Below are 56,262 nucleotides of genomic sequence, written 5' to 3'. Positions count from 1 at the left end.
CGGTCTATGTGGTCAATTTCTTTACGGATCTCGTCTAAATGTAGTGCCATGTCATTCCTCCTCAGTTGTTTTCCATTTTAACATAAAGTTTGTAGTTTTACTAGTTTTCATAATAAGGATTTCTGGCGATAAGTCGTCCTGCCTAGAGCTAGTTCTATATTCTAGATAAAGGTGTGATTGGTCTGGAGAAGAGAGGGCTTCTGTTAAGATATTCTTTTTCATCCTCATCCTTCTTGGCTTTTTGATTTGTTCCACACCGATAGATCTTACTTAGCAACTATCTGAAAAGAATAGCTGAGCTGCTTTCTTTTCAATGTCTTGTGGTATAATAACAACATGCAGAAAAAACCAACATCAGCCTATATTCATATCCCTTTTTGTACCCAGATTTGTTATTACTGCGATTTTTCCAAGGTCTTTATCAAGAACCAGCCGGTTGACCAGTATTTGGAGAGTTTGCTAGAAGAAGTCAAGGCATCTGAGATGCCACCTCTTCGGACCCTTTATATCGGAGGAGGGACGCCGACAGCCATCTCTGCCCCGCAATTGGAGTATTTACTAAAAGGCTTGGAACGCCATATTGATCTCAGTCAGGTCCAAGAATTTACTATCGAGGCTAACCCTGGAGACCTGACACCAGATAAGGTAGCGGTTCTGAAGGCTTCTAAGGTCAATCGTGTCTCCCTGGGCGTTCAGACTTTTGACGATCGAATGCTCAAGCAAATCGGGCGGAGCCACAATCAAGCCCAGATTTATGAGAGTATTGACAGCCTTAAGGCAGCGGGTTTTCATAATATTTCCATTGACTTGATTTATGCCTTGCCAAATCAGACCATGGATCAGGTCAAGGACAATGTCAAAAAAGCCTTGGAACTCGACATTCCCCACCTCAGTCTTTACAGCTTGATTTTGGAAAATCATACAGTTTTCATGAATCGTCAGCGGAGGGGACATCTGCATCTGCCCCATGAGGATTTAGAATCCGAAATGTTTGAGTATATTCTCAATGAACTAGAAGCCAATGGCTTTGAGCACTATGAAATCTCAAATTTTACCAAACCTGGCATGGAGAGTAGACACAACCTCATGTATTGGAATAATGATGAGTACTATGGCTGTGGCGCAGGGGCGTCTGGTTACATCAATGGGGTCAGGTACCGTAATCGTGGGCCAATCCAGCACTATTTGAAGGCAATTGCGGAGACTAAGCAGGCCAGACTGGCAGAAGAGGTCTTGTCCAAGGAAGAGATGATGGAGGAAGAATTTTTCCTTGGCTTGAGGAAGAAATCAGGGGTCTCCATCCGCCGTTTTGAAGAAAAGTTTCAACTGTCTTTTGAGGAACGGTATGGGAAAATTGTGCGTGATCTGATCGAGCAAGGACTCTTACAGAGAGAAGCAGATACTATCCGTATGACCAAGCGAGGGCTTTTCTTAGGCGATACGGTAGCTGAGCGATTTATTGTAGAGGAGGACTAAATGGGAAAAATTTATAGACAAGAGCACACCATTCCCTTTTACGAGGCGGATGTGACCAGCAAGGTCAAGCTGTCTCATCTGGTTAATAAATCTCTGGAAGTTTCAGGCTGGCAGGCCCATAGTCTGGGTTGGAGTGATCAACGGGTTTTAGATGAATACGGTCTGATTTGGGTAGTGACAGACTACCAGTTTACGATTGAGCGTCTGCCTGTCTTTGCGGAGAACATCATCATTGAGACAGAGGCAGTCAGCTACAACAAGCTCTTTTGCTACCGGGAGTTCCGGATTTTTGATGCCAATGACCAATTGCTGGTCTCTCTCTTGTGTAGCTTTGTCCTTATGGATGCCCAGACCCGTAAGGTTCATGCTGTGATTGACGAGGTGGTTGCACCCTTTGGAGCTGACAAAATCAAGGCTATTCGTCGTGGGGAAAAAATGGCAGAGCTGACCGACCCTGTGGTCACAGATAGACAAGTCACCTATTTTGACTTAGATATGAATGGTCATGTCAACAACAGCAAGTACATTGACTGGTTTATCGAAAGTCTGGGACGAGAATTTCTGAACGAACATATTCCTAAGCGTCTTACCATCAAGTACAGCAAGGAAGTCCATTATGGCAAGAACGTGCAAGTGGCTAGCCAGTTGACAAACTTGACCAGTCGTCATGATTTGCTAACAGAAGACGGTCTGTCAACACAGGCTGTGATAGAGTGGGAGAAAGTGGATGACTAAGGCGGACAAGTGGCTAGACTGGGCTGTTCGTCTGCAAGCTCTGGCACAAAACGGTTTGGCCTACACGACCAATGCCTTTGACAAGGAACGGTTCGATGAGATTCGCCAGATAGCAGCTGAAATATTAGTGGAACCTTCTGGTCACCCCCTGGAAGTCGTGACCGACCTCTTTGCCAGTGAAACAGGCTACCAGACCCCCAAGCTTGATACCCGCGCAGCTATTTTCCAAGAAGGGAAAATCTTGCTGGTGCAGGAAGCAGATGGGCTATGGAGCTTGCCAGGAGGCTGGTGCGATGTGGACTGCTCTGCTATGGACAATACCATCAAGGAAGTCAAGGAAGAAGCAGGTCTGGATGTCGAAGCCTACCGTCTTGTGGCGATTTTAGACAAGCACAAGAACCAGCCTAGTCGGTCGGCCCATCACGTGACTAAGATCTTTTTCCTCTGCCGCAGTTTAGGTGGGCAGTTCGTCCCTAACAGCGAAACCTTGGACAGTCGCTATTTTGACCTAGATGACCTGCCAGACCTCTCGCTCAATAAGACGACTAAGGAGCAGATTGAGCTGTGTTATGAGGCTTGCCAAGCAGAGCACTGGGAAGCAGTGTTTGATTGAGGAGGAATGTATGCCAAATACGGAAGCAGTTGTGCTAACAAATATGTGCATGATAACAGATGGTAGCAAGGTTTTGGTCCAAGAGGCCGACGAGCTGTGGAGTCTGCCTGGTGGGAAAGTTGAGCCCAATGAACCCTTTGTCACCTCTGTCATCCGTGAAGTTTACGAAGAAACCGGTTTGAGAATCGCTGATGTCCAGCTTTGTGGGGTAAAGCAATTCACCCACAGCCAGGGACATTATCGCTATGCTGTCTTTCTTTACATGACTAGCACATTTTCAAGAGGAGCCTATCTATATCTGCGAATCAGGGATTTTCTCAGCCCAGGATGTTGCAACCATTGCCCCCTACTTTGACGGTGTCTTAGTGGGGACAGCTCTCATGCAGGCTGATGATGTTTACAAACGATTGGAGGAATTGGCTATTGACAAGGGTTAAAATTTGTGGGCTGTCAGATGAATGTGCTATTCGAACCGCTTGTGAGGCTGAAGCTGACTACATCGGCTTTGTCTTTGCGACCAGTAAGCGACAGGTCAGTATCGAGCAGGCTAAAGCCCTGCGATCAGCCGTTACAGCTGGTGTCCAAGTGGTTGGAGTCTTTCTCAATCAATCCGAGGCTTTCATTGAGCAAGCGATTGAGGAGGTAGGGCTAGATTTGGTCCAAATTCATGGCGAGTGGGAAGAGGAGACAGTGCTCAGTCGCCCCCTTATTCGAGCCAGGCAAACCAAGGACCAGCCAGAGGCTCTATCATTGCCAGTTGGAGCCAGTTATCTGCTTTTGGACGCACCTGTTGCTGGATCAGGTCAGACCTTTGAATGGCAAAGTGTCGATGTAGCAGAGGTGAGGGACTCGCTCTTTGTAGCAGGAGGCTTGACGGTGGATAATGTCCAGAGAGCTGTCCAGCATTTCCAGCCCTTTGCAGTTGATGTGTCTTCTGGTGTTGAAACCAATGGTCAAAAGGACCTAGAAAAAATTCGAGAATTTATCAGGAGGGTAAAAGGATGACCTATCAAGAACCGAACAAGGATGGCTTTTATGGCAATTATGGAGGCCGGTTTGTACCAGAGATGCTGATGACAGCCATTTTAGAATTGTAGGAGGCATACCGTCAAGTCAAGGACGATCCGGCCTTTCGAGAGGAATTTCGCCAGCTCTTAAAGTATTATGTCGGCCGGGAAACGCCGCTTTACCATGCCAAAAAATTAACAGATTATTGTGGTGGTGCGGAAATTTACCTCAAGCGTGAAGACCTCAACCACACAGGTGCTCATAAAATCAACAATGCCTTGGGTCAGGTCTTATTGGCCAAATACATGGGCAAGAAGAAGATTATCGCAGAGACTGGGGCTGGTCAACACGGTGTAGCGACCGCGACCGCTGCGGCCCTCTTTGGTATGGAATGTACAATCTACATGGGAGAGGAAGATGTCAAACGCCAGGCGCTCAATGTCTTTCGGATGGAGCTCTTGGGAGTTACTGTCCATGCGGTCAAGGATGGTTCTCGAGTTTTAAAGGATGCGGTCAATGCCGCCCTGCGGGCCTGGGTAGCTGAGGTTGAGGATACCCATTATGTTATGGGGTCTGTTCTTGGACCAGCACCATTTCCAGAAATTGTTCGGGACTTTCAGGCCATTATCGGCCAGGAGGCCAAGCAGCAATTTCAGGAACAGACTGGGAAGGATCTTCCTGATGCCCTTTTGGCCTGTATTGGTGGTGGCTCCAATGCTATGGGGCTCTTCTACCCCTTTGTCAATGACAGGAGTGTCCAGATGGTTGGGGTCGAGGCCGCAGGTCACGGGCTAGATACGGACAAGCATGCGGCAACCTTTGCCAAGGGTCGGCCTGGCGTCCTACACGGAGCTCTGATGGATGTCCTACAGGATGAGAGTGGTCAGATCCTAGAGGCTTTCTCAATCTCGGCTGGTTTAGATTATCCGGGCATTGGCCCAGAGCATTCTCATTTTAGAGACTTGGGTAGGGCGACCTATGTGAGTGTGACCGACCAAGAAGCTCTGGAAGGTTTGCAGTTACTGTCACAGTTGGAGGGGATTATCCCAGCCTTGGAATCAAGCCATGCCATCGCTTATTTGCCCAAGCTTGCCAAGGAACTCGGTAAGGGCAAAACCATTATTGTCAGTCTGTCAGGCCGAGGCGACAAGGACGTTAGCCAAGTGAAGGACAGATTAGGGAGGTAACATAATGCGTAAACACTTAGAACGTCATTTAATGGCAATAAAATCAGAAGGAAGAGGTCTCTTTATCCCTTATATCATGGCCGGAGATCACGAGAAAGGTTTAGAAGGGTTAGCAGAGACGCTCAGCCAGCTGGAAGACTTGGGGGTATCGGCTATTGAGCTGGGTGTCCCATTTTCAGATCCGGTGGCAGATGGGCCAGTCATAGAGGCGGCGGGCCAGAGGAGTTTGGCGAGGGGAGTGACCTTGTCAGGTTTGATTGATGTGCTCAAGGGCTATCAGACTGACCTGCCCTTGGTCATCATGTCCTACCTCAATCCGATTTATCAGTATGGGATTGAACGTTTTATCACTGCTCTTTCGGAGACGCCAGTCAAGGGCCTGATTATTCTTGATTTGCCCCATGAGCATAGCCTGATGATTAAGTCTTATTTGACAGATACGGATATTGCTCTGGTTCCCTTGGTCAGTCTGACCACAGGTCTCGATCGGCAAAAACGTCTACTGAAAGATGCAGAAGGTTTTGTCTATGCAGTGGCGGTCAATGGGGTGACAGGTCTTGGAAAGTCCTACAAAGATGAGCTTGATAGCCATCTGGCCCAATTGTCAGAACTGGCTGATTTGTCTGTATTGACCGGTTTTGGGGTATCAACTAAGGAAGATATTGATCGTTTTAACCGTGTGTCTGACGGCGTCATTGTCGGCTCCAAAATTGTTGACGCCCTCTACCGAAAGGATGACAGTATCAAAGACCTTATCCGATACGCGGTTCAAGCCTCGTTAAGTGATGAGAATAGCCTCAGGCAGGAGAAAGTTGTTACTGACGTAGAGAAGTTCAGTAGAAGAACTGCAATGGGATCCAAACGGAATTTGAACTTGCTTTGTTAGGAATCATCAAGATAGGATGAAAGGGGAGAATTACTATGGAAAAAAAGTATGGACAGGTTTTCAAGGATATAAGAACAGGTCGAGGCTTGTCTCTTCAAGATGCGACTGGTGGGCATTTTTCGCAGTCCATGCTGTCTCGGTTTGAAAATGGGCATTCAGAGATGTCCGTTCAAAAACTCGTTACCTGCTTGGATAATATTTATTTGAGTCTTAGCGAATATGATTATTTGCTCAAGGATTTTGTTCCCAATGAGTTTTACCAACTCATCAGTCAGATGCATAACTATTCTTTCCCGTTTCAAAAATCAGCATTAGAGGCTTTAGTGGTTTCTGAATTAGAAAAAGGAAGGACAGATGGGAGAGAACAATACCATAGATTGAATGCGATTATGATAAAAGCTGCAATCAAAAGTCAGGATGCATCCTATCCGATTTCTTCTGAAGAAATGGACTATTTATCGGATTATTTATTTTCAATGGCCATCTGGATTGAGTACGAATTGCTTTTGTTTATTTCGACCTATTCGCTATTTCCAAGTGATGTACTTGTCAGATATTGCCAGGAGATGATTCAACGAGCCGAGATTTTTCAACACAGTTTTGTGCATTCTAATCTTGTTCAAACCATTCTGCTAAATGCTAGTTTCCACCTCATTGATAAGAAGCGTTTTGATAGTGCTCAGTCTCTTCTGAATATGTTTGAAGACCATTTTTCTGAGACTAGGGATGCTTACATGAGAATGATCTATAGGCTGGCTTTGGGATACTACCAACTTCATCAAACCGAGGGACAAGGAAAAGAACTAATTGCAAAAACCTTAGAGGTTATGGTGTTCTTAGGCTACCAGAGACAAGCTGACTATTATCGAGAGCATTTTGAAAATTATTTGTAAATTTCTTGCTTATATTCAAAAAAACTAGGAAACTAGTTTTTTTTGTTACTATAGATTCATCAAATGAGGGAGGTGAATCGTATGACACAGTTTATTTCGACTGCAAGTCGTAAACCGATTATGCAATCTGCATTAGAGATTGTAACTAATGGTTGTCCAATTATCACTTTCGGGTGCTAATCAGTTAGATAATGCTCTCGCAACCGCGAGAGCCTTATCTCTTTTAATGATTATGGTGATTTTATGATTATAAACGTTAATGATTGTATAAAAGAAAAAAATTTAACCTACCAGGAAGAGCAAAAAATTCTCAAGAACACCTTGAATATTTTAGCGAAAACAAATCAGATAATAGAACACGTACATCAAAAAATCAAGGAGGGAATGATGTGAATCAAGATTCGTTTGAATATAGAAATATTGATAGAGATAAATTGCCAAATTTTGGTTTTAAAATTCATATTTCAGCAACGATTGAAAACTATGAAATTATAAAAAATCTATTATTTCCATTCTTGGAGGAACGAAATATTGCTTTTAAATTTCTTAAAAACTTTGAAGAAGTTCTGAAGAATTTTTCATTTCAGGAAACCATCGCAGAGGCTGGGAAATATTTCACCATTTACCCAACGTCAACGGAAGTATTTATAGAATTACTGAACGATTTATATAATCTTTTACCTAATGATTTAGAGGGTATATATATAATGAGTGATAGACCTTTTAAGGATTCAAAAATTATTTTTTACAGATTTGGTACTATAAGAAATGATTTATCGATATTAGAAGATGGAATACCTACATTATATGGTCCGAATGGAGAGAGTTGGCAGGACTATCAACGCGGTTATTTTGAATTGCCTAGTTGGATAGAAGATATTCAGGAACAGCAAGAAATAGAATCAAGTTATCTCAGTGATAATTATACTGTTTTCAATATTATAAAATCAAATGCTGGTGGGAATATTTATCTCGGAAAGAATGATATTAATAATGTAAATGTCGTTATCAAAGAGTCTCGAGCGAATATATTATACAATCATGATCTAACAAAAAAGCATTTACGAAATCATGAATTTGAATTGATGAGTCTATGTGAAGAATATACTCCAAATGTTTTTGAAAAAGTAGAAGAGTGGATTAATAGTTACACAATCTATGAATCAATCGATGGAATATCATTGTATGAATACGCAAAAAAGTTGACACTATTTGATTATCGAATGAATAATGACGATGATAAGGGAATTAACTTGGCAAAATTTAAAAAGTGCCTTAATCTGATTAAAGATTTAGTTGATTTGGTTCTCTATTTTCATCAGAAAGGAATTATTATCAATGATTTACATCCAGATAATATAAAGATAACAACTGATGGGAAATTATATTTGATAGATATGGAACATTCTTATAGGAATAACATTGATAAGAGATTGCCTATAAGGAGTGAGATATCTTTGCCTGATTGGAATGATATTGACGGTAAGATTGCTGATTTTCATAAGCTAGGAAACTCGTTATTGTATATTTTTGCAAAATTACATGTCATCAAAGGAAAAAATGTTAAAGATTCTATTTTTATTCTTAATAGTTTATTAGAGTCATATGGTATTTCTTCAAATATTGCTGAATTCATAATTTATTTATTTAAGGAAGATTGTAATGGGGAAAATGTAAAAATATTTTCAGAAGGATTAATAGCAAAAAAATGTTATAAAAACTATAGTTTAGACTATAGTTTAGACTATAGTTTAGCTGAATATGAAGGAGCAGAAAAATATTCTCTAATAGAATTTGTAAAATTATCTTCCCCTAAAAAGTACTACCAAGTTGATGAAAAAGATTTATTCAAAATACTTAACAATGAAAGAAAGTTTGGGTTAAATGGACTTTTAGGAAGTCTAATCTTGCATCAACATCAATTATCTAGAGAAGTAATTGATTATTTTATAGAGAAAGTTTTGAATCAAGTCACAAGTACTTCTTCAGGGAAAGTATTAAAAATCGCTGAAGGTTTTGCCTCTCCCTACATTTATGATGGAAGCGCTGGATTAGTTCTATTCTTACTTTATTTTGATAGAGATAAATATTCTGTTAATATTGTTGAACTTATGGATGGATTGAAGTTTGAATTTGCACAGCGTCCATCTCTTCTAGATGGTATGCTAGGACTTGCCTATACTTTTATAGTTGCATATTCAGTTTTAAAATTTCCTAGTTATTTACATTATGCAGAAAGGTTACTGTTGACAATAAGCTTCTATATCCCATTTCAAGAAGATATCGCTCTAGATTATAGGCGTATTTTAGCACTATACAAGGTAACGAGGGAGTCTCAAAATGAATACCAGTAATGAAAAAAGTCGCCAGGAATCTTTGAAGGTGTTAACTTATAATAGGGCCTGGCTTACCGTGATGGTGACGATATTGAGTAGCTTTCTACAAGCTTCAATGTCCTACTCGCTATCCTTTTTACAAGTGAGTGACACGAGCCGACTGTTGCACCAGGTCATGGTTATTGTGGTTATTTATTTTCTATTTGCAATTTCTTTGTATCTGCGCTTGACGCTCCAAAACAGCTTGATAGTGGAAGTGGATCGTAGGTTGAAACAAAATATTGATAGTTGGGTGGTCTTAAAAACTTATGAAGACTATCATCAGAAAGATTATAGCGATTATGTTTCTCTCTATATCAACGATGTTGAAAAGATAACAGAGCTCATTGTAAAAAGGTATTTGTCAATTATCGAAAAACTCTCCTTGGCTTTTTTTGTCTTAGTCATGCTCTTTAAAATTCATTACAGTATGGTATTGCTAGCTCTATTGTCACTCATAGTAATGTATTTGGTTCCCAAGTATTTTCAGGGACGATTGTCTCAGTATAGTGTGGAAGAGTCTCAGATCAAAAGTGTTTACCTCTCAAAAATCAGGGAATACTTTGGCGGATTCGACACCTTTTATGAAAATAGAGCATCTGCCTTGCTGATTCACAAATTGAGGAAAGAGACGGCACATAAGTCAAAATTTCAAGAAGCCAAGGGAAGCTTTGAAGCCCTCGTCAGCGGGAGCCTGACCTTTATCAATTCTTTAACAACAATTCTGGCACTGGCGCTGGTTTCCTATTTTGTGATACAGGGGCAAATAGAAGGAGGGAGCTATTTGGCGGTCATGTCGCTCTTGCCTAATTTTGGTGCTTCGGTGCTACAATTATTTTCAGAGAAAGCCTTTTACCAATCGGGACAAGAATTGTTTAAGGAACGACTAGGGGGCATTATGGAAAGTCATTGGATCCCTGAAGTGACTCGTTCCTTAGAAAATCAGGATGAGATTATCGCAATTACCTTGGCAAACATTAGCATTGAATATGGTCAAAAACGTCTAGTATTCCCTCAGCAGATCAGCTTTGAGGCTGAAAAAACCTATCATCTAATAGGAGGGAATGGTTCTGGAAAATCTTCCCTGCTGAGAGTGCTTGTGGGTGAAAAGGGCACCTTTGATGGTCAGATTTTGGTGAATGGTAAACCTTGCAAACAGGATTTATTGGAAAAGATTGCCTATGTCAATCAGACAGCATTTATCTTTAATGATACGGTTAGGGAGAATATTGACCTGTTCCATGAATATGAGGACCAAGAGCTTTTAGCTATCATGGCTGTTTTAGATCTACCCTTACCTCTGGATCAACGACTTGAAGATAATGGTCGTAATATTTCAGGCGGACAGCGTCAAAAAATCGCACTTGCTAGAGCCTTGCTCAGAAAGAAAAGTATCTTGATTTTGGACGAAGCAATGTCTAACATGGATGCAAGCTCTGCTGAGAGGATCTACCACTATCTGTTAAATACGATCGAGACGGTTATTATTGTTGACCATAATTTACCAACTTCCGTTCATGAATGGATTGATGAAAGGATTTTTGTGTAAAACGTGATCATTGGAGTCGTTACGAGTATCAGAGTCCAGTGAGGCTTGTTCATTAGCAATCAACTATTGTGTTAAACTGAGCACATAGAGAAGAATTGAAGAGGCTGGGCTTACCGAGTCTCTTTCTTCTTACCTGGTTTTATGCTATAATCGTTAAAGATTCTGAGTTTATGCGGCTGGAGCAGATTCCCGCCTATCTTACAGTGGAAGTTTAAGATTCTTTTTTGACGAATGTCCCAAGGGATTTTAACTAGTATGTTTTCAGTTTAGCCATATCTGCGTGTCTCAGAAAATACTAGTTTTGAGAATCCCTAGCGACGTGTCACGTCATCAGGGAACGGATTGACCTAGTAATCAGAAATAAAGGAGCAAGTGATGACCTACAAGGGGTATTTGATTGATTTGGACGGTACCATCTACCGTGGAAGCGAACGGATTCCTGCTGGTGAGGATTTCGTTCGCCGTTTGCAGGAAAGAGAGATTCCTCACCTGTTTGTAACCAATAACACCACACGCACGCCAGAAGCAGTCCAGCAAGTGCTGAAAGAACTCTGCTGCCTCGATGTGCCAGTGGCACAAATTTACACAGCCAGCCTTGCCAGTGTGGATTATATGAATGAGCTGGGCAAGGAAAAGACTGCCTATGTTATCGGCGAAGAAGGGCTTAAAACCGCTATTTGGGAAGCGGGCTATGTAGAAGATACAGAAAATCCCGCCTATGTGGTGGTTGGCCTTGACTGGAACGTGACCTATGAAAAGTTAGCTACAGCGACCTTGGCCATTCAAAAGGGAGCAACCTTTATCGGAACCAATCCCGATCTCAATATCCCAACTGAAAGAGGGCTCCTGCCTGGTGCTGGTGCACTCCTAGCTTTCTTAGAAGCAGCCACACGGGTCAAGCCAGTTATCATCGGAAAGCCTCAGCGCATCATCATGGACAAGGCCTTGGAACGCTTGGGGATTGACAAATCAGAAGCTATGGTGGTGGGAGATAACTACCTGACGGATATTCGGGCTGGACTAGATAATGGAATGGATAGTCTGTTGGTTCTAACAGGCTTCACAAGCAGGGAAGATCTTGTACATTTGACACCGAAACCGACCTATATTATAGAAAGTTTAGCGGAGTGGTCTCTGGATGAAAATTAAAGTCAAGTTCTTTGTCAGTCTCGTGTGTCTTCTCGGTTTATCGGTCCTTCTGACCATTTATCTGGCTTGGCTCCTTTATCCCTTGGAAATCAAGTGGTTGAGGCTAACGGAGTTTGTTCCTTTATCAGCCCAGACCCTTGTCAAAAACTTCAACATTTTGATGGATTATCTGACCAATCCCTTCAATTGGACCTTGAGGATGCCAGATTTTCCCTCCTCTGCAGATGGGTTATACCACTTTGAGGCGGTAAAGAAACTTTTCCATCTGGCCCAGGGAGTGACCTTCGTGACGCTTCCTGCCTCAGTTGCTTTTTTCAAAACAGTTAAAAAGCAGGGGTTGGGAGCAAGTTTTAGCAGAGGTTTTCTAGCCATGGCTCTGGCACCAGTTCTTTTGGCTATCTTTGCCAGCGCAATTGGCTTTTCACGTTTTTTCGTGCTCTTTCATCAGGTGCTTTTTCCTGGTGACTCGACCTGGCTCTTTCACCCAGACCTAGATCCGGTGATTAACATTTTACCAGAGGCTTATTTTCTCCATTGTTTTATTTTGTTTTTCATGATTTATGAAGGATTGTTCCTGATTAGCTACCTAACACTAAAAAAATTCCGCTGATGATCAATCAGCGGAATTTTTGCTTGAACTGCCCAAGCTTAAACATTAGAGGAGGGAATCTGTTCTGCCAAAAGGGTCTTGTTGTAATAAAAGCTACTTGATTGGGTCCATCACTTGGCTTAATGAAGGCTGTTGAAGATCATTTAAAATAATGGCCTGAGCCTCATGGAGAGAGAGGTTAGCGCCTAAGCTTTTTTCAGGTATCTCCTTGAGGAAGTCCTGCGGACAAACCATTCTTTCATGCGATCGGCTCCGAAGGCTGAAACCAGGTCCCGACTATGATGGCGGCGAAGGGTTTCCTCAAACGTTAAATCGTAGTAGTAGGCAAGGACTTGGCCTGGAAAATCATGCTGAAGGTAGTGCCATACGGGTTTGTACCAGTCTGCGCGCAAAATACCTTCTAAGATAATCACCTCGCAGAGTTCTTTACCAGCTTCCAACATGGCCAGGATAAGGGGGATAGTAGGTGTATTTGGACCATCTTTACTAGCAAGGACAGTCCGCCGTAAATAGTCTTGGGAGAGTAGCATGGTTTTGGGACCAAGTGTGGCCTGGAGACATTTAGCTAAACTGGACTTTCCACGCCAGAATTTCCTCTGATGAGAATCACGTTGACCATAAGGGTTCCTTTCTGCTTTAAACGTTTACAGGAGCTTGACCAACAAAGAGTCAAAAATACTTTAAAATTTTACAGGCTTAATCTACCGAATACGTCAAAAAAATGATAGAATAGAAGTGTCGGAGGTAGAAAGCATGATAAAGATTTTTGGCAAGGTCCGCTATCATTGGCAACCTGACCTTGCATGGTCGATCAGTTATTGGTCTTTGGTCTTATTGCCCTTTTTTCTTTATCTGATTTTACTTTATGAACGTGCTAGAATTCCAATTGCGATGTTGTTAATCTTGGCTTTGGCTCTTGCTTTGGTCATTTTAGGCCTTCAACGCTACTTTGTTATTGAGCCCGACAGCTATTTGAAGATTACCTCGGCCAACCCCATGGAATCTTGTAGGATTCCGATTGCCAGCATTGCTAGAATTGAAGTGACCTACAGTTCGATCACGATTTTTGCCGAAAAATACCCCACAGGCCGTGTTTTTTACATGCGCAAATGGCCCAAAAAATATTTTATCAATGCCTTAGCCTTGGTAGAACAGTTTAAGGGGGAGGTCGTCTTAACCGACCACCTGATTAAAATGGATTACTTCGAAGTTTATTACAGCGAGGGTGCTAAACGACCTTAATCGATGGTTAGCGCCTTGGTCGGGCATTCTTTGACAGCTATGAGAACAGCCCTGTCCTCAGGGATCACTTGAGTCAGCTTATCGGATTGACTGAAGCGTACGATGCCTTCGTCATCGTAATCAAAAACGGATGAGTATGTTTGGCAAAGCCCACAGGCAATGCAACGTTCAGGAATAATATTAACTTTCATAAGACTATTTTAATACGAGTTACGAGATATTACAAGGAGAAGAGATGGCAAGTAAAAAGCCCTGGGAAAAAAAATTATTTGATAGTAAAGGCAAACGTTCAACTAGAAATCGTGCCAAAGATAGGGCTAGTTTGATTTTTTCAATCTTGGCAATAACCTTTGCTATCATTGTGACCTTCATCATTGGTTTTTCAATTTACCTGTCCATAGGTGGCAGTCAGAGTGATCAAGCTAGAGAGGCATTTCATCAGGCAGGAGCCCCAGTCAGTGCACCAGCAGAAGAGGTGGCGCCTCCTGTTGAAGAAGAGGTGCCTGCAGAATCAACTGAGCCTTCGTCGACGGGAGCTACTCTTGAAGTACTGCCTGGTGAAGGGGCTGGTCAAATTGCAGCGCGCGCAGGAATTACCATTGAGCGCTTGTATGAGCTGAATCCAGCCCATTTGCAGACAGGAGCTTGGTATGCTAATCCGGGCGATATTGTGAGGATCGATTAGGAGAGATGATGAAAAAGATTCAAATTGCCATTGATGGACCTGCATCAAGTGGCAAGTCGACGGTTGCGAAATTAGTGGCAAAAGAGCTGGGCTATACCTACCTAGATACAGGTGCTATGTATCGTTGTGTGACCTTATTGGCTTTGGAAAATAAGTGGTCAGAGAAAGACCTGGACCTGGTTTTAGAAGGGATAGATAGCCATAAGATTCATTTTGGAGCAAGTGAAGATGGTGGTCAGTCAGTCTTCTTGGCGGGGAGAAATGTCACTCATCGTATCCGAGAGAACGATGTCACCAACAATGTCTCTTGGGTATCGGCTTTTGCAGAGGTTCGTGAAAAGCTGGTTGAGCAACAGCAAGAGATTGCTGCCCAAGGTGGCATTATCATGGATGGCCGTGACATTGGAACGGTTGTCTTGCCTGAGGCGGAATTAAAGATTTTTCTGATTGCTTCAGTTGAAGAGAGGGCAGAGCGCCGTTATAAGGAAAACCTTGCCAAAGGGATTCCCGCAGACTTGGAAAAGCTCAAACAAGAAATTGCAGACAGGGATCATAAAGATAGCACACGAGAGGCTTCTCCTTTAAAAGCTGCTGAGGATGCGATTGTCTTTGATACAACTGGGGTGCCTATTTCAGGCGTAGTGCAATTTATTTTAGAAAAAGTGTCAGAAATTCTTGACAAGGAAAAGTGACTGTGGTAGAATTAATGGTAATGAGAAAAGCAGAAGTGAGAGCTTCTCGCCTTGCGACTAACGTTGTCTGGCTCTACATGTCAAGTTTCCTTTGGAAATATTATGTAGAACGGACTTGTGTTAGCAAGTTCGTTTTTGGTTTTCTCAAAAAAATAAAGAGGTGACAACCATAGCAAAGCAAGACTTATTCATCAATGATGAAATCCGTGTCCGTGAAGTTCGTCTCATCGGCCTTGAGGGTGAGCAGCTAGGTATTAAACCGCGTAGCGAAGCACAGGCCATCGCTGATGAAGCTAATGTTGATTTGGTGCTGATCCAGCCCCAAGCTACACCGCCTGTTGCGAAGATTATGGACTATGGCAAGTTCAAATTTGAGTATCAGAAAAAACAAAAAGAACAGCGCAAAAAACAAAGCGTTGTAACAGTTAAAGAAGTTCGTCTCAGTCCGACTATTGACAAGGGAGACTTTGACACTAAGCTTCGCAATGCTGTTAAATTCCTTGAAAAAGGAAATAAGGTGAAAGTATCTATTCGTTTCAAGGGTCGGATGATCACTCACAAGGAAGTTGGTGCTAAGGTTTTGGCTGATTTTGCTGAAGCGACACAAGAGGTTGCGATCATTGAGCAAAAGCCAAAAATGGATGGACGTCAAATGTTCATGCAACTTGCCCCAGCAGATAAAAAATAAGGTCTACTAGACAGAAAAAGGAGAATACCATGCCAAAACAAAAAACTCACCGCGCATCTGCAAAACGTTTTAAACGTACAGGTTCAGGCGGTCTTAAACGCTTCCGTGCTTACACATCTCACCGTTTCCACGGTAAAACTAAGAAACAACGTCGTCACCTTCGCAAAGCTTCTATGGTACATTCTGGTGACTTCGCACGTATCAAAGCAATGTTGACTGGTTTGAAATAAGCTAGATCTTGCTAGACTAAATTAAGAATTATTCGGAGGAATTATAAATGGCTCGTGTTAAAGGTGGCGTTGTATCACGCAAACGTCGTAAACGTATTTTAAAACTCGCTAAAGGTTACTATGGTGCTAAACATATCTTGTTCCGTACAGCTAAAGAACAAGTTATGAACTCTTACTACTATGCATACCGTGACCGTCGTCAGAAGAAACGTGATTTCCGTAAATTGTGGATCACACGTATCAACGCGGCTGCTCGTTTGAACGGTTTGTCATACTCTAAATTGATGAACGGCCTTAAAAAAGCTGAAATCGATATTAACCGCAAAATGCTTGCTGACTTGGCTGTTAATGATGCAGCAGCTTTCACATCTCTTGCAGATGCTGCCAAAGACGCTTTGGCAAAATAATAAAACAATCCCAGCCAGTTCGGTTGGGATTTTTGCTAAGTTTTAAGAGAATGGGTTACACTCATAATCAGTCAGGCTCTTTTGCTCCAAAAGCGGATAAGAGTTTCAGCCAAAATGCGATGGACTTTGGCTGAAACTAGAAAGAAAAGAGCACCGATTTTCTTTCAAAATGTCTTGACAGACCGCTGGTAGCACTAGTGATAGGATAAGATGAGTCATACTCTTTTGATGGTTTGTGCCAGCCTCATGCTTGAAATCGAGACAAGATCAAAAGTGCTTAAAACCAAACTGGTAAGGCTTTGATTTTAAGCACTTTTTATGACTGGCTATATTTGAAAGGCAATGGATCGTCGATTAAGCTACTATAAAGGCCTTGATTTCATCTTCAGTCATGCCAGAGTCACAGCGGACGGTTACCTGGCCTTGTGAGATGCGAACGAAACCTGGGACAGTTGGAATATTGTATTGACTACGGAAGTCTGCCAAAGCTTCTAGTTGGCCTTGCTCTTGAGAGTTAACAAAATAAATGGTTGCCCCTGTCTCAGAAACGACTTTGCCTAATTTGGTTGCAAACCGACGGCAGTAGGGGCAGGTTTCGCGACCAATAAAGTAGATAGCACGCTCACCAGTAGCAATAGTGGCTCTAGCAGAATCAATGTTAGTGGGGATTAAATTCTTAATATCATCCTGAAAAGTATTCATGGGTTTCTCCTTATATCGTGATAGGTATAGTATGCCATATTTTAAGCAAAACTACAAAAATTTGCTACAGGAAACCCCAGCCAAATGAACTGACTGGGGTTGAGTTTTAGTGACGAGAGGCAGAGGCAAACTCTTCTTTAGCAAAGGCTTCATCAATGATGGCTTTTAACTGATTAGCAGAAGCTTGCATCTTTTGAAGTTCTGCATCGCTCAGTGGGATATTGACTGGACGGACAATACCGTGAGCACCGATAATGGCAGGTTGTCCAATGAAGACATCCTCAACACCTTCGTATTGCCCAGCTTGGAAAACTGACAGTGGCAAGACAGAATTTTCATCATCGAAAATAGCCTTAGTGATACGAGCTAGAGCAACTGCGATACCGTAGTAGGTTGCTCCTTTTTTATTAATGATAGAGTAAGCGGCATCACGCACAGAGACGAAGAGATCTACTAGGCCTTGCTCATCAATGTCACGGTTGTCCTGGAGCCAGTCGTATAATTTCACACCGGCAACGTTGGCATGTGACCAGACAGCAAATTCAGAATCCCCGTGCTCGCCCATGATATAGGCGTGGACAGAACGGGCATCAATGCCAATTTTCTCAGCCAAGGCTTGGCGGAAGCGAGCAGAATCAAGAGAAGTACCAGAACCGATGACGCGCTCTTTCGGGAAACCAGAGAATTTCCAGGTTGAGTAGGTCAAGACATCCACAGGGTTGGCAGCTACCAGAAAGATTCCGTTAAAACCAGAAGCAACGATAGACTCAACGATAGTTTTATTGATACGGAGATTTTTTTCGACAAGATCAAGGCGAGTTTCACCTGGTTTCTGAGGGGCACCAGCTGTCAAAACAACAAGATCAGCGTCATGAGCGTCTGAATAATCTGCTGCATAGATCTTTTTCGGCGATGTAAAGGCAAGAGCATGGCTTAAATCTTCCGCATCACCTTGAGTTTTTTCCTTAGCAATATCGATAATTCCCAACTCTTGAGCAATTCCTTGAGTAACCAAAGCAAAGGCGTAAGACGACCCAACAGCACCGTCACCAACAAGGATTACTTTTTTATGTTGTTTTGCAGTTGTCATGTTAAAAACATCTCCTTAATTTTATTGGGGGAAATTCCCTTCGCTATCTATTGTAACATGATTCACTTGCTTTGTCATGTGTTTGAAAGAATGAAAACGTTTATAAAACCTAGAGACAAGCAGGTTTTTTAGCGTGAATTATGGTATAATAGTAGGTAAGTGTAATCTAGAAAAGAGATGATGAAATGCAGGATAAAAATTTAGTTGATGTTAACCTGACCAGCGAGATGAAGACCAGCTTTATTGACTATGCTATGTCTGTTATCGTTGCACGTGCCCTACCTGATGTAAGGGACGGTTTAAAGCCGGTTCACCGCCGTATTCTTTATGGCATGAATGAACTAGGTGTGACGCCAGACAAGCCCCACAAGAAGTCTGCTCGTATCTCGGGTGATGTTATGGGTAAATACCACCCGCACGGGGATAGTTCTATTTATGAGGCTATGGTGCGGATGGCCCAGTGGTGGTCTTACCGTCATATGCTGGTGGACGGGCACGGAAACTTTGGTTCTATGGACGGTGATGGGGCAGCTGCCCAGCGTTATACCGAAGCGCGGATGAGCAAGATCGCTCTTGAAATGCTCCGTGACATCAATAAAAATACCGTTGATTTCCAAGATAACTACGATGCCAGTGAGCGTGAACCGCTTGTTTTACCGGCACGTTTTCCTAACCTGTTAGTCAATGGGGCAACGGGGATTGCGGTCGGGATGGCAACCAATATCCCACCGCATAACTTGGGTGAAACCATCGAGGCTGTTAAACTCCTGATGGACCGTCCTGAGGCGACGACCCGTGAGATTATGGAAGTGCTGCCTGGACCGGATTTCCCGACTGGAGCTCTGGTTATGGGCAAATCAGGCATCCACAGGGCCTATGAAACTGGTAAGGGATCAATCGTCCTTAGGGCTAAGACAGAGATTGAAGAGCTGTCTAACGGCCGTGAGCGGATTGTTGTGACGGAATTTCCTTACATGGTCAACAAGACCAAGGTCCATGAGCATATCGTTCGTCTGGCCCAGGAGAAGCGGATTGATGGCATCACTGCTGTGCGGGATGAATCCAGCCGTGAAGGCGTTCGGTTTGTCGTGGAAGTGCGTCGTGACGCCTCTGCCAATGTTATCTTAAACAACTTATTTAAGATGACGAGTCTGCAGACTAACTTCGGCTTTAACATGCTTGCTATTGAAAATGGCGTGCCTAAGATTCTTTCTATTCGTCAGATTCTCAGTGCTTACATTAGCCATCAAAAGGAAGTCGTGGAGCGCCGTACCCGCTTTGACAAGGAAAAAGCTGAGGCGCGTGCCCATATCTTAGAAGGACTTCTGATTGCCTTGGATCACATTGATGAAGTGATTCGCATCATCCGAAATTCGGAAACAGATGCGCAGGCACAGGCAGAGTTGATGAGCCGTTTTAGTCTTTCCGAACGCCAAAGCCAAGCCATTTTGGACATGCGTCTGCGTCGTTTGACTGGTTTGGAGCGCGACAAAATTCAATCGGAATATGATGAGCTATTGGCTTTGATTGCTGATTTGGCAGATATCTTGGCTAAACCAGAGCGGATTGTTCAAATCATTAAGGATGAGCTAGACGAGATAAAGCGCAAGTATGACGATGATCGTCGCACTGAATTGATGGTCGGAGAAGTCCTGTCTTTGGAAGACGAAGATTTGATTGAAGAGACAGATGTTCTTATCACCCTCTCAAACCGTGGCTATATCAAACGTTTGGCCCAGGATGAATTTACGGCCCAAAAACGTGGTGGACGAGGCGTTCAAGGAACGGGGGTCAAAGATGATGACTTTGTCCGTGAGATGGTTTCGACCAGCACTCACGACCAGCTTTTCTTCTTCACCAATCAAGGACGTGTCTATCGCCTCAAGGGTTACGAGATTCCAGAATATGGACGGACGGCCAAGGGATTGCCAGTTGTCAATCTCCTGAAATTGGATGAGGGCGAAAGTATCCAGACCATGATCAATGTCAAGGCGGAAGATATGTCAGATGCCTACCTTTTCTTCACAACCCGCCAAGGTCTGGTCAAGCGAACCAGTGTTTCTGAATTCAGCAACATTCGCCAAAATGGTCTGAGAGCCTTGAACCTTAAAGAAGGTGATGAACTGATCAATGTCTTCCTGACAACAGATAAGAGTGATGTGATCATCGGTACGAAATTGGGTTACTCTGTTCGTTTCAAGGCAGCAGATGTCCGCAATATGGGACGTACCGCAACGGGTGTTCGCGGAGTTAAACTGCGCTCAGGGGACATCGTTGTTGGAGCAACGACAGTGACTGACTCTCAAGAAGTCTTGATTTTGACGGAGAAAGGTTACGGTAAGCGAACACTAGCTAGCGAGTACCCAACCAAGGGGCGTGGTGGTCTAGGGATCAAGACAGCTAATATTACCGATAAAAATGGTGCTCTAGCTGGACTTCTGACTGTAGACGGCAGCGAAGACATCATGGTCATTACCGATACAGGGGTCATTATACGGACCAATGTGGCTAATATTTCGCAAACCGGTAGAGCTACCCAAGGGGTCAAAGTTATGCGCTTGGATTCTGAAGCCAAAATTATGACCTTTGCCTTGGTAGAAGTGGCTGAAGAAGAGTCTGTAGAGGAAGTAAGGTCGGAAGAATAGGGAGAAAAATATGCGTTCAAACCGTTTAAAGAAAAAGAAAAAAAGCTGGAAAAATAGGCTTTATAGTCTGTTAACATTTCTATTGCTCCTTGTTTCATTAGCCTTGATTTTTAATACGCCAATCCGAAATACTATTATCGCTTGGCGGACTAATCAATATCAGGTGGAAAAAGTAACAGCAGAGCAAATTGAGACTAATAAAAAGGTCGCGACCACCTTCTCTTTTGAGGAGGTAGAGTCTCTCTCTACGGAGTCTGTTTTGGCTAACCAATGGGCTGCCCAGCAATTACCGGTTATCGGAGGTATTGCTATCCCAGAACTTGAGATGAACCTCCCTATTTTTAAGGGACTTAGCAATGAAGTGCTCCACTATGGGGCAGGTACCATGAAAGAAGACCAAGTGATGGGGCAAGGGAATTATGCCTTGGCCAGTCACCATGTGTTTGGGATTACAGGCGGAAGCAAGATGCTGTTTTCCCCTTTGGAAAATGGCAAACCAGGCATGAAAATTTATGTAACCGATAAGACGACTGTTTATACCTATGTTCTAACAACTGTTGAAACAGTGACGCCAGACCGCGTAGATGTTGTTGACGATGTGCCGGGTGTAACAGAGATTACCCTAGTCACTTGTGAGGATGCTGGCGCAGAGTTTCGGACCATTGTCAAAGGAACTCTTGAAAGCTCCCAACCATTTGAACAAGCAGACCAAACAATCCTCGATGCCTTTAGCAAATCCTATAATCAAATTCAGCTATAAGGAAAAACTCAAATCCAGCTCCCTAGAGACTTGGATTTGAGTTTTTTTTTCTGCCCAAAATTGGTTGAGTAGTTAAAGGTTATACCTTATACTCAAAGAACATCATTTTAGCCTAAGAAATGAAACGGATGATAGAAATGGTGTTCCTCGATGTGAGTTGAAAAGAGGGATCTTTGATTTTCAAAGACTATCATTTTGGCCTGCTTTACGAATTAAAGAGTAGGAGGAATGTCATGTATAGTATTTCGTTTGATACAGAGTCACTTTTGCCACGGGAACGCTTGTTGGAGCACGGTGCAGAGCAGCTGAGCCACCAAGAACTTCTGGCAATTTTATTAAGGACAGGGACCAAAGGTCACTCGGTTTTTCATCTGGCCAGCAATCTTTTAAAGAGTATCGGCAGTCTGACAGAATTACGTCACTTGTCTGTTCAGGAATTGCAAACCCTGACTGGTATTGGCAAGGTTAAGGCCATTGAAATCAAGGCTATGATTGAGCTGGGAAAACGGATCAATCAGGCCGAGTACCGGCAAATGGAGCAGGTCTTGAGCAGTGAAAAATTAGCTAAAAAGATGATGGCCGAGCTTTGCGATAAGAAACAAGAGCACCTGATCGCTATTTACTTAGATACACAGAACCAGATTATCAAGCAGGAGACCATTTTTATTGGGTCTGTGCTGCGCTCCATCGCTGAGCCGCGAGAAATTTTACACTATGCCATCAAGTATATGGCAACTTCGGTCATTGTGGTTCATAATCATCCTTCAGGCAAGGCCAGACCCAGTCGCAATGATGATGACTTTACTAAAAATATCAAAAAAGCCAGCGATTTGCTGGGCCTTGTTTTGCTTGATCATTTAATCATTGGAGCCAATAATTATTATTCCTATCGGGAGGAAACGGACCTGCTTTAGAGCTGGTTGACGATATAGTCAAAGAGTTTGAGGTCTTCCTCTCGATGATCGATCATAAATTCTGGGTGCCATTGGACTCCTAAGTAGGGGTAACCATCCTTGGCTTGCACAGCTTCGATGATGTCATCTTTATCAGAGTAACCAATGACTTCTAAGTTGGGTGCAAGATCCTTGATGGCTTGCCGATGGAAAGAATTAATCGCAGGGCTAGGGCCAAAAATCTTGGCCAAAATGGTTTGGCTCTGCAAGGAAATACTATGGGTAGGGTGCATGGCTGACAGGTCCTGCCAATGTTCCTTGATTTCTTGATGGAGTGTGCCGCCCATGGCTACGTTAAACAGTTGCGTGCCACGGCAGACAGAGAAAATTGGCTTGCGCCGCTTGACCATCTCTTGGATGAGGGCCAGCTCAAATTCATCACGCCCCAGGCTGTAATCATCGCTTTCAATGGTTTTTTCTTCACCGTAGAAATGGGGCATGACATTTTGACCGCCTGTTAAAATCAATTTATCAATGGTTTGGGCATAGCCAGCAGCTAGCTCTGGTTGACCGATAGGCAGAACTAGAGGTAGACCGCCGGCCTTTTGGACCCCTTCCACGTAGCCTTTGGCCACATAAACCTGAAAGAAGTTGCGGTCTTCTGGATTGTATTCAATATTACTTGTGATACCGATGATAGGTTGGGACATATTTTATTCCTTAATTTTCTCGCATGAAATAGAGCAGAGTTTGAAGTTCGCTGGTCAAGTCAACATACTGAACGACTACGTCTTTGGGGACGGAAAGATTCACTGGTGAGAAGGAGAGGATTCCTTTGATTCCAGCTTCAACCAATTGGTCTGCAACTTCCTGGGCCTTAACACTTGGAACAGACAGGATAGCTGTTTGTGCCTTAACTTCCTCAACTTTTTCTGCCAATTGTGAAATCGGCAAGATCGGGATACCGTCTTCCGACACCGTGCCGACAAGCGGGTGCTGGTCAATGTCAAAGGCCAGGACGATTTTCATTTTGTTGCGCTCATGGAAGCGGTAGTTGAGGAGGGCACGGCCCATGTTACCAATACCAACCAAAACGACATTGGTAATCGAGTTGTCGTTTAAGATATCCGCAAAGAAGTTCATCAACTTTTTGACATCGTAGCCGAAGCCGCGACGGCCTAGTTCGCCAAAGTATGAGAAATCTCGGCGAACAGTGGCTGAATCGATACCGATAGCATCCGCAATTTGCTTGGAGGATGCTTTTTCAATTTGTTCAGCATTAAATCGTTTGAAAATACGATAGTAAAGCGATAGACGCTTAGCAGTAGCGCGAGGAATTGTTTGATCTTTTTCGAGTTTCATTCTAGTCTCTCCTTTAGTCTCTTAGATTCTATTTTAGTGAAAGTTTGTGAAAAATGCAATTTTGACAAACTGAAAAAGCTATAAAATTTGCTTATAGCTTTTTTTACGGAATCGATAAGGTTGAGAAACTATCTTTTTAGGAGTATTGTTCCAAATCCATGGCTGAAATGTCTCGATAGAGGTCGCCAATAGTTCCTTGGTAACCGATTGATTGGCCATTGATGGTCACATCTTGGACAGGGAGGTAATCAGGAACTGTAATACAACCCATAAAGGCACGGCTAAAGGCATTCATGTTATCGTAGACTAATGTCCGTTCTTGTTGGTAACTATCTTGATAAGTAATGGTAATCATGTTTTCTACCTACTTTCTTTCAATTTTATTGAAGACATCGCGTTCGACCAGGCTATCCATGAGGAAGAAGAACTTCTGTTGGATAACAGGATTGGCACCTGGTTTGAAGATGTCAACCAGTCGCAGACCAGATTTGTCTGTAATATTGATTTTAAAACCGCTTAGGTCTTTATTGATAATGATTTTCAGGAGGAAGCCCTCACCAGAATTGGGAATTTCTTCCAGCAAACGGCTGAGCTCAAAATTTCCCAGCTTATTTTGGATGAAGGTATTATCAAGCAGGGTATACTTCTTGATTTTAGGGTCTATTTCGTAGCTAAAGGGGCAGTTTTTTAGATGAACAGATGCTGTAAAAGCCATAGATTATTCTCCTAGTAGGTTGATTAATGTTGCGATAAGTGTTTGAATGTCCTCAGAAGATGTGTGGGATGATAGGCTAATGCGAATGCTTTCTTTGAGTCTGGGACTGGAGCTCCCATAGAAGGCTTCAAGGACATGACTGGGTTCGATATTGCCAGCCGTGCAAGCAGAACCGCTAGAGACAGAGATACCTGCTAAATCCAGTTGCATGAGCAGGCGCTCGTTGAGCTGGTTTGGAAAACCGATATTGATGACATAGGGGCTAACAGGCTCTTGCTGGTTGAGGTAGTAGGGGATTTTTGCAGCGTCTAAGCCAGCGATCAGGTCTTCTTTAAGCTGGCGGACATGGGCTAAATTGTCTTGCCAAGAGGATAGACTCTCTGTCAAGGCTTCAGCCATGGCGGCAATGCTGGCCAGGTTTTCGGTGCTGGCTCTGCGCTTATCTTCCTGATTACCGCCTACCAAGAGCGGTTTGAGGCGATTGGTATTAGTATAGAGAAAGCCAACGCCTTTTGGTCCATGAAACTTGTGGCCAGATGCAGAAAGAAAATCAATGCCTTCCTCTTCTGGATAGATCGGAACTTTACCGATTGCCTGCACAGCATCGACATGAAGGCGAGCAGGATGGGACCTGAGCAATTGAGCAATCTCTTTAATGGGCAATTGATAACCTGTCTCGTTATTGGTATGCATAACAGAGACTAGGATAGTATCTGGCCGTAGCGCAGTTTCAACATCCTGAGCTGAAATTTGTCCATTTTTAGGCGAGAGGTAGGTCACCTCAAAGCCGTAATCTCTGACCAGTGCCTCTACTGTATGGAGAACGGCATGGTGTTCGATGGTAGTGGTGATCAGGTGCTTGCTCATTTTCTGTTGGGCTAGGGCATAGCCTTTGATAGCCAAGGTGATGGCTTCTGTCCCGCCAGATGTAAAAACGAGGCGGTTTGGGTCTGTTTTTAAGTGGCTGGCAATGGCTTGTCTGGCCTGGCGCAAGACTTGTGCAGCCTTTCGCCCGTGACTATGTAAACTGGAGGGATTGCCAAAACAGTCTCTGTTGACCTCGTAGAGTTTATCCAAGGCTAATTGGGATAGAGGCGTTGTGGCGGCATTGTCTAAATAAATCATCAGGAATCCTTGTGGCTAGCTTTTTTGGATTTTTGGAAGGCAAAGAGTGGGCTGACTGGTTTGCGTTCGTGGATACGGATCAAGGCGTCCGCAATCAAATGGCTAGCAGTGACGTATTTGGTATTAGCAGGAATTTCTTCTTTCGTAGCGACAGAGTCTGTCACGATAATTTCCTTGATAGGTGCTTGATTGAGTTTGTCAGCGGCATGGCTAGCAAAAAGTCCGTGGCTGGCAAAGGCATAGATATCAGTCGCTCCTTCGCGTTTCAGAGTTGCAGAAGCCTCGCTAAAAGTGACACCAGTATTGAGAATATCATCGATCAGAAGAGCTATTTTCCCTTCCACATCGCCGATAATATACCCTTTTTGCCGGCCAGCATCATCTTCTTCGTGATCGATAATGGCAATCGGTGAGTCCAGGTATTCCGCTAGAGAACGGGCACGCTTGATGCCGGAATTTTTGGGACTGACAACCACCACATCGCTCCCTTTTAATCCCAATTCAAAGCAATATTCCGCAAAGAGGGGGATCGTGTAGAGATTATCGACTGGAATATCAAAGAAGCCCTGGATCTGTGAAGCGTGTAAATCGAGAGTTAGAACCCTGTTGACGCCAGCTTTGACCAGCATATTAGCAACTAACTTAGCTGTTATCGGTTCGCGTTGCTTGGCGATACGGTCTTGACGAGCATAGCCGAAATAAGGCATGACAATATTGATCGAATTGGCAGAAGCTCGGCGACAAGCATCAATCATGATCAAGAGTTCCATCAAGTGGTTGTTGACCGGAAAACTGGTAGACTGAATGATATAGACATCAATTCCGCGGACAGACTCTTCAATGTTGATCTGGATTTCGCCATCTGAAAATTGACGCGATGCTAAAGTTCCCAAGGGAATACCTGTATCTTGAGAAATTTTTTCAGCCAGTTCACGATTGGAATTGAGGGCAAAAAGCTTTACCTGTTTGTCATGGTAGGGTTTGACCATTAGATAGGACTCCTTTAAAACTTAGTTACTATCATTCTACCAAAAAAAGGAATAAATTTCAGGCTTCAAATCGTTTTTCAGAGGAATAATTTAAGGCCTCCACCGCAGAGAAGTGACTGAATGAATCGGCTCGTTTCTAGTCGGGGCGATAGCCTTTTTACCGAAACGGCCTCCTATATCTAACGCAGAGGCTGCCTGGTTAGCTGATTATTGGGTTTTGAAAGACAGGTCCCTCAGAGCTTATTCTAGGGTCTTCAGAAAACGAACGACCTTGGATTTAGCATATTTAAAGTCAATCTGCTGCTCTTTTAAAAAGTCGTGGAAAGCTTGCTTGCCTGCTTCAGGGTCCGTAACCTCAAGCTCTAGCTCGTAATCCACTTGTCCAGCATAATGGTTTTCATCAAGGGCTAAAAGACCGATAGGAAGAGCAACTTCTCTGCGGTAGGTGGTAAGAGAGCCCAGGCAACCGATTTGAGACAGGTCAAAACCACGGTCGATCAAGAGTTGAGTTAAGCGATTGGCTGTGAGACGATTGTCGGCGATCATGGCTCTGGCTTCTTGGAGGCTGAGGTCTAGATTATGCTCCAGATTGCCGATGTCTTGTGGAATTTTAAGGGTTAATTCCGCTCGGTCTACTAGGGTCCGAATCCTGAGGGAAAGCTTGGCCTGACGCAAGGCCCGGTCTGGTCTATCAAAATAGTAATTGGTCTGCTTGAAGACGGGCACATGGGAGAAGGTTTCTGTGAGTTGGTCGAACTCAGTTCGGTCAAGAAGGGTCTTGTATTCGATTTCTATTTGTTTCATGTCCGTTTCCTTTTATTTTATGTTATAATAGGCACATTGAAGATATTTTATCTCAAAAAGCAAGAAAAGACAAGGCTGGAAATGATCATGAACTGGGAAGATTTTTTGGATCCTTATATTCAGGCAGTTGGAGAACTCAAAATCAAATTGCGGGGCATTCGCAAGCAATACCGTAAGCAAAACAAACATTCCCCGATTGAATTTGTCACAGGACGTGTCAAATCGGTGGAGAGTATCTTAGAAAAAATGGAACTTCGTGGGATTGCCATGGAAGACATGGAGACAGAGGTTCCAGATATCGCAGGTGTTCGGGTCATGGTGCAGTTTGTTGATGACGTCAAAGAGGTCATTGAGCTCATCCGTCAGCGCAAGGATATGACTGTTGTCCAAGAACGTGACTATATCAATTACAAAAAGCCCAGTGGTTATCGGAGTTACCATGTGATTGTTGAGTATCCTGTGGAGACCATTTCTGGGAGGAAGACGATTTTAGCGGAGATTCAAATCCGGACCTTGGCCATGAATTTTTGGGCGACCATTGAGCATTCTTTGAATTACAAGTATCGGGGAGAATTTCCTCAGGAAATCAAAGAGCGCTTGGAGTTAACGGCCCGAATAGCCAATCAGCTAGACGAGGAAATGGGAAAAATTCGGGACGATATTCAGGAGGCACAATTGCTCTTTGATCCTGTCTATCCGACCTTACATGATGGTGTAGGAAATAGTGATGACACAGACGAAGTATACAGGTAGAAAACGGATTGCCATGATGGCCAGTCGCAATCCTAAAAGCGAGGCCGTTTATGAGCAATTATTTACAGGCTTGAAAGAGGCTGGTTTTATCCTGACCAGCAAGCAACCCGATATCGTGATTTCGATTGGAGGCGATGGCATGCTCCTATCAGCCTTTCACAAGTACGAGCATCTTTTGAACACGGTTCGGTTTGTCGGTGTTCACACGGGCCACTTGGGGTTCTATACGGATTATCGGGACTATGAGGTGGAGGAGTTGATTGAAAACCTCAAGATGGACACCGGTGCACGGGTTTCATACCCTGTTTTGCGGGTGATTTTGCAGCAAAAAAATGGAGATAAGTTAGTCTATCGGGCGCTAAATGAAGCTACTTTGAAACGCTTTTCCAAGACCATGGTGGCCGATGTCATGATCAATCAAGTCCATTTTGAACAATTTAGAGGCGATGGCTTGTCTATCTCTACCCCGACAGGATCAACAGCCTACAATAAATCCCTAGGAGGTGCAGTTCTGCATCCAACTATTGAGGCCCTGCAGCTAGCAGAAATTGCTAGTCTCAACAATCGGGTCTATCGGACGTTAGGGTCCTCTGTCGTGATTCCTAAGAAGGATAAGATTGCTATCCTGCCCAAACACAATGACCGCTATAGCCTTTCTGTTGATAATAAAACCTATGTTTTTGACAATATCGAAGCAGTCGGTTTCCAAATCGATCAGGCCAAGATTCACTTTGTAGCCACACCAAGGCATACCAGTTTCTGGGAGCGGGTCAAGGACGCCTTTATTGGAGATGTGGAATCATGAGGTTTGAATTTATTGCAGATGAGCACGTCAAGGTAAAGACCTTTCTCAAAAAACATGAGGTGTCTAAGGCGCTCCTTGCCAAGATTAAGTTTGCTGGTGGCAATATTCTAGTTAACGATCAGCCTCAAAATGCCATCTATCTTCTCGACATCGGGGATAGGGTGACCATCGATATCCCAGCTGAAAAAGCCTTTGAAAATCTGCAGGCGGTAGAAAAACCTCTGCAGATTGTTTATGAGGATGAGCATTTTATGGTCATTGATAAGCCGGCTGGTGTGGCCTCTATACCAAGCGTCTTACACTCTAACACCATCGCCAATTTTGTCAAGGCCTACTATGTCAAGCAACATTATGAAAACCAGCAGGTCCACATCGTCACGCGCCTAGACAAGGACACGAGTGGCTTGATGCTCTTTGCCAAACACGGTTATGCGCATGCCCGTCTGGACAAGCAACTACAGAAAAAACAGATTCAAAAGCGCTATATGGCTCTGGTTAAGGGAGATGCTCTCTTAGAGGATCAAGGAGACATCATCGCACCAATTGCGCGTGATAAGGCTTCTATTATAACGCGCTGTGTCCATCCTTCTGGCAAATACGCCCACACTGCATATGAGCGCTTAACTTCCTATGAAGGAGGAATTCATCTAGTGGATATTCGTCTGCTGACAGGACGCACCCACCAGATTCGGGTTCATTTTAGCCACTTGGGATTGCCACTTTTAGGGGACGATCTGTACGGTGGCAGTTTGGCAGATGGCATAAATCGGCAAGCCCTCCATTGCCACCATCTAAGCTTTTTTCATCCCTTCAAAGGGAAACAAATCAGCTTAAACAGTTCATTGCCACAAGATTTCCGAGCTGTTTTAACACTTTTGGAGGAAAAAGGAGTATAATAGATATATTAAGGGCTATTATTCATAGATTGGTACTTGCTTCTGGGAGCACTCTTAGCTCGCTAGCCAAGACCTTGATCTTTGAAGAATGGTTCCAAGTAAATTAAAAGGAGTTTCTCATGCAAATCTTTAACAATATGAAGTCCCGTTTAGTGAATAAAGAGGTCAAAATTGTCCTTCCAGAAGGGGAAGAACCTCGTATTCTTCAAGCGGTTAAGAACTTAGTTAAGGAAAAATTAGTTGTTCCAGTTATTTTAGGGAATGTCAATAAGATTTCTGCCTATCTAGAAATTGAAGGTGTGACATCTGGTTATGAAATCATTGACCCTAAAGATTATGATATGGAAGAAATGGTCGCTGCCTTGGTCGCTCGCCGTCAAGGGAAGGTTGATGAGGCACAGGCGCGTGAGTTGCTCAAAGATGTGAACTATTTTGGCGTGATGCTGGTCTATATGGGCTACGCCCAGGGGATGGTTTCTGGTGCCATTCACTCTACCGCAGATACTGTTCGTCCAGCCCTTCAGATTATTAAAACAAAACCAGGTGTGTCACGGACATCAGGTGCTTTCTTGATGGTGCGTGAGTCAGATCACTCTCGTTTGATGTTTGGTGACTGTGCCATCAATATCAACCCAGATGCACAGACCTTGGCAGAAATCGCCATCGAGACGGCAGATACAGCCAAGTTGTTTGGCATTGACCCACGTGTCGCGATGTTGAGCTTCTCAACCAAGGGAAGTGGTAGCAGTCCAGACGTAGATCGTGTAGCAGAAGCGACGACTATCGCCAAAACCCTACGTCCGGATATTGCCTTGGACGGTGAGTTGCAGTTCGACTCTGCCATTGATCCAGCTGTTGCCGAAATTAAGGCACCAAACAGCAATGTCGCTGGTAAAGCAACAGTCTTTATCTTCCCAGAAATTCAGTCTGGTAACATTGGTTACAAGATTGCTGAACGTTTGGGAGGTTATTCAGCGGTCGGCCCAATCCTGCAAGGCCTGAACAGACCAGTGAACGATCTGTCTCGCGGCTGTAATGCAGACGATGTTTATAAATTGACCATCATCACAGCGACTCAGGCTTTGGATGCTGAGTAGATGAAGGAACTGAGAATCTATTTTAAAGGGTATGTGAAAGAGGCATTTTTAGGGCCAACTTTCAAGTTGCTGGAAGCAGGATTTGAGTTGACCGTACCTCTGATCATGGCCAGTCTGATAGACCAGATTATTCCCAAGAAGGATCAAGGCGGTTTGGTTCTTCTTGTTTTTTACCTGTTTCTATTAGCCGCTTGTGGGGCACTTGTAGCCATTGTGGCGCAACATGTCTCGGCTAAGGCAGCTGTCGGCTATACCAATGCCTTGACGAATGCTCTCTTTGCCAAGGTCTTGCAGTTGCCACAATCAGAAAAAGATCGGTTGGGAGAAGCTTCTCTCCTGACACGTCTGTCAGCAGATACCTTCCAAATTCAGACAGGAATCAATCTTTTCTTGCGCCTGTTTCTGAGAGCTCCGATTATTGTTGTGGGAGCCATTCTGATGGCTGTGCGCATTAGTCCGCACGTGGCAGGCTGGTTTTTGGGCATGGTAATGCTTCTGGTCGGTCTGGTTTTTGCCATTAGCCGTGTGACAGCTCCTCTCTATCAAAGGACTCGAAAGACCATGGAAGGCCTAGTCTCCTTGACCAGAGAACAAGTGACAGGGATGCGAGTGGTGCGTGCTTTCGGGCAAAGACAGATGGAGGAAGCAGGTTTTATCAATGAAAATCAGCTTTATACCAATCGTCAATTAACCTTGGGAGCATGGTCAGCAGCCTTAGCTCCCCTGACCTACCTGGTTGTCAATCTCAGCCTTTTGGGCCTTATGTGGCAGGGTAGTCATCTGGTCAACCAGGACAGACTCAGCCAAGGGATGCTGATTGCTCTAGTCAATTACCTTCTGCAAATCTTGACAGAGCTGCTAAAGGCAGCAACCCTAGTGACCAATCTTAACCAATCCTACATCTCCGCCAAACGGGTGCAGGCTGTTTTTGAGGCTGATGAGGAGGAGTTAGAAGCGCCTTTAGGCTTGGGAAGCCTCCCTGATAAGCAGGCTGTGACAGTCAAGGGCCTTAGTTTCACCTATCCAGGAGCATCAGCACCAGCCCTTGAAGGTATCTCCATTGATTTAGAACAAGGGGGATTTTTAGGGATTATCGGTGGGACAGGATCAGGTAAGACGACGCTTGTGCAGCTGTTGTCTGGTTTAAGAAGTCCTAGTCAGGGAAAATTCAGTCTGACTTATAAGGGGCAGCCTGTTCCAGATTTACAGACTTGGCGTAATTGGGTAGCTGTGGTTCCTCAAAAAGCTCAATTATTTAAAGGGACCATCCGTGAAAACCTTTTGATGGGCTTGTCACCAGAGGACTACCAAGAAAGCGACTTGTGGCAAGCTTTAGAAACAGCTCAGGCTAGTGATTTTATCCGTGAAAAAGAGGGCGGTCTAGACGCCAAGGTTTCAGCTTTTGGGCGGAATTTTTCAGGTGGTCAGCGCCAACGCTTAACAATCGCTAGGGGCTTGTTGAGACGAACGCCATATTTGATTTTGGATGATGCCACGTCGGCCTTGGACTACTTGACGGAGGCGAGATTATTGGCCGCCTTGACGGAGCGAGCAGGTTCACAAACCCTGATCATAGTATCGCAACGTACGAGAAGTCTTCAGGCAGCGGATACTATCTTGGTCTTAGAAAAAGGCAAGCAAGTCGGTTTGGGCAATCATGAGCACCTGATGCAAGAATGTGCTATTTACCGTAGCATTCATCTGTCCCAGCACGCTGAGGAAGGAGGTGGCCTGTGATGAGATTTCAACAAAACTCCTCTATTTTGTCCCGTCTTCTGAGCCTGCTGACCAAAAAGAAACTTGTCCTAGGCCTGGTCCTCATAGGTACCCTAGTTCAGGTCGGTTTGACAGTCTATCTGCCAGTTTTGATCGGCCGTCTCCTGGACAGTGTTCTTCTCCCTAATGCATTGAGCGTGATTGTTGGCTTGCTTGCTCAGATGGCCCTGGTTATTTTGGGGAATACCCTACTTCAGTGGTTGCTTCCTCTAGCCTATAATCGCCTGGTCTATGGGGCTATCGCTGATTTGAGGCAAAAGGTGCTCACTCACCTGCACCAGCTTCCCTTTTCTTACTTGGACAGGCAATCTGTCGGTGACCTGGTCAGCCGAGTGACTTCAGACAGTGAACAGTTGACCAACGGCCTTTTAATGGTCTTCAACCAACTCTTTGTCGGTGTGCTGACCATCTTGTTGACAGTTATTAGCATGGCAAGGTTGGATCTTTTTATGGTCCTCTTAGTCATCGTACTGACGCCTGTGTCCTTGATCATTGCTAAATTTATTGCTCAGCGGAGTTATAGGCTTTATCAGGCTCAGACGAAATCACGTGGGGAATTGATGCAAGTCTTGGAGGAAAGCATTGCACAGCACAGTCTTATTCAGACCTTGAGTGCCCAGAAGCAACAGCTAGAAACCTTTAAAGCGCTCAACCAGACCTATAGCAAGAACAGTCAAGAGGCCATTTTCTATGCCTCGACTGTGAACCCTGCAACCCGCTGTATCAACGCCTTGATCTATGCTCTTTTAGCGGCAGTAGGAGCTCTCAGGATTATGAAGGGGCAGTTTACTGTCGGCCAGTTGACGACCTTTCTCAACTACGCCAACCAATACAGCAAACCCTTTAATGACATTTCATCGGTCTTTGCCGAATGGCAGAGCGCCTTAGCCTGTGCAGAACGGCTATTTGAGATTATCGATAGTCCTAGGGCAGTTGACCAAGGGCAGGAGGTCTTAGGCACAGATGATTTGGCAGGTCAGATTTCCTTTGACCGAGTGACCTTTGGTTATGAGCCAGATCGAATCCTATTAAAGGACATTAGTCTGGAGATTCCAGCTGGAAGCAAAGTCGCTATCGTCGGTCCAACAGGGGCTGGCAAATCAACGCTGATCAACCTTCTGATGCGCTTTTACGAGCTTAATAGTGGGCAGATTACCTTGGATGGCACACCTATCAACAATTACAGCAAGGAAAGTTTCAGAGATCAGATTGGCATGGTCCTGCAAGACACTTGGCTAAAAGCAGCGACCGTCCATGACAATATTGCCTATGGTAACCCGCTGGCGACTCGTGAGGCAGTTGAGCAAGCAGCGCGAGAGGCCAATGCGGACTTCTTTATTCAGCAGCTTCCACAGGGCTATGATACCTATCTGGTAGACGGTGGCAGTAGCCTTTCCCAAGGGCAAGCCCAGCTCTTAGCCATCGCCCGGGTCTTCTTGAAGGCTCCTAGGATTTTAATCCTGGATGAAGCGACTTCGTCAATAGACACAAGGACCGAACGTTTGGTTCAGGAAGCCTTTGATCGGCTCATGGAAGGAAGAACCAGCTTTATCATCGCTCATCGTTTGTCTACCATTGAAAAAGCTGACATGATTCTTGTCATGGTCGCTGGTCAAATCATCGAGTGGGGAACCCATACCAGCTTGATGGCCCAAAAAGGCTTCTATTATCGCATGCAGATGGGAGAGCTGTGACAGATATTTCTGAGAATCACTTCCTCTTCCAAAATAAAAAATAAGGCAAGACCAGAAGCTCAAAGAGTTTGGTTTTGCCTTGTTTTTATTTATCAGGTATCACCTTAAAGAGGTAATAGGTTATAAAGACGGTCAAGGCTGCTAGGGCGAACTTGACAGGAAGAAGAGGGGCCAGGTAAATCGAAAGTGCCATTAGCAGGTAAATTTGCACAATAATCTGCTTTTTGCGTTTCTTGCTAATCGATTTTGTTTCAGCGTAATCAGCAACATAGAATTGGTAAACCTTGGTCTGTTTCAGCCATTTTTCAAAGCGCTCAGAGCTTTTGGCGTAACAGGTACCAGCTAATAGGAGAAGTGGGGTTGTCGGGACAACAGGTAATAGAATACCTAATAGACCGATGATGAGGCTGATGGTACCGCAAATAAGAAGAATAAGTTTTTTCATAGAAGTTCCTTTAGATAATCTGATAAGTTAATTGTAGCAGATAATTCTTTTCTTGCCAAGATGTCCAAAGTTTCACTAATGGCGATTGGGTACTATCAAGGTTTTTCAGAAAGAATGTGAAAAATAACCCAAGCATATCATTTGACATTTTCCAAAAACACTGATTTTAGTTTGACATTTTAGGAGAATGGCAGTATAATAAGTTTGTAAAGATAACTAAAACATTAAGGGGAAAGCCTATGAAACTCATTGGAATTGTCGGGACTAACTCAGCTAAGTCAACCAATCGTCAGTTGTTACAATATATGCAAGCGCACTTGGCCGATAAGGCAGAAATCGAGTTGGTCGAAATTAAAGACCTGCCGATTTTTGACAAGCCTGCTAGCCGCGAATTACCAGACATTGTTCAGGAACTTGTAGCCAAGATTGACGAAGCCGAAGGGGTTATCATTGGGACACCAGAATATGACCATTCTATCCCTGCTGTCCTGATGAATGCTTTGGCTTGGCTCTCTTACGGTGTTTACCCCTTGCTTAACAAACCAGTGATGATTACTGGTGCTTCTTATGGGACTCTAGGTTCTTCACGTGCTCAGTTGCAGTTGCGTCAAATCCTTAACGCCCCTGAGCTCAAGGCAACGGTTTTACCAGATGAGTTTCTCTTGTCGCATTCCTTGCAAGCCTTTGCTAAGGACGGTCGCCTCAATGATATCGAAACCAGCCAGAAATTAGACGCTATTTTTGATGACTTTAGACTATTTGTCAAGATGACTCAGAAATTATCCAATGCTAGAGCACTTTTGAGAAAAGAAGCAGAAAATTTTGATTGGGAAACCCTAGATTAAGGAGAGATGAGATGAAATTTGTTGGAATCGTTGGCTCAAATGCTGAGCAATCCTATAACCGCATGCTCTTGCAATTTATGCAGAGATATTTTAAGGTGAAGTGTGAAATTGAACTCCTAGAGATCAAAGATGTGCCGATGTTCAATCAGGATGAGGATCAGTCTGATTGTTTTGCCCTGCGTTACCTTTACAATAAAATCACTCGTGCAGATGGTGTCATCATTGCGACACCAGAGCACAATCATACCATTACACCTGCTCTCAAGAGCACCCTGGAGTGGTTGTCTTACAAGCTCCATCCGCTCGAAAATAAACCTGTAATGATCGTCGGTGCATCTTATTACGATCAAGGAACTTCTCGTGCCCAGGTCCATTTACGTAAAATTTTAGAGGCTCCAGGTGTCAATGCTTACACCCTTCCAGGGAATGAATTTCTCCTTGGCAAGGCCAAAGAAGCCTTCGATGATAATGGCGATATCACGAATCCTGCCACAGTTCAATTCCTTGAAACCTGCTTTGACAACTTTGTTAAATATGTTGATGTGGTATCCCAATTGAAGAAACCAAAGCCGATTGAGCCAGAAGATTTGGACTGTGGCCGTCCAATCGCGACAACCATTCTAGGCATTGACCCAGATGATCCAGAGTGGTTGGATAAGGCAGCTGCACAAGTCAATGCTGTCGAAGGCAATACCTATGTCAAATTGAGCAACGGTCTCTTGACGGTAGATCAATTGGACATGTTCCTCAACGCTATGCCGTTTGAATTGACCTACGCTGATGATAATAACCAGTTCCTCTACTACAATAACAAGCACCAAGAAGCCTCAACCATGCTTGGTAAACGGGTAAAAGAACAAGTCGGTAGCCGTATGAGAACCATTCATGGCTCCCTTCCACCAGCCCGTATGAAAAACGTGGAGTGGGTTATCGGAACGCTTCGTAACGGTAACCAAGAGTACGTTCGGACCATCGTACCTGGTACACCGCCAGAAATCATCAACACGCATAACTATCAGGCTATGTACTATCCAGATGGTTCCTACGCAGGTATCAACGAAATTATCTTCAATTTCAAACTGTGGTTGGATTGGTATCTTGAAGCTACTGGTCAGCGTTTGATTGGTGGCTCAGCAGCACCAGTTATCCCTGGTGGAAAACCTGCACCACACGGAGCAGACGCGACTTCAGGTGCCTCAGAAGAAGCCAATGATGCTGCTGTTACAGATGCCATTTCAGGTGCATCAGAGAGTTAAGTATAAAAAGATTTAAGAGGTGGGCTTCACCCGCCTCTTTCTTTGTTGAATAGAAACATTTTGTGGAGATTATAGATGTCATTTTTTGAAGAAAAAGTAGCTGCTGCCTGCAGTAAAAAGGTAGCTTTGTTTGAAGAGAGTTTAGGGCGTTATGCCCTGCGTTCCATGTTAGCTGGTGCCTACCTAACCATGTCGACAGCTGTCGGCATTATTGGAGCTGATGTCATTGCAAGTCAGTTTCCGTCCCTTGCCCGTTTTGTCTTTACCTTTATCTTTTCTATCGGACTTTGCTTTGTGCTCATTTTTAATGGCGAATTGGCAACGTCTAATATGATGTATCTGACAGCTGGTTCGTACTATAAGAAAATTAGTTGGGCAAAGACGACGAAAATCTTGCTTTACTGTACCTTCTTTAACCTGGTTGGTGCTATTATCTTGGCTTACCTTTTTAACCAATCCTTCTCCTTTATGAACCTTAATGAGAAAAGTTTTGTCGTAACAGCAGTCAATATCAAACTTGGAAAATCTGACTGGGCAAACTTTATCGAAGGCATTACAGCCAACATGTTTGTCAACATGGCCATCATGGGTTACATGGTCTTGAAAGAGGAATCAGCTAAGTTCTTTATCGCTGTCTCTGCTATTTTCATGTTTGTCTTCCTCATCAATGAGCACTTGGTGGCAAACTTTGCTTCCTTTATGCTCCTTGCTTTTAACCATATCCGCAGCAATGTTGAAGCTTTTAATTTTATCAATGTCATGCGCCAATGGATTGTTGTCTTCTTTGGTAACTGGATTGGCGGAGGAGTCTTTATCGGTCTGGCCTATGCTTGGCTCAACCAGACCAAGACCAATCATACCGAAGGATAATTGCCTGAATGAAAGAGGATGAAGATCTTGTCAAACGGTCTTCGCTTCTTTCTTTTTTTAGTTTTCTAGTGTAGAATAAGGAGTAGTGAAGGAGGAAATCCATATGCAGGCGAGTAGACGATGGAAAATGATGGGCACTGTCATTGATTTGCTGATTGAAGCTGAAGGGGCAGAAAGTTTGCTTGATCTTGCTCAGGAGAGGTTGGAAGCATTTGAGCTCATGTTCAGTGCCAATCGATCGGATTCTGACTTAGGGATGGTCAATCAGGCGGCTGGAGAAAGAGCTGTTGCTGTGCCAAAACTCCTTTACGACTTGATTAAGAGAGGCAAGGAAGAGAGTCTCTTGCCTGATTCCAATCTCAATATAGCCTTGGGACCTGTTGTGCAGACCTGGCGGATTGGCTTTTCGGATGCCAATATTCCAGAGGCAGATGCTATTGCAAGGGCGCTGGCCTTGACAGATCCAGAAGGAATCGTCTTGAACGATGCTGAGCAGACTGTTTTTTTAGCCAAGGCTGGGATGAAAATTGATTTGGGAGCCTTGGCCAAGGGGTATTTTGCAGACTTGATTCTAGCTGAATTGGTAGAAAAAGGTGCCTGCTCTGCCATGATTAACCTAGGTGGCAATGTTCTCGTGACAGGCCAAAACCCTAAGCGAGACAACGGTCTCTGGTATATCGGGGTTCAGGATCCAAAGAGTCCCCGTGGTAATCATTTGGGGATTCTGACTATCTCAGAACAATCGGTGGTGACGTCAGGAATTTATGAGCGAAAACTAGAGATTGATGGCAAGAGCTACCACCATATTTTTGATAAGCGGACGGGTTATCCGATTGCTTCTGACATGGCTAGTCTGACCATTGTGGCGGACTCGTCCTTGGACTGTGAGGTTTGGACAACCAAACTTTTTGGCAAATCCTGCTTAGAGGCCTTCCAACAAATCGAACAGGCCCCTCATATCGAAGGGATTCTCGTCACAGTGGATGGCAAGCTAGTCGTTACTAGTGGTTTGCGTGAATCATTTGATTAGCCGAAGGAAAAAATAGATAAAATCTAGTTGATGCTCATATAGCCCGTAGGCCTTTTTGGTAAACTGTCAGTAGTAACTAAAAAGGAGTTTATATGGTTGTTTCAATTCTTTTGATTGTTTTTCTAGTTAGGTTAGTATTTCTCAAAAAATCTATCCGCAATGAACGAGCCATCTTGGCTGACGGTGGGTGTGAATATGGTGTTGAAAATACAAAGCGTCTGACTGTATTGCATATCTTATTTTATGTGCTATGTCTGATTGAATCGATTATTTATCGTGTTCATTTGGATTCTCTAGGAGTGTTAGGGCTTGCTCTCCTCATTTTCTCTATGCTTATGCTCTATCTTGTAACGCAATTATTAGGGGATATCTGGACAGTCAAATTGATGCTTCTAAAAAATCATCGATTTGTCGATCACTGGTTATTCAGAGTAGTCAAACATCCTAATTATTTTTTGAATATTGTCCCAGAATTGATTGGCTTGGGACTATTATGCCATGCCAGATGGACTTGTATCCTTATTTTACCTTTATATGCGATTGTTTTGTTCATCAGGATTAAGGAAGAAGAGAAGCTTTTAAGGGATATTATTATTCCCAATAGTTTGTAAGTAGTAGTGGCTCGATTCATTTATGGAATGCCGTGTCAGTAATACTGAATTAAAATCAAAATTAGATGAATTAAGCTGATACCTGACTTTGGCTTAAATAAATATGCAAAAACTGTCTTTTCACCTGTCATAGTGAGCTGAAAACATACTGCTGATACACAAGGTAAGTAACGGTCAGACCCATCTATTACTCATTCAATCTAATTTTGATTTTGAAAGAATATAAAAAATGGGAAATTTTGATTGATATAATAAAACCACCTGATCTTATTGGATGAAAAGAAGCAGGTGGTTTTTAGTTTTGTGAGATAACTGTTTTTTCTATTTCCCCAAGCAAAATTGGCTAAAGAGCTGGGTGATGAGTTCATCTGGTGCAGATTCGCCAGTGATTTCACCGAGGATTTCCCAGCACCGGGTCATATCCACCTGAAGGAGATCGACCGGCATGCCAAGAGCAAGCCCTGTATTGACCGCTTCGAGGGCTTCGAGGGCTTTTTCAATCAAGGAGATATGTCGGCTGTTGGACAGGTAGGTGGCATCTTGTTCAACCAGACCCGCATTGTCAAAGAAGAGTTGGTTAATGCGGTCTTCGATTTGATCGATATTTTGGTTTTTAAGCACTGAGATAGGGATAACATCCTCTGGCAGTTCTTGAATTTCAATGGCCTGTGGAAGATCAGTCTTGTTGAGGAGAATGATGCGGTTGCTGTCTTGGCTGATTTTTAGAAGTTGACGATCTTGGTCGGTCAGCTTTTCAGAGCTGTTGAGAACCAAAAGGACTAAATCTGCTTCTTCAAGGGCTTTTTTAGAGCGCTCCACACCGATTTTTTCAACGATATCATCCGTTTCTCGGATACCAGCGGTATCGATCAGCTTGAGGGGGACCCCCTTGATATTGACATACTCCTCAATGACATCTCTGGTTGTCCCTGCAATATCCGTCACGATGGCCTTGTCTTCTCTGAGAAGATTGTTGAGTAGGCTTGATTTACCGACATTTGGACGACCAATAATAGCCGTGGAAAGCCCTTCACGGAGAATTTTGCCACGTTTAGCTGTTCTCAAAAGGTTGGACAAGAGACTGGCAAAATCTTGCGTCTTTTCTCGTAACAATTGGGTGGTCATCTCTTCGACATCGTCATATTCGGGATAGTCGATATTGACTTCGACCTGGGCCAAGGTATTTAGGATTTCCTGACGTGTATTGGTGATGAGGGACTTGAGGGAACCATCCAGTTGTTTAATGGCGATATTCATGGCCTTATCGGTCTTGGCTCGGATGATGTCCATGACAGCTTCAGCCTGGGTCAGGTCAACACGACCATTGAGAAAGGCGCGCTTTGTGAATTCTCCAGGCTCTGCCATACGGGCACCTTGACGAAGAAGGAGTTGCAGGATTTCATTGGTCACAGCAATCCCGCCGTGGGTATTGATTTCAACGACTGTCTCCCGAGTAAAAGTCCTAGGAGCCAACATGACAGAGACCATGACCTCATCGAGGATTTTTTGGGTTTGCGGGTCCATGATATGGCCATAGGTCAGGGTGTGGCTGGTAACTTTTTCTAAATCTTTTCCCTTGAAGACACGGTTGGCAATGGCCAGAGCCTCCGTTCCAGATAAACGGACAATGCCGATAGCCCCTTCTCCCAAAGGGGTTGCAATAGCAGTAATGGTATCAAATTCTTTGGTAATCATAAGCCTATTGTAGCGTAAAAGCGATTTAGAAGCAAGAAAAGCGGTGAAAGACTGGCAAGTGTTTCGACTGAAAAAGTAAGCATAAAGCTTGCTTGGAGTGAGAGTCTTGTTTGACTCTATGGTATAATAGCCCTATGAAGATTTTTAAGATGTCATTTGCAAGTGTCTATCCCTTGTATCTCAAAAAAGTTGAGCGCAAGGGTCGATCTAAGGAAGAAGTAGATGCCTTAATTTTTTGGTTGACTGGCTATGATGAAGCAGGTTTAGAAAAGGTCTTGGAAGAAAAACTTAGCATGGCTGATTTTTTCCAACAAGCGCCAGCCTTCAATCCCAGTGCAGAACTGATTAAGGGAACCATTTGTGGCGTGCGCATCGAAGAAATCCAAGACCCCTTGATGCAGAAAATACGCTATCTGGATAAGATCATTGACGAGCTGGCACGGGGGAAGAGTTTGGATAAGATAAGGAGAGATTGATGGGGCAGAGTCAGCTCAATAAACCTGCTAGCTACGAAGAGTGTTTAGCATGGATTCACGGAAAATTAAAGTTTGGCATCAAGCCAGGGCTCAGACGAGTCGAGTGGCTCCTGGAACAATTGGACAATCCTCAAAATAAAATCAAGGGTGTCCATATTGTGGGCACTAATGGCAAAGGGTCTACAGTGGCAAACCTCCAGCATATCTTAACGGCGAGTGGCTACAAGGTCGGCTCTTTTACCTCCCCTTACATCGTCGATTTTAGGGAGAGAATATCCGTTGACGGCCAGATGATTGATCAGTCGGCTCTGGTGGGCTTGGTCAATCGTGTCTATTCGATCGTAGAGGCTTTGCCTGAAGCGACTGGCCTTGAACCTGCGACAGAGTTTGAAGTGATCACAGTCATGATGTTCCTCTATTTTGCAGAGGTTGAACCAGTTGATGTGGTACTAGTAGAAGCAGGTCTCGGTGGACGTCTGGATTCGACCAATGTTTTCAGGCCAATTTTGAGCATTTGCCCATCTATCGGCCTGGATCATCAGGCCATTCTTGGCGATACGCATGCGGCAATCGCTCGTGAAAAAGCAGGAGTCATCAAATCGGCTGTTCCCTTTTTGTTTGCCAGTGATCGTCAGGATGTGACGGCTGTTTTTGAAGAGGTTTGTCAGTCTGTTGGAGCCCCCCTTTATCAGGAAGGTGTAGATTTTTCTCTTGAGGCCGGGGATTACAAAGATAAGGAAGGCAATCATTTGTCAGGAATTGTTCCTGGTCTTCCTGGACGCCATCAAATCGTCAATGCCAGCCTCGCGATTAAAGCCTGTTTCTTACTGATGAAGAATTTTTCAAAACTCACAACGGAAACGATCAAGACAGGTTTGGCAACAAGTTCCTGGGTCGGGCGAACCGAACGTATAACGGACAATCTGATGTTAGATGGAGCCCACAATAATGAGTCTGTCAAAGCGCTTTGTGACTTACTCAGAGACCACTATGGCGATAAGCAGATTTCTATTTTGGTGGCTGCCATTGCTGGAAAACCGATTGAGTCTATGTTAGACCAGCTACAAGCCGTTGGGAAAGTAACGGTAACGACTTTTGATTATCCGACAGCGCTTGCTCTGTCAGATTATCCGTCGCAGCTGCCAAGAGTAGGTGATTTTAGGCAATGGCTGGCGCAGATGGAGCCTGCGTCATCTGGTAGCTTTTATGTGGTGACAGGATCCTTATACTTTATCTCACAGGTCCGTAGAAATTTCTTAGAAAACCAATATCAAATGAAAATGAGGAAAATATGACACAGACAGAACAAGTCGAAGCAGCAGTTCGCCAGCTTTTAGAAGCTTTGGGAGAAAATCCTGAGCGTGAAGGACTCCTTGATACGCCCAAACGGGTTGCCAAGATGTACCAAGAGATGTGGACTGGTCTGGATAAGGATCCCAAGGATGAATTTACCGCTGTTTTCTCAGAAGGGCATGAAGAGGTCGTTCTGGTCAAGGATATTCCCTTTTACTCTATGTGTGAACACCATCTGGTCCCCTTTTATGGAGTAGCCCATGTCGCCTATCTGCCAAGCGGTGGCAGGGTGACAGGTCTCAGCAAATTAGCCAGAGCTGTTGAAGTGGCTAGCAAACGTCCTCAGTTGCAGGAACGTTTGACAGCACAAGTCGCGACAGCCTTGGAAGAAGCCTTGTCTCCAGAAGGTGTCTTTGTCATGGTCGAAGCGGAGCATATGTGCATGACCATGCGTGGCATCAAAAAGCCTGGTGCCAAGACCGTCACAACGGTAGCCAAAGGGATTTTTAAGGAAAATATAAATCAAAGACGCGAAATCCTAGACATGATTCAAAGGGGGTAGTATGAGCATTCCAATCCAAGAACTCGCAAATCGAGTGAGTATTATGGGGATTCTTAACGTGACGCCAGATTCTTTCTCAGACGGTGGAAACTATGTCAATCTTGATAAGGCCTTGACTCAGGTCGAACAAATGCTGGCAGACGGGGCCAATGTCATTGATGTCGGAGGGGAGTCCACAAGACCTGGAGCAGCCTTTGTCTCAGTCGAGGAGGAGATTGCCCGTGTTGTGCCAGTTATCAGGGCGATTAAGGAACGGTTTGACTGTCTGGTGTCAATCGATAGCTACAAGACAGAAACGGTGAGGGCTGCCTTAGAAGCAGGAGCAGACATTATCAACGATGTTTGGGCAGGGCTTTACGATGGCCAGATGTTGGCTTTGGCAGCAGCATACGATGTCCCTATAATTCTTATGCACAACCAAACAGAGGAAACCTATGACGATGTTACAGCAGAAGTTTGTAATTTTCTAGCAGAGCGTGCTCAGGCAGCCTTAGATGCGGGCGTCAAGCCGGATAAAATCTGGTTGGATCCAGGCTTTGGTTTTGCCAAGAATCCTCAGCACAACATCGATCTGCTGAAGCGGTTGGATCAGGTTTGCCAGTTGGGCTATCCTGTTTTATTTGGCATTTCTAGAAAGCGGGTGGTTGACCACCTGTTAGGTGGGGGAACAAGTCCCTTGGAACGCGATCAGGCAACGGCAGCTTTATCAGCCCATGCTCTTGCTAAGGGCTGCCAGATGGTCAGGGTTCATCATGTCGCAGCTAACCGTGACGTGATTAGGGTTTTAGAACAGTTGAGGTGAAGATGGATAAGATTTTTTTGAAAGATTGTCGCTTTTATGGCTATCATGGTGCCCTTGCTGAGGAACAGGTGCTGGGACAGATTTTCGTGGTGGATTGCGAGCTAGAGGTTGATTTGCAGGCAGCGAGTCTGTCGGACCAATTGTCTGATACCGTTCATTACGGAATGGTTTTTGAGACGATTAAAAATCGGGTGGAGACGGAAAAATTCCAGCTCATTGAGCGCTTGGCTGGTGCTATCTGCCTGGATATTTTCGACCAGTATCCAGCTGTTTTAGGGATCCGTTTAACCATCAAAAAGGAAAACCCGCCGATTGCTGGCCACTATGCTCATGTCGGAATCACTTTGGAGCGTCGTAGATGAGTCAGGTATTTTTAAGTTTGGGTAGTAACATGGGGAATCGGGCCAATTATTTAGAACAGGCGGTTCAAGGATTGAAAGATCTGCCAGCTACCCACTTGCTGGCTGTTTCTCCCTTATACGAGACCAGCGCGTGGGGCAAGACGGATCAGGCTGATTTTCTCAACCTTTGCCTCAGTGTTGACACAGGGCTCTCGCCACAGGACTTGCTTCGTCATACCCAGGCTTTGGAGTTATCGTTGGGGCGAGAACGCCATGAGCACTGGGGGCCGCGTACGGTGGACATTGATATTCTGCTCTATGGTCATGAAGTGATTCGAGAGCCACATCTGACCATTCCGCACCCCTTGATGCAGGAGCGTGCCTTTGTCCTGGTCCCTTTGGCTGATATTGCACCAAGCTTTCAGCACCCTATTTTTATGAAAAGCATAGCAGAGCTCCTAGAGGAAGTAGATGCTGAGGGAGTTAGACTAGTCAGTGACTAGGGTTATTGCCTAGTGATCTGCTTTTGAAGATTATAGCTGGTTGGTCAGGAAATTAAAAAGCTTTGAGCAGTGAAAAGATCTCTCGCTTTCGCATTTCAAGATCTCAGCTGAAGCGGCATTGCCAGCGGATCCCCAAAATGTCTGTCAATTAGTTGCTGTTACAAGAGTGAGCAAGAAGGAGAGCGAGACAGAAATCGGTTATTTGTGAGAATTCGATTTTCCTCACTTTCCTAATTTTTAAGCTTCGGGTTAAAAGGAGCGGGAAAGAACTCCGGCAATGGAAAAAGAGTTCGCCTTCGTTAGCTTATTTCAAGGTTCAGACCTAAAACTGTCCGCTGGACAGTTTCACTCCCACCTCGCACAAGTTGATTAGGTCAATGTTGGAGCCTAGCCAATAAAACGTTAGTTTCAATAGAGAAAGCTTGTTGCCAGGCCATTTCACTCTCAGGACTGAACTCTGAAAAACGAAAGTAAAACCAAGACTCTTTCGTTTGCTGGAGTTCGGTCCTCTTTTTTTGTGTCCAAATGATCATATAATTTTTTCCTTTATTCTAGAGTTTTTTAAAATTTTTTCAAAAAATAATTGACCGGTTAACCAAATGATGGTAAAATAATTTAACTAGTTAACTAAATTCAGAAAGGATTTTTTAGAATGACAACCTCTAACAGAATTAGATTATTGACAGTTGCAGCCTTAGCAACAGTGACTTTAGTGGGAGCTGAAACAGAGCCTACGGTTTTTGCCCACACACATACAGCAGTTACTGCTGAGCAGGGAAATTTCAGCTTTACAGCTATCGTTTTAGGTGAAAATGGTAAGACTTTGGCTAACAAGACAGTCAGTCTGACCCCAACTACTGGAAATGGGCAAAGCCTCTCAGCACAAACAGATGATAAAGGCATGGCCGTATTTTCTAGTCTACCTCTCAATATTAACTACAGCGTTAGTGTGAATGGCGTAGACAAAGGTTACACTATTAGAAGTGGGGTAGCTGGTGAAGCGATGGTGGCTCGTTTTACGTTACCTGAGGATGGTATAGACACTCCAAACTACAGTACACAAAAAATGATGATAAAGGTAGTAGATGAGGAAGCAGAAGGTTTAGCTGGGCAAACCGTTGAGGTAAAAGATCCTACCGGGCAAGTTGTAGGACATGCGGTAACACAAGCAAATGGTCAGGTGACGTTTGCTGACAACCTGATTGACGGAACCTTCTATGATATTTTCGTTAATGGCAAAGCGAAAACTAAACTTCGACCTGGACAAGATGGTGTCGCTTTTTTAGAAAGTAGTGAGATTGTTAAGCCGACTACTGTAGCGCCTACACCAGTTGATGAATTAGAAGCTAAACGCGCTTATGTGGCTAAAGGCGCAGGAGTTGACTTGGATAAGGTTACGGTACTGGATACACCTAAAGGCAAGGCTTTGATGTACCCACATGATGATCATCACCATGTTATTTTAGTGGCAGATATTGATGTGACCAAGCCTTTTAACGATGGTCATCACCATCATGAACATGAGCATGATGCATCACCTGTATCTGGTCAATTCACCTTTGTAGCGACTGTTGTTGACCAATCAGGTAACGCCCTGCCTAACCGTGTTGTGAAATTGATTGATATTACGACTGGCGAAGGCAATGAGGTCGCTACAGCCAAAACAGATGAGAATGGTCGCGCTGTTTTAACCGGTTTGCCTTTGCTCAGAAGTCTAAGCGTGCTGGTGGACGGGAAGTCTCAAGGGCATACCGTTCGAACTGGTCAAGATGGCGATGAACGCTTCGGAGCTTTCATCGTTGATGGAGTAGGAACAAGTAAGCCAGTCGACAGCAAGCAAGTCTTGACTGTTCAGGTGCGTGATGAAGAAGCAGTAGGGTTGGCTGATCAGACAGTTACTCTCAAAGATAAAAACGGGCGCTTGATTGCTGAAGCAAAAACTGACAAAGATGGTCGAGTCGCCTTTGATAGCCATTTAATTGATGGCATGTTCTATGATATTTTGGTCAATGGCAAATCGTTAGCTAATGCATTTCCAGGGCAAGAAATCTCTGTTGCTCTGTCGAGGGATCAAATCGTGAAGCCGTCAGTCAAAAAACAAGATGGTGAACCAAGTCCTAAAAAGACAGATAAGTCAAAAACTCCTATGGATACTTCTAAAAATCAAGAAGAAAAGAAATCAAAACAGAATGGCTCTGATCAGACCAAGAAGCCCAAAGAAACAACGAAGCCAACACAATCTAAGGAACCTGACAATCAGTTAGTCAATCAAAAGCAACATTCGAAGTCTGCTCAAACAATGACTGCAGCTTCAAGTGCTAAAAACTTGCCTAAGACAGGAGATGTCAGAGGAATCCCAGCTCTTATCACAGGTATTTTACTCTCCTGCCTAGCTTTAATTGGTCTGGCTTTGAAAAAGTCATCCCACTAACATCTAAGAAGATGAAGCGATTAAACCATTAGAATAGATGATAAAATACCTTGACGAAACGGACGAATGATCATTAGTAGCGTTGAACTAATCATCATTCGCTCGTTTTTTATTTTGATCCATGAAGGTAATGTGTCACAGAACATTGCCTTGTGCTCTTGAATGTTTTGGACGAGTACGGTAAAGTAGAGTAGATGTTGCTGATCCCGGGGAGCCTGAATATCCGAGTTATTCCGCCAATAGTTAGCGCTGTCAAAAGTTCGGAAAAAATGATATAATGATAAATATATCAAAGATGGAGGTTAAAATGACAGCTTTTAAAGAATTAGTCGGCATTGAAGCAGCTAAATATGTCCAAGATGGCATGATTGTTGGTCTTGGAACTGGCTCTACAGCTTATTATTTTGTCGAAGAGTTGGGGCGCAGGATTAGAGATGAAGGACTAAAAATCACTGCAGTGACAACATCCAGCGTGACTAGTGATCATGCAAAACGTCTAGGTATACCGCTTAAGAATATCGGAGAAATAGAGGCCGTTGATCTGACCGTTGATGGAGCAGATGAGGTGGATCCTTATTTTAATGGTATCAAAGGTGGAGGTGGCGCCCTTCTCATGGAAAAGGTCGTAGCTACTTATACCCAAAAATATATTTGGATTGTGGATGAGAGCAAGTTGGTTGACCAGTTGGGTGCTTTTAAACTCCCTGTTGAAGTCGTCCAGTACGGGGCTGAAAATCTCTTCCTCCATTTTGAAAACAAAGGCTATAGCCCGTCTTTTCGTATGAAGGATAATAGCCGTTACATCACTGACATGGGCAATTTTATTATTGATCTGGATTTAAAGAAGATTGATAATCCCAAAGCTTTGGCTCAGGAATTAGATGCGACCGTTGGTGTCGTTGAACACGGTCTATTCAACGGGATGGTTAACAAGGTTATTGTCGGCGGACTAGAGGGTGTTCGTACTTTGGAAGTTTAAATTTCTTAAAAAATTATAGGTTTTGGGTGTCAACCGTAACCACCCTAGATTAGGAGAAATAATGTCAACATTTGATCGGATTCACGTCATCGTTATGGATTCAGTGGGGATTGGAGCCCAGCCAGACGCTGTCAATTTTTACAATGCAGGAGAAGACGATAGTAAGTCAGATACCCTGGGCCACATCGCAGAAGTATCAGGTCTAAAACTGCCAAACATGACCAAGCTTGGCTTGGGCAATATTCCTCGTGAGACACCACTTAAAGGCATTGAGAGAGAGGAAAATACAACCGGTTATGTGACCAAACTGGAAGAAGTCTCTCTTGGAAAAGACACCATGACAGGCCACTGGGAAATCATGGGCCTTAACATCACTGAGCCCTTTGATACCTTCTGGGATGGTTTCCCAGAGGAAATCTTGACCAAGATTGAAGAGTTCTCAGGCCGTAAAATCATCCGTGAAGCCAACAAGCCTTATTCTGGCACAGCGGTTATTGATGATTTTGGTCCTCGACAGATGGAGACGGGCGAGCTGATTGTCTATACTTCAGCTGATCCAGTGCTGCAAATCGCTGCCCACGAGGACATCATTCCTCTGGAAGAACTTTATAAGATTTGTGAGTATGCTCGTTCCATTACTCTGGAGCGTCCAGCCCTGCTTGGTCGGATCATTGCCCGCCCTTATGTGGGTGAGCCAGGCAACTTTAGCCGCACCAGCAACCGTCACGACTATGCGACCTCACCGTTTGAGCCAACCGTCCTCGACAAGCTCAACGAGGCTGGCATTGACACCTATGCTGTCGGCAAGATTAACGACATCTTCAACGGTGCAGGCATTAACAAGGACCAAGGTCACACCAAGGACAACATGCACGGGGTGGATGTCTTGCTAGAAACCCTGAAAAAACCAGAGTTTGTCAAAGGGCTGTCCTTCACTAACTTGGTGGACTTTGACGCCGTTTACGGCCACCGCCGCAACCCAGATGGCTACCGTGACTGCTTGGAAGAGTTTGATGCCCGTCTGCCAGAGATTTTTGATGCCATGGGTGACAAGGACTTGCTCCTTATCACGGCTGACCACGGCAACGACCCGACCTATGCAGGAACAGACCACACCCGTGAGTATGTGCCACTCCTGGCTTACAGCCCAAGCTTTAAGGGGGCAGGTGTCCTGCCAGTAGGCCACTTTGCTGACATTTCAGCCACCATCGCTGACAACTTCGGCGTGGACAAGGCCATGATTGGGGAGAGCTTCTTGGCGGAGTTGGTGTAAAATGGCAAAGGGAGCAGTACAGAAATCGCTCAGGTAGAGCGTCCGATTTTGTCGTACTGCCCCCGCACAGTTGAGTAGGTTTCTCACAGCCATTTGGCGAAGAGAAGCCACTCAACCACTGCGTCTGAATGAGCAGTCTATTTTTGCTAAATTAGGGGAAAAGAGATGAAACAAGTAACCATCTACCACAACCAGTCCTGCAGCAAGTCTCTCAAGGTCTTAGAACTTTTGACCGAGGCAGGCTACGAGCCAGAAGTTATCAACTACCTGACCGACCCACCCGGTCTTGACCAGCTGAAAGCCCTTGGCCTACCCGCCAAGGACTTGATTCGCCAGACGGATCCGCTTTATGCAGAACTGGGGTTGCCAGACGGCCTAGAAGACCAGGCTATCTACGAGACCCTGGTCAAGTACCCAGCCCTCATTCAACGGCCTATTGTGGTTACAGGAAGTCAAGCGCTGATTTGCCGACCTCCTGAGCGGGTTTGGGAGTTGGTAGCTCCACATGTTTAAGATTGAGAAAGCATCGGTTGCTGTTGGACATTCCAGTATGGATTACCTTGCATTTGGTAAGGGCAAGTCTCCACTAGTGATTATTCAGGGACTTAGTCCAAATCGTGTTCATGATCAAGCCGTTCAACTTGTATATTCGTTGCGACAATTTCCCGTCATTATCGTGTCTATCTGTTTGATCGCAAAGATGAGATAGAGAGTGGTTATAGTATTGATCATATGGCTGACGATTTAGCACTTGCAATGAAGCGACTTGGTTTAAGCAAGGTTCATATGATCGCCGTCTCTCAAGGCGGGATGATTGCGCAGGTTTTAGCAAAGAGGTATCCAGAACTAGTTAGTCGGCTAGCCCTTGTGACAATGGCCGACAAGGTTAATGATACGATGAAGCAAACAGTAGAAGGTTGGATAAATTTAGCCGAATTGGGAAGAAACAAAGAGCTCTTTTTAGACATGATGGCCAAAACTTTTTCGGATTCTTAACTGAAAAAGTACCGCTGGCTCTTAGCTCTTTTAGCGAGCCGATTTCAATTAAAAGATCCGAAACGTTTATATATCTGTGCCAATCCCTACTAAATTTTGACAATTCATCACATTTAATTGCCATTTCTTGCCCTGTATTTGTTAGTGGTGGGAATGCTGACAAGGTTATAGGGGCAAGAACTTCCACAGAAGTAGCCAAAAAACTAGATTGTCCACATTATCATTACGACCAATTTGGTCACGGTCTCTACCTCGAAGCAAAAGATTTTAATCGTCGAATCTTATCTTTCTTACATCAGCAGAAAGAAATATTATCATAAAGGAGTAGCCATGCTGGAAAAAGTTGAACGCTTGATTGATGAGATTAACAAACTCCACCTGCAATACTCAAAAGATTATTTTGAAACAGGTAAGGTAGAGAAGGTCAATCTCAAACACACTTTTGCCAAAGTACCCACTCAGCATATCCTGTCCTACCGTCTCAACCTACATGAGTCCATCAACGATTACCTGATGCGGTCGGATACCAAGGATATCACCTTTTACTACCGTGTCAAGACCGCAGAATCAATCTTGGACAAGATTGCCCGTTTTCAGCAACGGGCAGAAGGTTATCCTGTCAACTCGATTTTAAATGATATTTTTGGGGTTCGGATGATTCTGAACTCGGAGGAAATCAGTCTGGTCATGGAGCGATTAGACGACTGGCAGGAGAAATTCGGACTCAAAAATTGGTATTTACGTGACAAGGATGAATACACAGGCATCCATATCTACTTTAAGAACAAGAATAACTTCTATTATCCTTGGGAATTGCAGCTTTGGGACGAGAAAGATTTGGAGCGAAATATCGCGAGTCATATAAAATATAAGAGACATTTTGTTAACTAAGAAAGGAAATCCTATGTTATTACTTGAAAACATCCGTGAAACGCAAGCCTTTTTGGAAGAAAAAGGTATGGTCAAACCTGAATTTGGTCTCATCTTGGGATCAGGTTTGGGGGAATTGGCCGAAGAAATCGAAAACGCCATCATTCTCGACTATGCTGACATCCCTCACTGGGGGCAGTCGCACGTGGTCGGCCACGCCGGCAAGTTGGTCTACGGTGATTTGTCTGGTCGCAAGGTTCTGGCCTTGCAAGGGCGTTTTCACTTCTATGAAGGCAATCCGATGGAGACTGTCACATTTCCAGTCCGTGTCATGAAGGCCTTGGGTTGCCACAGTGTGGTCGTGACCAACGCGGCTGGTGGAATTAACTATGGCCCAGGAACGCTTATGCTGATCAATGACCATATCAACTTCACAGGGACCAATCCATTGATTGGTGCCAACCTTGATGAATTTGGGCCACGCTTCCCAGATATGTCCAATGCCTACACCAAAGACTACCAAGAAGTAGCGCATCACGTAGCGAAAGATCTTGGTATTGACTTGAAAGAGGGAGTCTATCTCGGTTGTTCAGGTCCGACCTATGAAACCCCAGCTGAAATCCGTGCCTTCAAGACCTTGGGAGCAGATGCTGTCGGCATGTCCACTGTACCAGAAGTCATCATCGCAGCACACTCAGGTCTCAAGGTCCTTGGTATCTCAGCCATCACCAACCATGCGGCAGGCTTCCAAGAAGAACTCAATCACGAAGAAGTGGTTGAAGTGACCCAAAAAATCAAGGGCAACTTCAAGGGCTTGATTAAGGCGATTTTGGCGGTCTTGTAAATTCCTGACAAACGAAGGAGTATTTCTATGAAAAACTATCTTACCTAGATCTTTACTATTTTGGCAGCGGTCAGTTTTCTGTTAGCTTTTCAAGTTGCAGGAAATATGGGATAATTTTTTCTTAGATTGCTCTTTGGACTATTCTTCTTATCCCTAACGATTTCTACTAAAAAGAAGAGCTGAAGCTTTGGGTAACGATGAGCTAATCATGAACGGGGGAACACAATGAAAAAACATCAAAATTGGACTTTATCCATGGCGTTCTGGAGCGGATTTAGGTCTGATGTTGTCAGGATTTTCACTTGTCCTGTTGGTCATTGGATTTTCAACATCAGGTGATTGAGGAAAGGATAATAGATATGAGTAACTATCAAAAATGGATGCTAGCAGGGATTATCCTGCAAGTGATTGGAGCAATCATCTTATCTCTATTGGGCAATAAGGTCGCCCCACTCTTGTTTGTCGCAGCTGCTATTTGTTTTGTCAGCTTGTTGGCTGAAATAAAAGAGAAAAAATAGGGTCTAATCCAGTAATTCCTTGCCATATTGGCTATATTGTAAAAAAGAAAGGAATAGGCCGTCCTGTTCAAGATATTTGAACACGGGCTAACTAACCTTTCGCGCAAGATTCAAAACAACTTTAAAGAAAGGAAGGAGAGTTTGTTCATTTGATGTGAACATGGGTGGAACATTCGAAAAATGACTGTCAATCTCTTGTTACTTTCTGTAAAAAATAATTAAAATTAAGAAAGGAATGGGCTTCGTGTTCAAGGGATTTGAACACGGGCTACGGACGGTGCCAAAAAGACAAACATGACCTAGACGCGAGCGTCGTCGGTCCGTTTCCTATTTTGCTTTTGTCCGTTTAACGCCCTTTGTATCATTATTATGTCAATCCACATTTCTGCTAAACCTGGCGATATCGCTGATAAAATTTTGCTTCCTGGTGACCCTTTGCGTGCCAAGTTCATTGCGGAGAATTTTCTTGAAGATGCTGTTTGCTTCAATGAAGTCCGCAACATGTTTGGTTACACTGGGACTTATAAGGGGCAACGTGTGTCTGTTATGGGAACAGGTATGGGCTTGCCGTCCATCTCCATTTATGCGAATGAACTCATCACCCAGTATGGGGTGAAAAAATTAATTCGTGTCGGGACTGCAGGTTCTCTAAATAAGGACGTGCATGTGCGCGAGTTGGTCTTGGCCCAGGCAGCCGCAACCAACTCAAACATCATTCGTAATGACTGGCCTGGTTTTGATTTCCCGCAAATTGCAGATTTTGAACTTTTGGACAAAGCCTATCATATTGCCAAGGGCATGGGCTTAACAACCCACGTTGGCAACGTCCTATCTTCAGATGTCTTCTATTCGAAACACGGTCAGACTCATCTGGAACTTGGAAAGATGAATGTCTACGCCGTTGAAATGGAAGCTGCAGCCCTTTACTATCTGGCTGCTCAACATGGCGTACAGGCTCTAGGAATTATGACCATCTCTGATAGTTTGGTCAATCCAGAAGAAGACACAACAGCTGAAGAACGCCAAAATACCTTTACCGATATGATGAAGGTCGGCCTTGAGACCCTGATTGATTAATGAATACCAGTGAAAAAAATACTCTGGCACTTTTGATTCAGCTTTATGAGTACGATGTCGCCTATCAATTTGCGAGTAAAGTCGCTCAGACCCCAAAAGAATTGCTGGACGAGCTCTATGTCTTGAAGGAACGGCTGGAACTCAATATTGAGCCTGCTCTAAAAAGTGGTCAAGTCATGAATCAAGGAGCTGCCGAGGAGCAGATCGCTAATTACCTTTTAGATCTTGAAGCTAAACTTAAGAAGGGGCAGATTATCGACTTTGTTAGAGCCGTTTCTCCCATTATTTATCGGCTTTTCATGCGCCTCTTATCATCAAAAGTTCCAGATATAAAGACCTATATCTTAGATAATAAGGACGATCGCTACGATGTTTGGAAGCGAGAAGTGCTCGCACAATCTTCCCATCCGGTCTTACGTGATTTCAAAACAGGACCTGGTGTGACATCCAGCAGTTTAGCACGGTTAATCTTGTTGCTCGATTTCTCGGAACCAATTAAAGATGCGGTTGCTAACCTGCGAGAATTGGAGCGTTCAGTGCGTAATCCTCTGGCCCACCTGATTAGACCCTTTGATGAGGAAGAATTGAGGCGGACCACTAATTTCTCTTCTCAAACCTTCCTAAAAAAGTTAGTTGAATTAGCCAGATTGACTGGCATTGAGTACAGCAGACCTTTCTATTTTGATCAGCTTAATCAGCAATTGTTGTCGAGCTATCAGTTAAGTGAGTCAACATTGCCTATCCTCAATAAACCTCCTCGATCGGAGTAAAATAGAAAATGAAGGGAGTAGGAACAAAATCATCTATTCTATAAAATTTGATTTTGTCTCTACTCCCAATTATTTTTTTGGATGACATAGTTTTTCTGTTTCCTCAAATGTCTGATCTTATGGTATAATGTTATCCTGTGAAAGGATGACTTATGATTGCAAAAGTAAAACAAGTATTTGACATGACGCTAATGGACTTTTTGGGTTCAATTTTCTTTATTACCTTAGGCTCTGCCTTATATGCTGTGTCAGTCAATAGCCTCATTGTTCCAAATGATTTTGGGAGTGGTGGAGTAACAGGTCTTTCCATCCTGCTTTATTATGTCTTTAAGGTTAGAATTGGGACCATGAACTTTATCATCAATGGGATACTATTGATTTTAGGGTGGCGTTTTTTGGAAAAGAGGACCCTTTTATTTACCAGTTACGCCATGACTATGTTGAGTCTGTTTATGAATACCCTCAAGACACCCGCCTTTCATTCAGACAATATCCTTGTGGTTGCTGTTGCAGGAGGTGTTTTAGCGGGCATCGCTCTAGGATTCATTCTCCGTGGAAATGGGACATCAGCTGGAACGGATATCATTGCCATGATGATGCGAAAATACCTGGGCATTAGCTTTGCTGGTGGGCTCATGCTGTGTGACTTCATCATCCTCTCAGCTTCGACCTACATCATTGGGCTAGAGCGACTGATTGTGACCTTGATTATGGTCTTTATCCTAAGCAAAACCTTGGAATATATGACAGAAGGTCTCAACCCAAGAAAATCCGTCATGATTATTTCTAATCATCATGAGCAAATCGCTTCAGAAATTGCTTCAACGATTGACCGAGGAATCACAGTTTTTCATGCTCATGGCCACTATTCTCAGTCAGAGAAGAAGGTGCTCTATGTCGTGGTTAACAATAACCAGATTATCCACCTGCAAAAATTGGTCAATCAAATTGATTCAACTGCTTTTGTAACGGTATCAGATGTGCGCCAGGTGCTGGGAGAAGGTTTCTCCATGTACAGCTATGCTGATCGAAAACGTAAAATTAAAAAAGTGAAAGAGGCCGGGCAAAAACTAGTTTCAAAATAAAACCACGCAGTGATTTCTGTCTTGAAAACAATCAAGATGAAAGAATCACTGTGTGGTTTTTGAATTTTTGAAGTTTTTGAGCCTAGATTCTTGGCCAATTTTGTGAGATTCATGCTCATGAAGAGGAATCCGACTTCTGTCTGAACAGCTTGATTGCCT

The 56,262-nt window shown here is 44.0% G+C and carries 59 protein-coding genes, 6 pseudogenes and 1 other annotated feature (1 of these 66 only partly in view); of the genes and pseudogenes, 50 read left to right on the top strand and 15 right to left on the bottom strand.

All coding sequences use genetic code 11. From position 1 onward, the window contains the following. On the bottom strand, positions 1–50 hold the start of the coding sequence (locus tag ABID29_RS01980; protein ID WP_354364033.1) for a chorismate mutase. Its footprint begins 235 nt before the window's first position; the window shows 50 of its 285 coding nt (coding positions 1–50); it begins with the start codon at positions 48–50; its stop codon lies off the left edge, out of view. A gap of 286 nt (positions 51–336) precedes the next feature. On the opposite strand from ABID29_RS01980, the gene hemW reads away from it, so the two are divergent. From hemW to ABID29_RS01915, 13 genes and pseudogenes are all read left to right on the top strand, one after another. Beyond that, the gene (gene hemW, locus ABID29_RS01975; RefSeq protein WP_354364032.1) at positions 337–1,476 is read left to right on the top strand and encodes a radical SAM family heme chaperone HemW; all 1,140 of its coding nucleotides are present in this window, start codon (positions 337–339) and stop codon (positions 1,474–1,476) included. Further along, positions 1,477–2,211, top strand: coding sequence for an acyl-ACP thioesterase domain-containing protein (locus ABID29_RS01970; RefSeq protein WP_354364030.1), 735 nt, complete (start codon positions 1,477–1,479; stop codon positions 2,209–2,211). Continuing rightward, on the top strand, positions 2,204–2,824 hold the full coding sequence (locus ABID29_RS01965) for an NUDIX hydrolase (protein WP_354364029.1): 621 nt from the start codon (positions 2,204–2,206) through the stop codon (positions 2,822–2,824). The genes ABID29_RS01970 and ABID29_RS01965 overlap by 8 nt, the downstream gene beginning before the upstream one ends. Further along, positions 2,724–3,062, top strand: a pseudogene (locus ABID29_RS01960) (NUDIX domain-containing protein); the annotation flags it as partial. The gene ABID29_RS01965 and the pseudogene ABID29_RS01960, both read left to right, overlap by 101 nt. Positions 3,063–3,096: 34 nt before the next feature. Continuing rightward, a pseudogene (locus tag ABID29_RS01955) lies at positions 3,097–3,261 on the top strand (indole-3-glycerol phosphate synthase TrpC); the annotation flags it as partial. After that, the gene (locus tag ABID29_RS01950; protein WP_354364028.1) at positions 3,248–3,829 is read left to right on the top strand and encodes a phosphoribosylanthranilate isomerase; all 582 of its coding nucleotides are present in this window, start codon (positions 3,248–3,250) and stop codon (positions 3,827–3,829) included. The pseudogene ABID29_RS01955 and the gene ABID29_RS01950, both read left to right, overlap by 14 nt. Beyond that, a pseudogene (trpB, locus tag ABID29_RS01945) lies at positions 3,826–5,019 on the top strand (tryptophan synthase subunit beta). The gene ABID29_RS01950 and the pseudogene trpB overlap by 4 nt, the downstream one beginning before the upstream one ends. A 4-nt stretch (positions 5,020–5,023) precedes the next feature. Then, positions 5,024–5,788 (top strand): annotated as a pseudogene (gene trpA, locus ABID29_RS01940) (tryptophan synthase subunit alpha); the annotation flags it as partial. 152 nt (positions 5,789–5,940) lie between these two features. Beyond that, positions 5,941–6,798, top strand: a complete 858-nt coding sequence (locus ABID29_RS01935; RefSeq protein WP_354364026.1) for a helix-turn-helix domain-containing protein — start codon at positions 5,941–5,943, stop codon at positions 6,796–6,798. Between the two features lie 263 nt (positions 6,799–7,061). Beyond that, positions 7,062–9,152 carry a class III lanthionine synthetase LanKC N-terminal domain-containing protein gene (locus ABID29_RS01930; RefSeq protein ID WP_354364024.1) on the top strand — a complete coding sequence of 697 codons (2,091 nt, stop codon included), beginning with the start codon at positions 7,062–7,064 and terminating at the stop codon, positions 9,150–9,152. Further along, on the top strand, positions 9,139–10,722 hold the full coding sequence (locus ABID29_RS01925; protein ID WP_354364022.1) for an ABC transporter ATP-binding protein: 1,584 nt from the start codon (positions 9,139–9,141) through the stop codon (positions 10,720–10,722). The genes ABID29_RS01930 and ABID29_RS01925 overlap by 14 nt, the downstream gene beginning before the upstream one ends. Positions 10,723–11,097: 375 nt before the next feature. Beyond that, complete coding sequence (locus ABID29_RS01920) at positions 11,098–11,871, top strand: TIGR01457 family HAD-type hydrolase (RefSeq protein WP_354364020.1); 774 nt, start codon at positions 11,098–11,100, stop codon at positions 11,869–11,871. Then, positions 11,861–12,481, top strand: coding sequence for a TIGR01906 family membrane protein (locus ABID29_RS01915; RefSeq protein ID WP_354364018.1), 621 nt, complete (start codon positions 11,861–11,863; stop codon positions 12,479–12,481). Before ABID29_RS01920 ends, ABID29_RS01915 begins: the two co-directional genes overlap by 11 nt. A 93-nt stretch (positions 12,482–12,574) precedes the next feature. Here the strand turns inward: ABID29_RS01915 and ABID29_RS01910 are convergent. Next, positions 12,575–13,100: pseudogene (locus tag ABID29_RS01910) on the bottom strand (P-loop NTPase family protein). Between the two features lie 134 nt (positions 13,101–13,234). Here ABID29_RS01910 and ABID29_RS01905 point away from each other — a divergent pair. Beyond that, complete coding sequence (locus ABID29_RS01905; RefSeq protein ID WP_354364016.1) at positions 13,235–13,723, top strand: EbsA family protein; 489 nt, start codon at positions 13,235–13,237, stop codon at positions 13,721–13,723. On the opposite strand, the gene ABID29_RS01900 is transcribed toward ABID29_RS01905, so the two are convergent. Beyond that, positions 13,720–13,914, bottom strand: coding sequence for a ferredoxin (locus tag ABID29_RS01900; RefSeq protein WP_354364015.1), 195 nt, complete (start codon positions 13,912–13,914; stop codon positions 13,720–13,722). The genes ABID29_RS01905 and ABID29_RS01900 overlap by 4 nt on opposite strands. A gap of 44 nt (positions 13,915–13,958) precedes the next feature. Here ABID29_RS01900 and ABID29_RS01895 point away from each other — a divergent pair, with 44 nt between their 5' ends. From ABID29_RS01895 to rplT, 5 genes are all read left to right on the top strand, one after another. Beyond that, positions 13,959–14,408: an SAG1386/EF1546 family surface-associated protein gene (locus ABID29_RS01895; RefSeq protein ID WP_354364014.1), complete on the top strand. Its 450-nt coding sequence runs from the start codon at positions 13,959–13,961 to the stop codon at positions 14,406–14,408. Between the two features lie 8 nt (positions 14,409–14,416). Next, a complete protein-coding gene (cmk, locus tag ABID29_RS01890) occupies positions 14,417–15,100 on the top strand; it encodes a (d)CMP kinase (protein ID WP_354364013.1) in 684 nt (227 codons plus the stop codon). Positions 15,101–15,121: 21 nt separating this feature from the next. Then, positions 15,122–15,247, top strand: a sequence feature (ribosomal protein L20 leader region). Positions 15,248–15,260: 13 nt separating this feature from the next. After that, positions 15,261–15,788, top strand: coding sequence for a translation initiation factor IF-3 (infC, locus tag ABID29_RS01885; protein ID WP_354364012.1), 528 nt, complete (start codon positions 15,261–15,263; stop codon positions 15,786–15,788). Positions 15,789–15,817: 29 nt separating this feature from the next. Next, the gene (rpmI, locus tag ABID29_RS01880; protein ID WP_018372725.1) at positions 15,818–16,018 is read left to right on the top strand and encodes a 50S ribosomal protein L35; all 201 of its coding nucleotides are present in this window, start codon (positions 15,818–15,820) and stop codon (positions 16,016–16,018) included. 47 nt (positions 16,019–16,065) lie between these two features. Then, entirely contained in the window at positions 16,066–16,425 is a 360-nt protein-coding gene (gene rplT, locus ABID29_RS01875; protein ID WP_354364011.1) for a 50S ribosomal protein L20, read from the top strand. 354 nt (positions 16,426–16,779) lie between these two features. On the opposite strand, the gene traF is transcribed toward rplT, so the two are convergent. Then, positions 16,780–17,160 carry a conjugal transfer protein TraF gene (gene traF / locus ABID29_RS01870; protein WP_354364139.1) on the bottom strand — a complete coding sequence of 127 codons (381 nt, stop codon included), beginning with the start codon at positions 17,158–17,160 and terminating at the stop codon, positions 16,780–16,782. A 73-nt stretch (positions 17,161–17,233) separates the two neighbouring features. Continuing rightward, positions 17,234–18,217 carry an L-lactate dehydrogenase gene (locus ABID29_RS01865; protein WP_354364010.1) on the bottom strand — a complete coding sequence of 328 codons (984 nt, stop codon included), beginning with the start codon at positions 18,215–18,217 and terminating at the stop codon, positions 17,234–17,236. 185 nt (positions 18,218–18,402) lie between these two features. Here ABID29_RS01865 and gyrA point away from each other — a divergent pair, with 185 nt between their 5' ends. From gyrA to radC, 3 genes are all read left to right on the top strand, one after another. Next, positions 18,403–20,862 (top strand): DNA gyrase subunit A, encoded by a 2,460-nt coding sequence (gene gyrA / locus ABID29_RS01860; RefSeq protein WP_354364009.1) that lies wholly within the window; start codon positions 18,403–18,405, stop codon positions 20,860–20,862. A 10-nt stretch (positions 20,863–20,872) separates the two neighbouring features. Further along, on the top strand, positions 20,873–21,622 hold the full coding sequence (locus tag ABID29_RS01855) for a sortase family protein (protein ID WP_354364007.1): 750 nt from the start codon (positions 20,873–20,875) through the stop codon (positions 21,620–21,622). A gap of 233 nt (positions 21,623–21,855) precedes the next feature. Further along, complete coding sequence (gene radC, locus ABID29_RS01850) at positions 21,856–22,536, top strand: RadC family protein (RefSeq protein WP_354364006.1); 681 nt, start codon at positions 21,856–21,858, stop codon at positions 22,534–22,536. Here the strand turns inward: radC and ABID29_RS01845 are convergent. The 7 genes from ABID29_RS01845 to ABID29_RS01815 all read right to left on the bottom strand — a co-directional run bounded on the left by ABID29_RS01845 (position 22,533) and on the right by ABID29_RS01815 (position 27,510). Continuing rightward, complete coding sequence (locus ABID29_RS01845) at positions 22,533–23,225, bottom strand: gamma-glutamyl-gamma-aminobutyrate hydrolase family protein (protein ID WP_354364005.1); 693 nt, start codon at positions 23,223–23,225, stop codon at positions 22,533–22,535. The two genes, radC and ABID29_RS01845, sit on opposite strands and share 4 nt — an antisense overlap. A gap of 10 nt (positions 23,226–23,235) precedes the next feature. Beyond that, on the bottom strand, positions 23,236–23,877 hold the full coding sequence (locus tag ABID29_RS01840; protein ID WP_354364004.1) for a redox-sensing transcriptional repressor Rex: 642 nt from the start codon (positions 23,875–23,877) through the stop codon (positions 23,236–23,238). 136 nt (positions 23,878–24,013) lie between these two features. After that, complete coding sequence (locus ABID29_RS01835) at positions 24,014–24,232, bottom strand: DUF4649 family protein (protein WP_354364003.1); 219 nt, start codon at positions 24,230–24,232, stop codon at positions 24,014–24,016. A 9-nt stretch (positions 24,233–24,241) separates the two neighbouring features. After that, positions 24,242–24,592: a DUF1831 domain-containing protein gene (locus tag ABID29_RS01830; protein WP_354364002.1), complete on the bottom strand. Its 351-nt coding sequence runs from the start codon at positions 24,590–24,592 to the stop codon at positions 24,242–24,244. Positions 24,593–24,595: 3 nt separating this feature from the next. After that, positions 24,596–25,717, bottom strand: coding sequence for a cysteine desulfurase family protein (locus ABID29_RS01825; RefSeq protein ID WP_354364001.1), 1,122 nt, complete (start codon positions 25,715–25,717; stop codon positions 24,596–24,598). Then, a complete protein-coding gene (locus ABID29_RS01820) occupies positions 25,717–26,706 on the bottom strand; it encodes a ribose-phosphate diphosphokinase (protein ID WP_354364000.1) in 990 nt (329 codons plus the stop codon). The genes ABID29_RS01825 and ABID29_RS01820 overlap by 1 nt, the downstream gene beginning before the upstream one ends. Before the next feature lie 240 nt (positions 26,707–26,946). Beyond that, a complete protein-coding gene (locus tag ABID29_RS01815; RefSeq protein WP_354363999.1) occupies positions 26,947–27,510 on the bottom strand; it encodes a CYTH domain-containing protein in 564 nt (187 codons plus the stop codon). 81 nt (positions 27,511–27,591) lie between these two features. Between ABID29_RS01815 and ABID29_RS01810 the strand changes: the two genes are divergently transcribed. The 6 genes from ABID29_RS01810 to ABID29_RS01785 all read left to right on the top strand — a co-directional run bounded on the left by ABID29_RS01810 (position 27,592) and on the right by ABID29_RS01785 (position 34,531). Beyond that, complete coding sequence (locus tag ABID29_RS01810; RefSeq protein WP_354363998.1) at positions 27,592–28,263, top strand: GTP pyrophosphokinase; 672 nt, start codon at positions 27,592–27,594, stop codon at positions 28,261–28,263. Continuing rightward, positions 28,238–29,068 carry an NAD kinase gene (locus tag ABID29_RS01805; RefSeq protein WP_354363997.1) on the top strand — a complete coding sequence of 277 codons (831 nt, stop codon included), beginning with the start codon at positions 28,238–28,240 and terminating at the stop codon, positions 29,066–29,068. Before ABID29_RS01810 ends, ABID29_RS01805 begins: the two co-directional genes overlap by 26 nt. Further along, on the top strand, positions 29,065–29,964 hold the full coding sequence (locus ABID29_RS01800) for an RluA family pseudouridine synthase (protein WP_354363995.1): 900 nt from the start codon (positions 29,065–29,067) through the stop codon (positions 29,962–29,964). The genes ABID29_RS01805 and ABID29_RS01800 overlap by 4 nt, the downstream gene beginning before the upstream one ends. Positions 29,965–30,083: 119 nt before the next feature. After that, positions 30,084–31,061, top strand: coding sequence for a phosphate acetyltransferase (gene pta / locus ABID29_RS01795; RefSeq protein WP_354363994.1), 978 nt, complete (start codon positions 30,084–30,086; stop codon positions 31,059–31,061). Then, positions 31,062–32,798 carry an ABC transporter ATP-binding protein gene (locus ABID29_RS01790; protein WP_354363992.1) on the top strand — a complete coding sequence of 579 codons (1,737 nt, stop codon included), beginning with the start codon at positions 31,062–31,064 and terminating at the stop codon, positions 32,796–32,798. It begins immediately after the preceding gene. Then, positions 32,798–34,531, top strand: coding sequence for an ABC transporter ATP-binding protein (locus tag ABID29_RS01785; protein WP_354363991.1), 1,734 nt, complete (start codon positions 32,798–32,800; stop codon positions 34,529–34,531). The genes ABID29_RS01790 and ABID29_RS01785 overlap by 1 nt, the downstream gene beginning before the upstream one ends. An 85-nt stretch (positions 34,532–34,616) precedes the next feature. Here the strand turns inward: ABID29_RS01785 and ABID29_RS01780 are convergent, their stop codons facing one another. Beyond that, positions 34,617–34,976 carry a YbaN family protein gene (locus ABID29_RS01780; RefSeq protein ID WP_354363990.1) on the bottom strand — a complete coding sequence of 120 codons (360 nt, stop codon included), beginning with the start codon at positions 34,974–34,976 and terminating at the stop codon, positions 34,617–34,619. Positions 34,977–35,215: 239 nt separating this feature from the next. Here ABID29_RS01780 and ABID29_RS01775 point away from each other — a divergent pair, with 239 nt between their 5' ends. The 5 genes from ABID29_RS01775 (at position 35,216) to ABID29_RS01755 (ending at position 39,588) form a co-directional block, all read left to right on the top strand. Then, positions 35,216–35,821: an NADPH-dependent FMN reductase gene (locus ABID29_RS01775; protein WP_354363989.1), complete on the top strand. Its 606-nt coding sequence runs from the start codon at positions 35,216–35,218 to the stop codon at positions 35,819–35,821. An 11-nt stretch (positions 35,822–35,832) separates the two neighbouring features. After that, positions 35,833–37,077, top strand: coding sequence for an NAD(P)H-dependent oxidoreductase (locus tag ABID29_RS01770; protein WP_354363988.1), 1,245 nt, complete (start codon positions 35,833–35,835; stop codon positions 37,075–37,077). Positions 37,078–37,152: 75 nt separating this feature from the next. Then, the gene (locus ABID29_RS01765) at positions 37,153–37,947 is read left to right on the top strand and encodes a formate/nitrite transporter family protein (protein WP_354363986.1); all 795 of its coding nucleotides are present in this window, start codon (positions 37,153–37,155) and stop codon (positions 37,945–37,947) included. A 103-nt stretch (positions 37,948–38,050) separates the two neighbouring features. Next, the gene (locus ABID29_RS01760; protein WP_354363985.1) at positions 38,051–38,977 is read left to right on the top strand and encodes an FAD:protein FMN transferase; all 927 of its coding nucleotides are present in this window, start codon (positions 38,051–38,053) and stop codon (positions 38,975–38,977) included. Between the two features lie 92 nt (positions 38,978–39,069). Continuing rightward, positions 39,070–39,588, top strand: coding sequence for an isoprenylcysteine carboxyl methyltransferase family protein (locus tag ABID29_RS01755; protein WP_354363983.1), 519 nt, complete (start codon positions 39,070–39,072; stop codon positions 39,586–39,588). A gap of 321 nt (positions 39,589–39,909) precedes the next feature. On the opposite strand, the gene mnmE is transcribed toward ABID29_RS01755, so the two are convergent. Next, positions 39,910–41,283, bottom strand: a complete 1,374-nt coding sequence (mnmE, locus tag ABID29_RS01750; RefSeq protein WP_354363981.1) for a tRNA uridine-5-carboxymethylaminomethyl(34) synthesis GTPase MnmE — start codon at positions 41,281–41,283, stop codon at positions 39,910–39,912. 149 nt (positions 41,284–41,432) lie between these two features. On the opposite strand from mnmE, the gene ABID29_RS01745 reads away from it, so the two are divergent. The 17 genes from ABID29_RS01745 (at position 41,433) to ABID29_RS01665 (ending at position 56,103) form a co-directional block, all read left to right on the top strand. Next, positions 41,433–41,759 (top strand): DUF2200 domain-containing protein, encoded by a 327-nt coding sequence (locus ABID29_RS01745; protein WP_354363980.1) that lies wholly within the window; start codon positions 41,433–41,435, stop codon positions 41,757–41,759. Continuing rightward, complete coding sequence (locus ABID29_RS01740) at positions 41,759–43,054, top strand: bifunctional folylpolyglutamate synthase/dihydrofolate synthase (RefSeq protein WP_354363978.1); 1,296 nt, start codon at positions 41,759–41,761, stop codon at positions 43,052–43,054. The genes ABID29_RS01745 and ABID29_RS01740 overlap by 1 nt, the downstream gene beginning before the upstream one ends. After that, a complete protein-coding gene (folE, locus tag ABID29_RS01735; protein ID WP_354363976.1) occupies positions 43,051–43,614 on the top strand; it encodes a GTP cyclohydrolase I FolE in 564 nt (187 codons plus the stop codon). The genes ABID29_RS01740 and folE overlap by 4 nt, the downstream gene beginning before the upstream one ends. A 1-nt stretch (position 43,615) precedes the next feature. Further along, positions 43,616–44,416, top strand: a complete 801-nt coding sequence (gene folP, locus ABID29_RS01730) for a dihydropteroate synthase (RefSeq protein ID WP_354363974.1) — start codon at positions 43,616–43,618, stop codon at positions 44,414–44,416. A 2-nt stretch (positions 44,417–44,418) separates the two neighbouring features. Further along, positions 44,419–44,778 (top strand): dihydroneopterin aldolase, encoded by a 360-nt coding sequence (folB, locus tag ABID29_RS01725; protein WP_354363972.1) that lies wholly within the window; start codon positions 44,419–44,421, stop codon positions 44,776–44,778. Next, positions 44,775–45,260: a 2-amino-4-hydroxy-6-hydroxymethyldihydropteridine diphosphokinase gene (folK, locus tag ABID29_RS01720; RefSeq protein WP_354363970.1), complete on the top strand. Its 486-nt coding sequence runs from the start codon at positions 44,775–44,777 to the stop codon at positions 45,258–45,260. Before folB ends, folK begins: the two co-directional genes overlap by 4 nt. Before the next feature lie 652 nt (positions 45,261–45,912). Then, the gene (locus ABID29_RS01715; RefSeq protein WP_354363968.1) at positions 45,913–47,691 is read left to right on the top strand and encodes an MSCRAMM family protein; all 1,779 of its coding nucleotides are present in this window, start codon (positions 45,913–45,915) and stop codon (positions 47,689–47,691) included. A 307-nt stretch (positions 47,692–47,998) separates the two neighbouring features. Next, a complete protein-coding gene (gene rpiA / locus ABID29_RS01710) occupies positions 47,999–48,670 on the top strand; it encodes a ribose-5-phosphate isomerase RpiA (RefSeq protein WP_354363966.1) in 672 nt (223 codons plus the stop codon). Between the two features lie 61 nt (positions 48,671–48,731). Continuing rightward, a complete protein-coding gene (locus tag ABID29_RS01705; RefSeq protein ID WP_354363964.1) occupies positions 48,732–49,943 on the top strand; it encodes a phosphopentomutase in 1,212 nt (403 codons plus the stop codon). Positions 49,944–50,108: 165 nt separating this feature from the next. Further along, complete coding sequence (locus ABID29_RS01700) at positions 50,109–50,456, top strand: arsenate reductase family protein (protein ID WP_354363962.1); 348 nt, start codon at positions 50,109–50,111, stop codon at positions 50,454–50,456. A 132-nt stretch (positions 50,457–50,588) separates the two neighbouring features. Next, the gene (locus tag ABID29_RS01695) at positions 50,589–50,939 is read left to right on the top strand and encodes an alpha/beta fold hydrolase (RefSeq protein ID WP_354364138.1); all 351 of its coding nucleotides are present in this window, start codon (positions 50,589–50,591) and stop codon (positions 50,937–50,939) included. Between the two features lie 330 nt (positions 50,940–51,269). Next, positions 51,270–51,830, top strand: coding sequence for a nucleotidyltransferase family protein (locus ABID29_RS01690; RefSeq protein WP_354363960.1), 561 nt, complete (start codon positions 51,270–51,272; stop codon positions 51,828–51,830). A 13-nt stretch (positions 51,831–51,843) separates the two neighbouring features. Next, positions 51,844–52,653 (top strand): purine-nucleoside phosphorylase, encoded by an 810-nt coding sequence (locus ABID29_RS01685; RefSeq protein WP_354363958.1) that lies wholly within the window; start codon positions 51,844–51,846, stop codon positions 52,651–52,653. A 359-nt stretch (positions 52,654–53,012) separates the two neighbouring features. Then, on the top strand, positions 53,013–53,171 hold the full coding sequence (locus tag ABID29_RS01680) for a hypothetical protein (protein ID WP_354363956.1): 159 nt from the start codon (positions 53,013–53,015) through the stop codon (positions 53,169–53,171). A gap of 369 nt (positions 53,172–53,540) precedes the next feature. Continuing rightward, positions 53,541–54,248, top strand: a complete 708-nt coding sequence (deoD, locus tag ABID29_RS01675; protein WP_354363954.1) for a purine-nucleoside phosphorylase — start codon at positions 53,541–53,543, stop codon at positions 54,246–54,248. Further along, positions 54,248–55,018, top strand: a complete 771-nt coding sequence (locus tag ABID29_RS01670; protein WP_354363952.1) for a hypothetical protein — start codon at positions 54,248–54,250, stop codon at positions 55,016–55,018. Before deoD ends, ABID29_RS01670 begins: the two co-directional genes overlap by 1 nt. 152 nt (positions 55,019–55,170) lie before the next feature. Further along, positions 55,171–56,103: a YitT family protein gene (locus tag ABID29_RS01665; protein ID WP_354363950.1), complete on the top strand. Its 933-nt coding sequence runs from the start codon at positions 55,171–55,173 to the stop codon at positions 56,101–56,103. Here the strand turns inward: ABID29_RS01665 and ABID29_RS01660 are convergent. After that, positions 56,037–56,262, bottom strand: a pseudogene (locus ABID29_RS01660) (IS5/IS1182 family transposase); the annotation flags it as partial. The gene ABID29_RS01665 and the pseudogene ABID29_RS01660 overlap by 67 nt on opposite strands.

The organism is Streptococcus rupicaprae (genome assembly GCF_040545225.1).
Classification (GTDB): domain Bacteria; phylum Bacillota; class Bacilli; order Lactobacillales; family Streptococcaceae; genus Streptococcus; species Streptococcus rupicaprae.
Note: the sequence above shows the minus strand (reverse complement) of the source record. Positions and strands in the feature narration are given on the sequence as shown.

Excerpts from the sequence above, each read along its gene's own strand:
- ABID29_RS01700 (WP_354363962.1), top strand. The coding sequence starts at position 50,109 with ATGAAACAAGTAACCATCTACCACAACCAGTCCTGCAGCAAGTCTCTC.
- ABID29_RS01895 (WP_354364014.1), top strand. The coding sequence starts at position 13,959 with ATGGCAAGTAAAAAGCCCTGGGAAAAAAAATTATTTGATAGTAAAGGC.
- ABID29_RS01920 (WP_354364020.1), top strand. The coding sequence starts at position 11,098 with ATGACCTACAAGGGGTATTTGATTGATTTGGACGGTACCATCTACCGT.
- pta (WP_354363994.1), top strand. The coding sequence starts at position 30,084 with ATGCAAATCTTTAACAATATGAAGTCCCGTTTAGTGAATAAAGAGGTC.
- ABID29_RS01830 (WP_354364002.1), bottom strand. The coding sequence starts at position 24,592 with ATGGCTTTTACAGCATCTGTTCATCTAAAAAACTGCCCCTTTAGCTAC.
- folB (WP_354363972.1), top strand. The coding sequence starts at position 44,419 with ATGGATAAGATTTTTTTGAAAGATTGTCGCTTTTATGGCTATCATGGT.
- ABID29_RS01840 (WP_354364004.1), bottom strand. The coding sequence starts at position 23,877 with ATGAAACTCGAAAAAGATCAAACAATTCCTCGCGCTACTGCTAAGCGT.
- ABID29_RS01810 (WP_354363998.1), top strand. The coding sequence starts at position 27,592 with ATGATCATGAACTGGGAAGATTTTTTGGATCCTTATATTCAGGCAGTT.
- ABID29_RS01965 (WP_354364029.1), top strand. The coding sequence starts at position 2,204 with ATGACTAAGGCGGACAAGTGGCTAGACTGGGCTGTTCGTCTGCAAGCT.
- ABID29_RS01825 (WP_354364001.1), bottom strand. The coding sequence starts at position 25,717 with ATGATTTATTTAGACAATGCCGCCACAACGCCTCTATCCCAATTAGCC.
- ABID29_RS01685 (WP_354363958.1), top strand. The coding sequence starts at position 51,844 with ATGTTATTACTTGAAAACATCCGTGAAACGCAAGCCTTTTTGGAAGAA.
- ABID29_RS01715 (WP_354363968.1), top strand. The coding sequence starts at position 45,913 with ATGACAACCTCTAACAGAATTAGATTATTGACAGTTGCAGCCTTAGCA.
- ABID29_RS01805 (WP_354363997.1), top strand. The coding sequence starts at position 28,238 with ATGACACAGACGAAGTATACAGGTAGAAAACGGATTGCCATGATGGCC.
- ABID29_RS01935 (WP_354364026.1), top strand. The coding sequence starts at position 5,941 with ATGGAAAAAAAGTATGGACAGGTTTTCAAGGATATAAGAACAGGTCGA.
- ABID29_RS01915 (WP_354364018.1), top strand. The coding sequence starts at position 11,861 with ATGAAAATTAAAGTCAAGTTCTTTGTCAGTCTCGTGTGTCTTCTCGGT.
- ABID29_RS01670 (WP_354363952.1), top strand. The coding sequence starts at position 54,248 with ATGAATACCAGTGAAAAAAATACTCTGGCACTTTTGATTCAGCTTTAT.
- deoD (WP_354363954.1), top strand. The coding sequence starts at position 53,541 with ATGTCAATCCACATTTCTGCTAAACCTGGCGATATCGCTGATAAAATT.
- rplT (WP_354364011.1), top strand. The coding sequence starts at position 16,066 with ATGGCTCGTGTTAAAGGTGGCGTTGTATCACGCAAACGTCGTAAACGT.
- ABID29_RS01865 (WP_354364010.1), bottom strand. The coding sequence starts at position 18,217 with ATGACAACTGCAAAACAACATAAAAAAGTAATCCTTGTTGGTGACGGT.
- ABID29_RS01905 (WP_354364016.1), top strand. The coding sequence starts at position 13,235 with ATGATAAAGATTTTTGGCAAGGTCCGCTATCATTGGCAACCTGACCTT.
- radC (WP_354364006.1), top strand. The coding sequence starts at position 21,856 with ATGTATAGTATTTCGTTTGATACAGAGTCACTTTTGCCACGGGAACGC.
- ABID29_RS01815 (WP_354363999.1), bottom strand. The coding sequence starts at position 27,510 with ATGAAACAAATAGAAATCGAATACAAGACCCTTCTTGACCGAACTGAG.
- ABID29_RS01755 (WP_354363983.1), top strand. The coding sequence starts at position 39,070 with ATGGTTGTTTCAATTCTTTTGATTGTTTTTCTAGTTAGGTTAGTATTT.
- rpmI (WP_018372725.1), top strand. The coding sequence starts at position 15,818 with ATGCCAAAACAAAAAACTCACCGCGCATCTGCAAAACGTTTTAAACGT.
- cmk (WP_354364013.1), top strand. The coding sequence starts at position 14,417 with ATGAAAAAGATTCAAATTGCCATTGATGGACCTGCATCAAGTGGCAAG.
- folK (WP_354363970.1), top strand. The coding sequence starts at position 44,775 with ATGAGTCAGGTATTTTTAAGTTTGGGTAGTAACATGGGGAATCGGGCC.
- ABID29_RS01770 (WP_354363988.1), top strand. The coding sequence starts at position 35,833 with ATGAAATTTGTTGGAATCGTTGGCTCAAATGCTGAGCAATCCTATAAC.
- ABID29_RS01800 (WP_354363995.1), top strand. The coding sequence starts at position 29,065 with ATGAGGTTTGAATTTATTGCAGATGAGCACGTCAAGGTAAAGACCTTT.
- ABID29_RS01855 (WP_354364007.1), top strand. The coding sequence starts at position 20,873 with ATGCGTTCAAACCGTTTAAAGAAAAAGAAAAAAAGCTGGAAAAATAGG.
- ABID29_RS01690 (WP_354363960.1), top strand. The coding sequence starts at position 51,270 with ATGCTGGAAAAAGTTGAACGCTTGATTGATGAGATTAACAAACTCCAC.
- ABID29_RS01760 (WP_354363985.1), top strand. The coding sequence starts at position 38,051 with ATGCAGGCGAGTAGACGATGGAAAATGATGGGCACTGTCATTGATTTG.
- ABID29_RS01790 (WP_354363992.1), top strand. The coding sequence starts at position 31,062 with ATGAAGGAACTGAGAATCTATTTTAAAGGGTATGTGAAAGAGGCATTT.
- hemW (WP_354364032.1), top strand. The coding sequence starts at position 337 with ATGCAGAAAAAACCAACATCAGCCTATATTCATATCCCTTTTTGTACC.
- ABID29_RS01785 (WP_354363991.1), top strand. The coding sequence starts at position 32,798 with ATGAGATTTCAACAAAACTCCTCTATTTTGTCCCGTCTTCTGAGCCTG.
- ABID29_RS01925 (WP_354364022.1), top strand. The coding sequence starts at position 9,139 with ATGAATACCAGTAATGAAAAAAGTCGCCAGGAATCTTTGAAGGTGTTA.
- ABID29_RS01900 (WP_354364015.1), bottom strand. The coding sequence starts at position 13,914 with ATGAAAGTTAATATTATTCCTGAACGTTGCATTGCCTGTGGGCTTTGC.
- ABID29_RS01780 (WP_354363990.1), bottom strand. The coding sequence starts at position 34,976 with ATGAAAAAACTTATTCTTCTTATTTGCGGTACCATCAGCCTCATCATC.
- ABID29_RS01820 (WP_354364000.1), bottom strand. The coding sequence starts at position 26,706 with ATGGTCAAACCCTACCATGACAAACAGGTAAAGCTTTTTGCCCTCAAT.
- gyrA (WP_354364009.1), top strand. The coding sequence starts at position 18,403 with ATGCAGGATAAAAATTTAGTTGATGTTAACCTGACCAGCGAGATGAAG.
- ABID29_RS01665 (WP_354363950.1), top strand. The coding sequence starts at position 55,171 with ATGATTGCAAAAGTAAAACAAGTATTTGACATGACGCTAATGGACTTT.
- ABID29_RS01765 (WP_354363986.1), top strand. The coding sequence starts at position 37,153 with ATGTCATTTTTTGAAGAAAAAGTAGCTGCTGCCTGCAGTAAAAAGGTA.
- folP (WP_354363974.1), top strand. The coding sequence starts at position 43,616 with ATGAGCATTCCAATCCAAGAACTCGCAAATCGAGTGAGTATTATGGGG.
- ABID29_RS01835 (WP_354364003.1), bottom strand. The coding sequence starts at position 24,232 with ATGATTACCATTACTTATCAAGATAGTTACCAACAAGAACGGACATTA.
- mnmE (WP_354363981.1), bottom strand. The coding sequence starts at position 41,283 with ATGATTACCAAAGAATTTGATACCATTACTGCTATTGCAACCCCTTTG.
- rpiA (WP_354363966.1), top strand. The coding sequence starts at position 47,999 with ATGACAGCTTTTAAAGAATTAGTCGGCATTGAAGCAGCTAAATATGTC.
- ABID29_RS01705 (WP_354363964.1), top strand. The coding sequence starts at position 48,732 with ATGTCAACATTTGATCGGATTCACGTCATCGTTATGGATTCAGTGGGG.
- ABID29_RS01775 (WP_354363989.1), top strand. The coding sequence starts at position 35,216 with ATGAAACTCATTGGAATTGTCGGGACTAACTCAGCTAAGTCAACCAAT.
- ABID29_RS01745 (WP_354363980.1), top strand. The coding sequence starts at position 41,433 with ATGTCATTTGCAAGTGTCTATCCCTTGTATCTCAAAAAAGTTGAGCGC.
- ABID29_RS01680 (WP_354363956.1), top strand. The coding sequence starts at position 53,013 with ATGAGTAACTATCAAAAATGGATGCTAGCAGGGATTATCCTGCAAGTG.
- ABID29_RS01740 (WP_354363978.1), top strand. The coding sequence starts at position 41,759 with ATGGGGCAGAGTCAGCTCAATAAACCTGCTAGCTACGAAGAGTGTTTA.
- folE (WP_354363976.1), top strand. The coding sequence starts at position 43,051 with ATGACACAGACAGAACAAGTCGAAGCAGCAGTTCGCCAGCTTTTAGAA.
- ABID29_RS01845 (WP_354364005.1), bottom strand. The coding sequence starts at position 23,225 with ATGTCCCAACCTATCATCGGTATCACAAGTAATATTGAATACAATCCA.
- ABID29_RS01970 (WP_354364030.1), top strand. The coding sequence starts at position 1,477 with ATGGGAAAAATTTATAGACAAGAGCACACCATTCCCTTTTACGAGGCG.